A 56,871-nucleotide genomic window follows, 5' to 3' on the forward strand; every position below is an offset into this window, starting at 1 on the left:
CTTCGAGGCCCATACTCACGGCGCTGCCCGCGATGGTGCGGACTGCCGCATCCATATCCGCAGCGGTCAAATCCGGCATCTTTGCCTGAGCAACGGATTCAAGCTGTGCTCGCGTGACAGTCCCGATCTTGTTGGTGTTCGGATTGCTGCTCCCCTTGGTCAGCCCTACGGCCTTCTTCAGCAGCACGGTCGCCGGAGGCGTCTTGGTAATGAAGGTGAAGCTGCGGTCGCTATAGACCGTGATGACCACGGGCAACGGCAAACCCTTTTCGACGTTCTGCGTATGAGCGTTGAACGCCTTGCAGAACTCCATGATGTTAACGCCGCGCTGACCCAGCGCCGGACCTACCGGCGGACTCGGATTTGCCTCGCCAGCCTTGACTTGCAGCTTGATGTAAGCCGTGATTTTCTTTGCCATGATGTTTCCTGATGGGTTGTAGCGCTTACGGGTAAGCTCCCCTGGGGCGACTGCATACGGCAGTCAACGTGTTGATCAGGCCTTCTCGACCTGACCGAATTCAAGCTCGACCGGTGTCGATCGACCGAAGATCAGGACCGACACACGCAGCTTGCTCTTGTCGTAGTTCACTTCTTCGACCACGCCATTGAAATCCTTGAATGGCCCCTCGATGACCCGTACCACTTCACCGACCTCGAACAGCACCTTCGGACGAGGCCGCTGCGAGCCTTCCTCAACGCGACTGAGGATCGCGTCGGCCTCCCGGTCGCTGATCGGCGCCGGCTTGTCGGAGGTGCCACCGATGAAGCCGAGCACTTTCGGCACTTCCTTCACCAAATGCCACGTCTCGTCGTTCAACTCCATTTGCACGAGAACGTATCCGGGGAAGAACTTGCGCTCGCTGCGACGCTGTTGACCCATGCGCATCTCCAGCACTTCCTCGGTGGGGACAAGGATCTTACCGAAATACTGTTCGAGGCCGGCGCGAACGATGCGCTCTTCGAGGGACTTCTTTACGTGATTCTCGAAATTGGAATAAGCGTGGATCACGTACCAGCGCAATGACATCGTCACCCACCCTGCCCGGTCAGCGTCGTCACGACCCAGAACAGCGCCATGTCGAGCAGCCACAAAATGAGGCCGACCAGGAATACGAGGGCGAACACGATCAAGGTCGTCTGCATGGTTTCCGGCCGCGTCGGCCAAACCATTTTGCGCACTTCGCTGCGGGACTCGCGAAAGAACGCCCACAGTCCGCGCCCCAAACCGGTCGTAAAGACCAACGCGCCCGCCAGCGCTGCCGCGCCCATTACACCGAGCACGCGGTAGAACACAGACTGCTCAGTGAAGTAGTAGTACGCGACCACTCCAGCCACCATAAGGACGCCCGCGAAGACGAGCTTCGCAGTGTCAAAGGCACTGGACATCGATTCTGCCTGGGTTGTCATCGGACTAACGACACGCGTGGGAAAAAGTGGCAGGCCAGGAGGGGCTCGAACCCCCAACCTGCGGTTTTGGAGACCGCTGCTCTACCAATTGAGCTACTGACCTGTGAAAGTGACCGGCCTCGCTCGCCACTGAGCGAGGCCGGCTCGAGAACCGATTACTCGATAACCTTGGAAACGACGCCGGCACCGACGGTACGGCCACCCTCGCGCACCGCGAAGCGCAAACCTTCTTCCATCGCGATCGGCGCAATCAACTTGATCTGCACCTTGATGTTGTCGCCCGGCATCACCATCTCGACACCCTCCGGCAACTCCACCGACCCCGTCACGTCCGTCGTCCGGAAATAGAACTGCGGCCGATACCCATTGAAGAACGGCGTGTGACGACCACCCTCTTCCTTCGACAACACGTAAATCTCGGCCTCGAAATGCGTGTGCGGCGTGATCGATCCCGGCTTCGCCAACACCTGACCGCGCTCGACATCCTCCCGCTTCGTGCCGCGCAGCAGCACACCGCAGTTGTCGCCCGCCACGCCTTCGTCCAGCAACTTGCGGAACATCTCGACACCCGTGCAGGTGGTCTTGACGGTGTCCTTCAAACCCACGATCGAGACTTCGTCACCGACCTTGACCTTGCCACGCTCGACACGACCCGTCACCACCGTGCCACGACCGGAAATCGAAAACACGTCTTCGATCGGCATCAGGAACGGCTTCTCAATGGCCCGCTCCGGCTCCGGAATGTAGCTGTCCAGCGCCGCGACCAGGGCCTCAACCGCCGGCACGCCAATCTCGCTGGTGTCGCCTTCCAGCGCCTTCAGCGCCGAACCCTTGACGATCGGAATGTCATCGCCCGGGAAATCGTACTTCGACAACAACTCACGGACTTCCATCTCGACCAGCTCCAGGAGTTCCGCATCGTCGACCATGTCCGCCTTGTTCAGGAACACCACGATGTACGGCACACCCACCTGACGCGCCAACAGGATGTGCTCCCGCGTCTGCGGCATCGGACCGTCCGCCGCCGAACAAACCAGAATCGCTCCGTCCATCTGCGCCGCACCCGTGATCATGTTCTTCACGTAGTCGGCATGCCCCGGGCAATCCACGTGCGCATAATGCCGGCTCGGCGACTCGTACTCGACATGCGCCGTCGCAATCGTGATGCCCCGCGCCCGCTCCTCCGGTGCATTGTCGATCTGATCGTAGGCCTTGAACTCGCCCCCGAACTTAATCGCCATCACCTTCGTCAGCGCCGCCGTCAGCGTCGTCTTGCCATGGTCCACATGACCAATCGTCCCGACGTTCACGTGCGGCTTCGTGCGTGTAAATTTCTCTTTGGACATCCGCCGATACCCCTGCTCTTAGATTTATTAAAAGTCCTACAGCAAACTGGAGCCCATAACCGGATTTGAACCGGTGACCTCTTCCTTACCAAGGAAGTGCTCTACCGACTGAGCTATATGGGCGCGAACATGTAGCGCACCTGGAGCGGGTGATGGGAATCGAACCCACACAGCCGGCTTGGAAGGCCGGGACTCTACCGTTGAGCTACACCCGCTGGAAACAATCGAAACTGGTGGAGGGGGGAGGATTCGAACCTCCGAAGGCTGAGCCGTCAGATTTACAGTCTGATCCCTTTGACCGCTCGGGAACCCCTCCGAAATTAAGACGGCAATTATCGTCGCAGTTGCGGCAGGCTGTCAACTACCATCATGACATCATCTTTGCGGCAGCGCGTTCAGCACGTTCATCGCCGCAGCGAGATCGCCAGCAATCAGGACGGGAAGCGAGTCGGCGACTCTGCCTACGGCTGCCCTGATCGCCTCCTCCTCGCTGCCCGGCGCTTTCGCCAAAACATAAGCGGCACCCCCCTCTTTCGAGGGTGCGCGCCCGATGCCCAGGCGGAGGCGAGGAAAATCCGCAGTCCCGAGAACAGCGATCAGGTCGCGAAGACCATTGTGCCCGCCATGACCACCGCCAAGCTTCAGCTTCGCCACACCCGGAGCAAAATCCAATTCGTCATGCACCACCAGAATCTCCGCTGGGGAGATATGTCTGTACCGGGCATACGTCTGGACTGGCAGCCCGCTGCGATTCATGAATAACAACGGTTTCAAAAGATGGACAGCTCGACCATTCACAGCGATTTCAGCCGCCTCACATTGCCCACGATTTTCGGACCGAAAAGTTCCGCCATGACGCCGCGAGACTTCCTCGACAAACCAGAACCCGGCGTTATGCCGGGTCCGCTCGTACTGCACACCCGGGTTCCCGAGCCCGACGATGAGCCGGATGCACGTTGGCGCCATGGATCCCTACCCGGACCGACGGGACAATGCTGACTTGTCAGCGCCGCGCCGAGCGTCGAATCTCAGGCTGATTCGTCCGTCGTCTCGGTGCCGGTGCGACTATGCTGAATAGCCACCACAGGCAAGTCATGCTCCGGACCCTGAGCCAACGCCGGCAGCTCGACGTTTGCGGGTAGCTTCAAATCGGACAGATGGAAGGTCTGACCCAGATCGAGGAGCGCGAGGTCGACCTCCAGAAATTCAGGCAGATCAGCCGGAAGGCAGGCGACTTCGACATCGATCAGATTGCGACTGACCATGCCGCCCTTTTTCACGCCCGGGCACGCACCCTCGTTGATGAAATGCAACGGAACATGAACACGGAGCTTCTCGGTCGCGCTGACGCGTTGAAAATCCATGTGCATGACGATTGGCCGACTGGGGTGGCGCTGGAGGGCTTTCAGCACCGCCTTCTCCTCGCGACCGCCAACCCGGATGGTCAGCACGTGGGAATACACTGCCTCGTTGTCCAGCTTCTTCAGCACGTCATTGTGGTCCAGTGAAACCGACACCGGGTCGGCTCCCGCACCATAGATGACGCCCGGGACGCGACTCGTGCGCCGCAGTCGGCGCGCCGCCCCCTTGCCACTCGGGGTTCTCAATTCCGCTTCGAACTCAAATCCGCCTACCATCTTTCTCTCCAAAATACTCTAAGCAGATAAAAACACAGATTCGCTCAGTCCACATACAGGGAACTGACCGACTCACCCATTGCGATACGCCGGATCGTTTCGGCCAACATCTCGGCGATGCTGAGCTGCCGAATCTTCCCGCACGCGGCCGCCTCCGCGCTCAGCGGAATCGTGTCCGTGACGACGAGCTCGTCCAACACGGAGCGGTTGATATTGTCCACCGCGGGCCCGGACAACACGGGATGGGTGCAATAGGCAACCACCCTCAGCGCGCCGTGGTCTTTCAACGCGCCAGCAGCCTTGCAGAGCGTACCGGCGGTGTCGACCAGATCGTCCACCATCACACAGCTACGCCCCTCGACGTCACCAATAATGTTCATGACCGTCGACTCGTTCGCCCGCGGGCGGCGTTTGTCGATGATGGCCAGGTCGGCTTCGTCCAGACGCTTCGCCAAAGCCCTGGCCCGCACGACTCCGCCCACATCCGGCGAGACCACCATGAGCCCCTGATACTTCTGCCGCCAGACATCGCCGAGCAGGATCGGCGACGCATACACGTTGTCCACCGGGACATCGAAGAATCCCTGGATCTGATCCGCGTGCAGGTCGACCGTAAGCACCCGATCAGCGCCCGCCGAGCAGATCATTTTCGCGACCAGCTTGGCGGTAATCGGCACCCGGGCCGACCGGATACGCCGATCCTGCCGCGCATACCCGAAATACGGGATCACGGCAGTGATGACCGAGGCCGAGGATCGCCGCAGCGCATCGATCATGATCAACAACTCCATCAGGTTGTCATTGATCGGAGCGCACGTGGGCTGTACCACGAAAACCTCGCGTCCTCGAACGTGCTCATCGATTTCCAGCTGGATCTCGCCATCACTGAAACGTCCGACGCGAGCCATGCCCAGTCGCATGTTCAGCTTGCGCGCGATGCCCTCCGCGAGAGGGAGATTGGCATTGCAGGAAAAGACCATGAAGGACGCGTCGGACATGGTACTAACCAAGACTGTTTCAGAGAGGATTCGCGCGAAATCTGGCTGGGGCGCTAGGACTCGAACCTAGGAATGACGGGATCAAAACCCGTTGCCTTACCGCTTGGCTACGCCCCAAAAATTAAAGACAGCTCCCTATGGCGCCGGCGGCAGCGCCTGAAGCAAGGGCGAGCGATTGAGTGCCCGCGCCGTGAAACACACCCACTGCGACTCCAACATCTGCTCGGCCGCGCGCTCAGCCTGAGCCTGCTCCTCGAAGGTCGCAAAAACGCACGCACCCGTTCCCGTCAGCCGCGGCTTCGCGCCCAGATCGCTCAAAACCGCGAAGGCAGCCCGAACGGGCCCGTAACGCTCCAGAACCACCGGCAGACAGTGATTCGCGTGGCTGCCGTCGAAAAAAGCGCGTATTGTGACGGGCGGGTTATCCCTTGTCAATTCCGGCGCATTGAACACGTCTGCGGTCGACACATGGCAGGCCGGGACGACAACGAGGAACCAGGGCTCAGGCAAGTCCAGCGGCACAAGCTGCTCCCCAACCCCCTCCCCCCAAGCTGCCCGACCGAACAGGAAGACCGGCACGTCTGCACCGAGCCTCAAGCCCAGGTCCTGCAACTCCTGCAACGTCAAGCCGCATTCCCACAACGCATTCAGGCCAGCGAGAACCGTCGCGGCGTCGGAGCTACCCCCACCGAGGCCGCCACCCATCGGCAGATTTTTCTCGAGCGTAATGTCGACGCCCCGGCGGGTGCCGGTGTGACTTTGCAACAGGGCCGCGGCACGCACCGTCAGGTCCGAGTCTGCAGGCACACCGGGTAGCGGGGTCTGCAGACGGATGCTACCGTCGCTGCGCTCCCGCAGCGTGATCCAGTCGCAGCGGTCGATGAATTGAAACACCGTCTGCAGCAAGTGGTACCCATCCGGCCGTCGCCCCACGATCCGCAGCATCAGGTTCAGCTTGGCGGGCGCCGGCAAGCGCAGCACCTTCGCGTCAACCACGTCCGACGCCCCTACGGCAGAATTTCCCATTCATCGACCACCAGCTTCAGTTTCATTTCATCTCCGCTCGCCGACAGCTTACGCGGCAACGCCACCCCCTGCGCCGACACGAACTGCTCGTAGGCCAGGGACCAGCCTTCCTGCTTCAATTCCCGCAGAAGACCGGCAGCATCGTACCGCGGTACGGCGTCCCGAGCGGGTCGCGGCACACCGATCACCCAGTAGCGGAGACTGGACAATGGCACGGGAAAACCGAGTTCCTGCCGCACCAGCGCTGCGGCATCGCGCGAAGTCTTGACCTCCCCGCGGTCGTCCCGAATCAGGATCCAGTCGTCCTGCAAAACGATCGATACACCACCCTGACTCAGGGGACCGGAAACCTGGACACGGTCCTGCGCGTTCTCGTGTTCCCACCGGATGCTGCCATGGAACCCCTCCGACGCGGTCTGGGCTCCGATGCGACCCACCATCCGCCAGTGGGTCAACCCGAGCAACCGACTTTGAGCGTCAGGCGTTGCAGCGACCGGGGGCAAGCGCGGAGCACAGCCCGACGCTGCGAGGCCGAGCAAGAGGGAGATCAGGGCACAGTAAACCCCAGTCCGGACGCTCACCGCAGAAACGCTTCCCGGTACTTGGACCGTATGCGCTGCATCTCCCGATGTTCCGGATCCTTGCTCAAGGCACCCCGCCACACGCGCCGCGCTTCTTCCCTGCGCCCGCTTTCCCACAATACTTCGCCCAGGTGGGCGGCGATCTCCGGGTCCTTGAAAAGACGGTGGGCACGCTCGAGATAATCCAGCGCGACATCGAGCTTACCCAGGCGATAGTGGAGCCAACCCCAACTGTCCATCACCGCCGGATCATTCGGTTTCAGTTGCATCGCCCGCGCGATGAGGGACTTCGCCTCGTCGAGCCTCAGATTGCGATCGGCCAGTGTAAAGCCGAGCGCATTCAACGCATTCGCATCGTTGGGGCTCTTCTCGATGACGGCGCGAAGATCGGCCTCGAGGAGATCGGCACGACCCAACTGGTCGGCAATCAGCGCCCGGCTGTACAGGAGTTCTGCCCGCCCCGGATCCTCGGCCAGTGCCGAGGTCAGTAGATCGAAAGCCGCCTGCGGCTCCTTACGCTTCACGAGGAGGTCGGCCTCGACCAGATACAGGCGCAGCGACTCGTTCGGAAAGCGCTGACGCAGTTCGCTAAGCCGGCCGCGCGCTTCGTCCACGCGTCCGAGACTGACCAGTACGGTCACCGCGTTGACTCGCGCGTCGAACTCACTGGGCCCCGAGTCGACACTATCGAAAAAGACCAGCGCCTCCGGTAGGTGGTTTTGACGCAGTTCGAGCAGACCGAGGTAGAAACTGGCCTGTCCGCGCCACTTCTCGGTACCCAGCAGTTTGCGCAACTCGGCCCGCGCCGAATCTTCCTTGCCGGTCTCCAGCAGCAGCACCGCGAGACCGAATCGCGCATCATCGTTACCCGGATCACGGGACAGAACGCCTTTCAGTTCCCGCTCTGCGCCACGCAGATCGCCCGTCTTGGTCAGGAATTGCGCCAGTATCAGACGCAGTCGATCGTTAGCGGGATCGCGGCTTACGGCCTTGCGAATGATATCTCGCGCCGACTCGGAGTCACCCATTTGTGACATCAACTGAGCCTGTAGCAATTGCGCGCGACTCCACCGTGGCTGCATCGACAGGGCTTTCTGCGTCTGATCGAGCGCCAGCGCATATTCGCCCTTGTTGGTGGCAAGCAACGCATACGCGAAGTGGACCTCGGCGACATGCGGGAAGGCCTCCTGAAGCGACTTCATCACACGCAGGCCGTCTTCCTTCGACAACTCACCGTCCAGCATCTTGACCAATTCGATCAGCGTGCTCTCGACATCGACCGACGGCAGGCTCAACAGCGTGCGCAACTGAGCCACCCCCTGTTCGAGATTGCCCTGCTTCAAATTCAGGATCGCGGAAATTCGCTTCGGGGCCGTGTTCGACGGATCGCGTTGGCTCCACAGAGCCGCCGCTTCCGCCGCACTGCCGAGATTTTTGGCGTAGAGGGCTATCTGTGTCGCACGCTCTGCCACCTTGGGATCGGGGGTGAGCTTCGCGGCTTCGAGGTAATGCTCCAGTGCGCCTGCGTAATCGCCCCGCTGTCCAGCGATTTCGGCGCTGAGCACCAGATAGACATACTCCGAGGCCTGGGGCAACGGGGAATGGCTGGTTCGCAGGTCGTTCGAGGCAAAATCCACCCCATTGCGAGCCGTTCCGAAAAGCCCATTGCAGGCAACCAGCAGCGCGGCCAGCACAAGGCCGGGAAGCAAAGGTCTCAAGATGGAAATCACAATTGGCGCAACAACAGTCCGCGGGTCATGTCTGAAACCGCAACCGTCTGCGCGCACGGCCCGCAGCGCAGGCCACCCCCCCTCCAACGAACGGCAGGAATGCTGCCGAACAAAGGAACGAGCGTAAGGTCAAGCGATCTGAGGTTTCCGTAAGCGACACGTCGAAATGGAAGGCTGGCCGCAGCGCGCTATGACGTTGCGCTTTGGACTTGAGGACGGGCTTTTTTTACAATTATACGCTTGATCGCCGCGATATTTCAGTAGATGTCGATTTTGACTTTGGGCTTAAGCCATCATACCGCCCCGCTTTGCGTTCGGGAACGGTTAGTGCTGCCCTCTGATCGGCTGGCCTCTGCGTTGCGCGATCTTGTCGCGATACCTGACGTGGAAGGTGCAGCGATTCTCTCGACCTGCAATCGGACCGAGCTGTACTGTGAATCGGACGTGACCCAGAGCGAGGTGCTCATCGACTGGATCGCTCGCCAGCAGCAAATGTCACCCGGTGATATCCGCCCCTATCTCTATCAGCACCGCGGCGCCGACACGATTCGTCACATGTTCCGGGTCGCCAGTGGACTCGACTCGATGGTTCTGGGGGAACCGCAGATCCTCGGCCAGTTGAAGCAGGCTTACCAGACGGCCAATGCGGCCGGCACACTCGGCAAGGTCCTGAGCCGGCTCTTTCACCATGCGTTCTCGGCCGCTAAGAAAGTTCGTACCGATACGGCGATCGGATCCAGCCCCGTATCGGTCGCGTTCGCTGCTGTGCGGCTGGCACAGCGCATCTTCGACGACCTGAGCGAGCAGACTGCGCTGCTGATCGGCGCCGGCGATACCATAGAGCTCACTGCGCGCCACCTCGCCGAAAACAGGATCGGCCGCCTGATCGTTGCCAACCGGACATTTGACCGGGCCCATGCGCTGGCATCTCAGTTTGGCGGCTTTGCAATCTCGCTCGACGAGTTGCCGCTGCATCTGGCCAAGGCGGACATTCTCGTCTCGTCCACCTCCAGTCCGCTACCGATACTCGGCAAGGGAAGCGTGGAGAGCGCGATCCGCGCGCGCAAGCACAAACCGATGTTCATGGTCGATCTCGCCGTACCACGCGACATCGAAGCCGAAGTCGAACAACTCCCCGACGCCTACCTTTACACCGTCGACGATCTCAAGGACACGATTGAAGAGAACTTTGAATCGCGTCGTGAAGCGGCCAAGAAGGCTGAGGAGATCCTCGACGTCGAGGTGGCACATTTCGTCGGGTGGCTCAGAGCGCAGGGAGTAAACACGACCATCTGCGATGTCCGGGCACATGCTCAGGAATTGCGCGACCGCGCCTTGTCGAAAGCACTGCGCGCCCTACGCAACGGGCGGGCGCCCGAAGACGCGTTACAATTGCTGGCCGACACGCTGACCAACCAGCTGCTGCACACCCCCAGCCTGCAGATCCGCATGGCGGGCATCAATGAACGCCCCGATCTTGTCGCCGCGGCTCGGGAACTCTTTCAGCTCAAGGACCCCTCCGACCCGTGAAGGCGAGCATCCAGACCCGACTCGAAAGCCTGTCCGACCGCTTCGACGAAATCACGGCGCTGCTGACCGACCCCGAGGTACAGGGCGATCAGGACCGCTTCCGATCCCTGAGCCGTGAGTATGCCCAGCTGAACCCGGTGATCACCTGTTTTCGCGCCTACCGCGACGCACTGGACGCCGTCGTCTATGCCGAATCACTACAACAGGATCCGGATCCCGAAGTGCGCGCCATGGCGCGCGAGGAATTGGGCGACGCTGAAGCCAAACGCGACGAACTGGACCAGCAACTCCAGATCCTGCTGCTGCCCCGCGATCCGAACGACGAACGCAATATCTTTCTCGAGGTCCGGGCCGGCACCGGAGGCGCGGAAGCGGCCTTGTTCGCGGGCGATCTGCTGCGCATGTACACGCGCTATGCCGAAATCTCCGGCTGGAAAACGGAGATCGTCAGCGAAAGTGAAGGAGAGCATGGCGGGTACAAGGAAGTTGTCTTGCGGATCACGGGCCAGGATGTTTATTCGCGGCTGAAGTTCGAGGCCGGCACCCACCGCGTGCAGCGTGTGCCGGAGACCGAAGCCCAGGGCCGCATTCACACATCGGCCTGCACCGTCGCAATCCTCCCCGAGGTCGACGAGGTCGAGGTCGACATCAATCCGGCCGACCTGCGCGTGGACACCTACCGCGCCTCGGGCGCAGGGGGGCAGCACGTGAACCGTACCGACTCGGCAGTGCGCCTGACGCATATCCCCACGGGCATCGTCGTCGAATGCCAGGATGAGCGTTCGCAGCATAAAAACCGCGCCCGCGCGATGTCGCTGCTGAAATCGCGCATCCTGGCCGCCGAACAGGAAAAGCAGAGCGCCGAAATCGCCGCGTCGCGGAAACTGCAGGTGGGTAGCGGCGATCGCTCAGAGCGCATCCGGACCTACAACTTCCCGCAAGGCCGGCTGACGGATCATCGCATCAACCTGACCTTGTACAAACTCGATGCGATCATCGCCGGAGACCTTGATCCGGTCATCCAGCCGCTGACCAACGAGCATCAGGCCGAATTGCTTGCCCAGCTTTCTGAAGCCTGACGGACCGGCGCCGACTCTGGCCGAGGCGCTCCGTACTGCCTCGCGTCGGCTCGAGACCGCCAGCCCGTCGGCACTGCTCGATGCCGAGATCCTGCTGGCCCATGTGCTCGGGAAATCCCGCACCTACCTTCGCGCGTGGCCAGAGGCATCTCTGGAACCGGAACCGCAGGCGCTTTTCGACGCATTGATCGAACGGCGCGTCAACGGCGCACCGATTGCTTATCTGACCGGGTCACGCGAATTCTGGTCCCGGGACTTTATCGTGACACCCGCGGTCTTGATCCCGCGCCCGGAAACGGAGCTGCTGGTGGAGATGGCGCTAGCCCACCTTCGTGAGCACCCGACCGCTGCGGTACTCGACCTTGCGACCGGCAGCGGCGCCATTGCCGTGACGCTGGCAACCGAGTATCGGACCGCCACCGTGTCCGCCTCCGATATCAGCGCTCCCGCACTGGCGGTCGCTCGACGCAATGCGGCCCGCTGGGGAGCCGCGGTGCGTTTCTTGGAATCCGACTGGTTCGCAAATTTGCCGGCCGGGCTGGAGTTCGATCTGATCGTCTCGAACCCGCCGTATATTCCGGACACCGACCCGCACCTAAGAGAGGGCGACCTCCGATTTGAACCACCGATCGCGTTGCAGGGAGGGCCGGACGGCATGGCTGCCTACCGAACTATCGCCGAGCAGGCCTGCGCGCGCCTGCGCCCGAACGGTGTGTTGCTGCTGGAACACGGCTTCGATCAGGCCCATGCCGTTGGCGCACTTCTGAAGCAGCACCGGTACCGCCACATCGACCATCACGCCGACCTTCAGGGGCACTGGCGTGCGACCTGCGCGACGGCCCCCGAAAGGTGAGCCGCTGTGCCGGCGCGGAGCCCTGAAGCTGCCGGAAACCCAGCTACTTGACGCGCATCCCGGGCTGCGCGCCGGCATCGGGCGACAGCAGGAAGATGTCCGCACCACCAGGTCCGGCCGCGAGCACCATGCCCTCGGACAGGCCGAACTTCATCTTGCGCGGCGCCAGATTCGCGACCATGACCGTCAACCGCCCGATCAATGCTTCGGGCGGATAGGCCGACTTGATGCCGGCGAACACTGTCCGGTTCTCGTTGCCGAGATCCAGCGTCAGCTTCAGCAACTTGTCCGCCCCCTCGACATGCTCGGCGTTCGCGATCTTCGCCACGCGCAGATCGAGCTTGACGAAATCGTCGATCGTGATCGTTTCGGCAACGGGGTGAATCTCGTGCTGCTGATGCTCGCTGGGCTTGGCCGACGAGCGGACCGGCACGTCCGTCGCTGCCAAGCTGGCCTGATTGGCAGCGACCAGCGAATCGACGCGCACCTTGTCGATACGTGTCAGCAAGTGCTGATAAGGATTGATGCGGTGCCCCGCCGTCAACGGCGTACCCGCATCCTCCCAACGCAGCGGCGGTACGGCCAGAAACGTCTCGACGGCCTCGACGACGGCCGGCAACACCGGCTTCAGGTACACGGTCAGGATACGGAACAAGTTGAGACTTAGCGAACAGATGCGCTGCACATCCGCCTCGCGGCCCGGTTGTTTGGCGAGTGCCCACGGCGCCTGATCGTTCACATACTGGTTGACGCGGTCGGCGGCCAGCATGATCTCGCGCATTGCCTTTGCGCAGTCCAACTTTTCATAGCCCGCCTGCGCGCGAAACCCCGCCGCCAGCACACCTGCGGCCGTCGCGATGGCATCGTCCGCAGGTTCGGTCGCTTCCGCGCCGTGAAGCTCACGCCACTCCTGCGCCGCGAGCAGCCCGACTCCGAACTCGCCGAGGATCTCATTGGCGTAGTGCTGACCGCGATGGATCACCTGACGATACGCATCGAAAACCCGCTGGACTGGCGGCTCCGGCGCGGCGAGTTCTCCGCCGCAGCGCTCGGAAATGAACTTCGCGGTACGGCTCGCGATGTTGACATATTTACCGACCAGATCGCTGTTGACGCGCAGCACGAAGTCATCGAGGTTCAGGTCGATGTCTTCCATGGTGCCGTTCAGCTTGCAGGCGTAGTAGTAGCGCAGCCATTCGGGATTCAGCCCCTGCTGCAGATAACTTTCCGCCGTAATGAAGGTACCCCGGGATTTCGACATTTTCTCGCCGTTCACGGTCAGGAAACCGTGCGCGAAGATCCGGGTCGGCGTGCGGAAGCCGGAATAACGCAGCATGGCCGGCCAGAACAGGGCATGGAAGTACAGGATGTCCTTGCCGATGAAGTGGTACAACTCGGTATCGGAATCCGCATGCCAGTATTCCTCGAAATCGAGGCCGGTGCGGCCACACAGTTTTGCGAAGCTGCCCATGTAGCCGATCGGCGCGTCCAGCCAGACATAAAAATATTTCCCCGGCGCCTCCGGGATCTCGAAGCCGAAATACGGCGCATCGCGCGAAATATCCCAATCCGCCAGTCCTGACTCCAGCCACTCGTTCATCTTGTTCGCAGCTTCGGACTGCAGGTGACCGGCCCGGGTCCACTCCTTGAGGAATACCGCACATTCGCCGAGCTTGAAGAAGTAGTGCTCGGACTCCTTCCGGATCGGCGGAGCCCCCGAGATGGCCGAGTACGCATTGATCAGGTCGGTGGGCGCATAGGTCGCGCCGCAGGCCTCGCAGCTGTCCCCATACTGATCCACCGCGTGGCAGCGCGGACACTCGCCCTTGATGAAGCGGTCGGGCAGGAACATCGCCTTGACCGGATCGTAATACTGTTCGATCGCCCGCATCTCGATCAGGCCCTTGTCGCGCAGCGCGCGGTAGATACGCTCCGCAAAAACGCGCGTCTCGTCGGAATGCGTCGTGTAGTAATTGTCGAACTCGACCCGGAAACCGGCGAAATCGCGCGAATGCTCGGCGTGCACGCGAGCGATCAACTCTTCGGCGGGAATACCTTCCTTCTCCGCGCGGAGCATGATCGGCGTGCCATGTGTGTCGTCCGCGCAGACATACCAGCATTCGTGCCCCTGCATCCGCTGGAAACGCACCCAGATGTCGGTCTGGATGTATTCGACCAGGTGGCCGAGATGGATGGGGCCATTGGCGTAAGGCAGGGCGCTGGTGACCAGGATTCTTCGCGGCGTGTTCATCGGGTTGATGCAGTCCATAGGGCAAGCCCATCATTATCCCATATCCGCCGGGCGGCTCGTTCGCGGCGCCCTACAGCCGCCCCGCCACTGCGACGGCCGCGGCCTCACCGTGTACAATGACAGGCTCAATCGACCGGCAGATTTTCCCGCATGTCTCTCTCGAACAACGACGTAGAAGCCGTTCTCCGCACTCTGATCGATCCCAACCTCGGCAGCGATCTGATCAGCGCCAAAGCCGTCAAGCAGATCGCGATCGACGGCACGTCCATCGAGCTATGCGTGCGGCTCGGTTATCCGGCCCGCAGCTTCTGGCCCGAACTGACCGAAGCCATTCGCGAGAGCCTGACGGCCACCCTCGGCGCGACGGCAGTGAGCATCGACATCGGCACAGAGGTCGTCTCGCACGCGGTGCAAAAGAATCTGGCACCACTGCCCGGTGTCCGGAACATCATCGCGATCGCCTCCGGCAAGGGCGGCGTCGGCAAGTCGACGACCGCCGTCAACCTTGCGCTCGCGCTCGCCGCCGAGGGCGCCCGCACGGGCCTGCTCGATGCCGACATCTACGGCCCGAGTCAGCCCCTGATGCTCGGCGTCACAGGACGCCCCCAGACGGACGGCAAGCGCTTCTCGCCAGTCACGGCGCTTGGCTTGCAAACCATGTCCATCGGCTACCTGATCGATGACGACACGCCGATGATCTGGCGCGGCCCGATGGTCACCGGCGCGCTGACGCAGCTGCTGAAGGACACGAGCTGGGACGATCTCGACTATCTTGTCATCGACCTACCGCCCGGCACCGGGGACATCCAGCTGACCCTCGCGCAGCAGATCCCCGTTTCCGGGGCCGTCATCGTCACGACACCTCAGGATATCGCGCTGCTCGACGCGCAGAAGGGGCTCAAGATGTTCGAAAAGGTCAGCGTCCCGGTCCTCGGTCTGATCGAGAACATGAGCATCCATATCTGCAGCCAGTGCGGGCACGCCGAGCCGATCTTCGGCGCCGGCGGCGGACACCGGATGGCGGAGCGCTATGGCGTGGAGTTGCTCGGTGCCCTGCCGCTGGACATCCGGATCCGGGAAGCGGCAGACGGCGGACATCCGACCGTGATCTCCGACCCGGAGGGCAGCGCGGCTCAGATGTACAAATCCATCGCCCGCAAAATGGCGGCGCGTCTCGCGCGAAAAGCCAAGGACTACAGCGGCCGGTTTCCCAAGATCACCGTCACGAACACCTGAACCTCCGCCGCCTGACACGACATTATGGGTATCAAGTCGGACCGCTGGATCCGCTGCATGGCCGCCGAGCACGGTATGATCGAACCGTTCGAACCGCAGCAGATCCGTCACGCCGCCGGTGAGCGCGTCATTTCGTACGGCACGTCGAGCTACGGCTACGACATCCGCTGCTCGAACGAATTCAAGATCTTCACCAACATCAACTCGGCCATCGTCGACCCGAAGAATTTCGACGAAAGCAGCTTCGTGGACGTCAAGTCCGAGGTCTGCATCATTCCACCGAACAGCTTCGTGCTGGCCCGTACGGTCGAGTACTTCCGGATCCCGCGCGACGTGCTGACGATTTGCCTTGGCAAGTCGACCTATGCCCGCTGCGGCATCATCGTGAATGTCACCCCTCTGGAGCCCGAGTGGGAAGGCCACGTGACGCTCGAGTTCTCCAACACGACACCGCTGCCGGCAAAAGTCTACGCCAACGAGGGGGTGGCCCAGGTGCTGTTCATTGGCGCCGACGAGCCATGCGAAGTTTCCTACCGCGATCGCGGCGGCAAGTATCAGGGCCAGACCGGCGTCACCCTGCCCAAGGCCTGACCTGCCGCACCGTCCGCCGCCGAATACAGCCCCTCCCCGAGGAGTCCACATCATGAATGCATCCCACGATGCTTTTCTGGAAGCCCAGCAGTACATTCCGGGCGGCGTCAACTCGCCGGTCCGAGCGTTCCGTGTGGTCGGCGGCGATCCGCTGTTCATTGCGCGCGCGGCAGGCCCCTACCTCTACGACACCGCTGGTCGCGCCTACATCGATTACGTCGGCTCCTGGGGTCCGATGGTTCTCGGCCACGCCCATCCCGAGGTGTTGAGCGCGGTACATGCCGCCGTGGACCGAGGCCTCAGCTACGGTGCGCCGACCTTGATCGAAACGGAGATGGCAAGGCGACTGTGCGAACTGGTGCCCTCGCTGGAACTCGTCCGCATGGTCAGTTCCGGGACCGAGGCAACGATGAGCGCGATCCGGCTGGCGCGCGGCTACACCGGGCGTGACAAGATCCTCAAGTTCGAAGGCTGTTATCACGGTCATTCCGACTCGCTGCTCGTCAAGGCCGGTTCGGGGGCGCTGACGCTCGGCGTGCCGAGCTCTCCCGGCGTGCCCGCCTCGCTCGCCGAACACACGCTGACCGCCGCCTTCAACGACAGCGAACAGACCGAGCTGCTCTTTGCCGAGTATGGGGAGCAGATCGCGGGGGTCATCGTCGAGCCAGTGGCCGGCAACATGAATTGCGTGCCGCCTGCTCCCGGCTTTCTGGAGACACTGCGCGAGCAATGCACACGCTACGGCAGCGTGTTGATTTTCGACGAAGTGATGACCGGTTTTCGGGTCGGTATCGGCGGCGCCCAGGCGTTGTACGGCGTCATACCCGACCTGACGACACTCGGGAAGGTGGTCGGCGGCGGAATGCCGGTCGGCGCGTTCGGCGGCCGGCGCGACATCATGGAGCGGATCGCACCGCTTGGTCCCGTCTATCAGGCAGGGACCCTGTCGGGAAATCCCGTCGCGATGACCGCCGGACTGAAGACCCTGGAATTGATCGCGAGACCGGGGTTCTTCGAGCGGCTTGCCGACCTGACACGTTATCTGACGGAAGGACTCAGTGAGCGGGCGCTAAGGGCGGGAATTCCGTTTATGACGCAGCTCGTCGGCGGCATGTTCGGGATGTTCTTCACTCCCGAGGCGGAAATCGCCCGTTTCGAGCAGGTCATGGCCTGCGACCAGGAGCGGTTTCGCCGCTTTTTCCATGGCATGCTGGAGGAAGGCGTCTATCTCGCCCCGTCAGCTTTCGAAGCGGGATTCGTCTCGATTGCCCACGACGAACCCGTGATAGACCAGACACTGGCAGCGGCGGAACGCGTTTTCGCCCGCCTTTAGTCGGGAACACGGCGAGCGAAGGCTGACGCGCCTGGCGGCGCGCTTGCGTGAAGCTCGCTGACCAATGTCACCGCTTCATCATGTTGAAGAACTCGACGTTCGTCTTGGTGTCCTTCAGCTTGCCGAGGAGGAATTCGCTGGCCGCCATTTCGTCCATCGGCTGGAGTATCTTGCGCAGGATCCAGCATTTCTGCAGTTCGTCCGCCGGCACCAGGTATTCTTCGCGGCGGGTCCCCGACCGGTTGATATTGATCGCCGGATAGACACGTTTCTCGGCAATCTTGCGGTCCAGGTGCAGTTCCATGTTGCCGGTGCCCTTGAACTCCTCGTAAATCACCTCGTCCATGCGCGAGCCGGTATCTACCAGCGCTGTGGCGATGATGGTCAGGCTGCCACCTTCCTCGATGTTGCGTGCGGCACCAAAGAAGCGCTTCGGCCGTTCCAGCGCATTGGCGTCGACACCACCGGTCAGGACCTTGCCCGAAGGCGGGATCACGGTGTTGTAGGCACGTGCGAGGCGGGTGATGGAGTCGAGCAGAATCACCACATCCCGCTTGTGCTCGACGAGGCGTTTGGCCTTCTCGATCACCATCTCGGCGACCTGCACGTGCCGGGCGGGCGGTTCGTCGAAGGTGCTCGACACCACGACCCCCTTCACGCTGCGCTGCATCTCGGTGACTTCCTCGGGGCGCTCGTCGATCAGCAGCACGATCAGGTAGCACTCCGGATTCTTCTCGGCGATTGATTGCGCCAGATGCTGCAGGATCATCGTCTTGCCGGCCTTCGGCGGCGACACGATCAAGCCGCGCTGCCCCTTGCCGATGGGCGCGATCAGATCGATCACACGTGCCGTCAGGTCCTCCGTCGTGCCGTTGCCCAACTCCAGTGTGAAACGCTCGACCGGAAACAGCGGCGTCAGATTCGAGAACAGGATCTTGTGCTTGGCGTTTTCGGGCGGCTCGTAGTTGATCTGCTCGACCTTGAGCATCGCAAAGTAGCGTTCGCTGTCTTTCGGCGGCCTGATCTTGCCCGAAATGGTGTCCCCGGTCCGTAGACTGAACCGCCGGATCTGGCTAGGCGACACGTAGATATCGTCCGGACCGGCCAGGTATGAACTGTCGGTCGAGCGCAGGAAGCCGAAGCCATCCTGCAAGATCTCCAGCACCCCGTCCCCATAGATGTCCTCGCCATTTTTCGCGAGTTTCTTGAGCATCGAGAAGATCAGGTCTTGCTTGCGGGTGCGGGCCACGCCCTCGATGTCCATCGACTCGGCGAGTTGGATGAGTTCGGATACGGGCTTGCGCTTCAGATCGGTCAGGTTCATGGCGTTAGAGCACGGCAGGATGATGCGAGGAACGAGAGTCTCGGAGATTCGGAAGGAAGATCCCGGGAAGGGAGCCTGAGCAGGCGGGCTTCCGCGACGTACGCGGAGCAGGGATCTACGGATGTGAACGATCGTAGATTACCACATGGGCCGCGCTCCGTCCACCGTGATCGGACGAGAGGCAGCCTGTGGCGAAGAGCCGCAACGTTACAGGTGCGTATCCAGGAAAGCGGTCAACTGGGACTTGGACATCGCACCGACTTTGGTTCCCTCGACCTCGCCATTCTTGAACAGCATCAGGGTGGGAATACCGCGAACGCCAAACCGTTGCGGCGTTGTCGGGTTGTCATCGATATTCAGCTTGGCCACGGTCAGTTTGCCGGCGTAATCGGCGGCGATTTCGTCGAGTATCGGCGCGATCATCTTGCAGGGCCCGCACCATTCGGCCCAGTAGTCCACGAGCACGGGTTCCGGAGACTTGAGAACCTTCTCCTCGAACTCTCCATCGGTCAAATGCACAATGTTCGCGCTCACCATTAACTCCTTGATCTCAGCACCAATTCGCAATCGGGTCCGGGCAACGCCACGGACCGGAACCACATGTCGGCAGAATGTGCGGGAATTTGAGCCTAAACGGGGCGATTTTGCAAGCCCAAGGAGCGCTCGCAGAACGAGCCGAGCGGCTCCGAGCGAGGCCTGTAGCCTGGATGCCCGACCACGCGGCCAGCTTCAGCAGCGGTTCCGCCGCAAACCGGGAGCGAGAGGGTCTGCGGGTTCACCCCCCAGCCCCGACACCACATGTGAGCGGGTCAGTACTGCCAGTTCATCCCGAGCCTTTCCGCTGGCGCTGACTGGCGGACAGAAGCTCAACTCAACGGCGACGCGCCGTTCCCCGAGCAAGCGCCAAAGATGCGGCAGAAAGTCATCCTCCCCGACGAACGGAACATGCTCGCAGCCTGCACCGTGATAACGGATCGCGACCGGTTGGACCTGGGCGCCGACCCGCACGGCCGGCCCGAACAGCCTTGCGTGGAACCGCAAGACTGTGGCTCCGGTACTGCTTGTACCCTCGGGGAACAGGGCGACGGCCTGCCCTTGCCGCAACAGCCAGGTCATCCGGTCGGCCACCAGGCCGCTGCTCGCCAGATCTCCGCGACTGACGAGCAGCGTACCCGTACCCTTGGCCAGAAAGCCGACAAGCGGCCAGGCTCCCACTTCACGCTTGGCAACGAAGGTCAACGGTCGGCAGGCACCGAGCAGCACGATATCCAACCAGGAAACATGGTTGCTCACCCACAAAACCGCGTCAGCAGACGGACGCCCCGAAACCCGCACCCTCACGCCCAAAATGCTCAGCAGACCGCGATACCAGGCCACTTGGACAGCCCCTTCCAAGCGGCGGGCGGGCGAGAGCGGAAGACAGCGAAACACCGGGAACAGCAGGCCGACTGCCGTCATGCCGGCGGCGAACATGAGGCCGATCAGCGCGGCTCTAGACCATTGCAGAAATCGTCGCATGCTCGGTTTCCTTGAGTCCGACGAAGCGGCGCTCGTAACGTTCCGCCAACCGGTCCAGCGACAGCAGGACGAAAACATCCATGACGTTGAAATCGGGATCCCAGCAGGGATCGCCGCAGACCCAGGCGCCCAGCCTCAGATACGCCTGCAGCAGCGGCGGAATCCCACTCTCATCACGCTGGCAACGCTGTTGCGCGGGCACCGGGAGACGCGACCGCACGCCCAGTTCAACCGGCCCCAACTGCGCCGGCGACAATTGGCTGTAGACCGCATCGACCGCAAAACCGCTAGGGCCGGGCGGGATGCTCGCGCAACCCATCAGATAATCGAAACCTCGCTGCGTCGCATAGTCGGCCAGTTCGGCCCAGAGCGCCGTAATGATGACGCCGCCACGATATCCGGGCGCTACGCAGGTTCTCCCGATCTCGAGGAAACGTCCGGGACGCGCCAGCAGTCGGTCGAGTTCGAACTCGCTCTGCGAGTAAAATCGCCCGAGCCGCCTGGCCTCGGTGTCGCGCAACAGCCGCGTACAGCCGATGACTCGATCGGACAACTGATCCACGACGACCAGATGATCGCAATAGGCATCGTATTCGTCGCAGTCGAGACCCGGCACCAGCGTGTGCAGACGCGCCCCCATCTCTCCGGCAAAAACCTGGTAGCGCAAAGCCTGCGCCTTGTGCACCAATTCTCCATCGCGCGCCAGGAACGTGGCGAAGCGCCGCGATCGGGACGGCCGCGCCCCTGCAGTTGAGTCCAGCACTGTGCAATCTCCCGCGAGTTGGTGAACATCACGCCACCTTAGGGCAGGCGCGTGACAACTTGCGGAAGCTCCGATGACGCTTAGATGAAACCGTGCGGACCCGAGTCTCAGTCGGGCATGACGGCGCGCAGGTCGTCGACTGCGGCAAAGTCGTCGATCTGCCGCGGTGGTTGATTGAGGTCCGGCCTGCGAATCGCTATGGTCTGGCCTATCCCATGACGCCGGGCGGATTGGAGCACCGCGAGGCTGTCATCGATGAGCACGCTCCGGAGCGGCAGGAATGGCTCGACTTTGCGCAGCCGCGTCCAGAAAACAGACGACTCTTTCGGCATACCGAGTTCATGCGAACAAATCTGTGCCGCGAAGAACCGATCCAGGCCGGTGCGGTCCATCTTCAGCGAGAGACTGGCCGGGTGGGCGTTGGTGACCAGCACGACGCGCACCGGGAGTGCCTGCAAGGCGCGCAGGAAAGCTTCCGCGTAAGGCATCACCGTAATGGCGGATGCGATTTCCCGCTTGAGCGCGATCAGGTCCATCCCGAGTTCCGCGCTCCAGTAGTCGAGGCAATACCAGGCCAGCGCACCCTCCTGGGTCTGGTAGCGGGCAGTAATCCGTGCCTGCGCATCCGTAAAGCTCAAGCCGCGGGCTTCGGCATAGCGACGCGGCACCAACTCGCGCCAAAAATAGTTATCGAACCCCAAGTCCAACAAGGTGCCATCCATATCCAGAAACACCGTGTCGATGCTGCTCCAGTCAATCATCGGTTATGATCCTCCAAAGAAACATGATCCCAATCCGACGAACGTGAGCAGCAAGGGAACCTATTCCATGCCAATATCCAGAGAACCATCGCACTATCTCGAATCCGTTGTAGCCTTGACGCGCGAAGCGGGAAAGAAAATCCTCGACATCTACGGCACCGACTTTCTGGTCGACCTGAAGGGTGATGATAGCCCGTTGACACAGGCTGATCTCGCGTCGCACGAAAGCCTGGTCCGCGGTCTGGCCACCCTACACCCCACTCACCCGATCATCTCCGAGGAGTCCACGGCCGTCGCGCCGGAGATCCGTAAGGCCTGGCAATCCTGCTGGATGATCGACCCACTCGACGGCACCAAGGAATTCATCAAGCGCAACGGGGAGTTTACCGTCAATGTCGCGCTGATCTTCGACCGTCAGCCGGTACTCGGCGTGGTTTACGCGCCTGTGCTCGACCTCACGTATTTCGCCGCGGAAGGTTGCGGCGCCTACAAGCAGAGCGGAGACGAGGTTCCGGAGCCGATCCGCGTCAGGGACCGCCGCGGGGATAGGCTCACGGTCGTCGGTAGCCGCTCGCACCAGACCGAGGAACTGATGCAGTACCTGACCCGACTGGGGGATCACGACCTGACATCGATGGGCAGCTCGCTCAAGTTGTGCCTCGTCGCCGAGGGCGCCGCGGACATCTACCCGCGTATCGGCTTGACCTCGGAATGGGATACGGCCGCGGCGCATTGCGTCGTGCGTGAAGCGGGCGGCCGAGTAACGGATCTGAAGGGACAGGAACTTCGCTACAACGAACGGGACACCTTCCTGAATCCCTATTTCCTGGCGTTCGGTGACAAGACCACAGACTGGTGCCAGTACGCGGAAGGGATCGCTGGCTGACCGAGCGTCTAGCCGAACTTCCGCAACTGCGCGGGCCCCGCCACATCGCCGGCGCTGTAAACGACACGTTCCCAGACTGACGCTACCCACAGGGGATCCACTCGAAGATCCCCTCCCAGCAGCCACTCCACCACGGCCTCGGCGACGCGCGGATAGACCACGCGTCGCGCCTGGCCGTGCTTCAGCCAGAAACCGACGCTTGCCTCATCGAGATCCGGCATGACCGTTCCGAACCCGAGTTGCTCCAGCGCGAGCGCATTCGACAGCTGCTCCAGCTGTGCGTGCAGCGGCTTGACCATAAGCTTCTTGCCCATTTGCAGCGCCTCGCTGGCAAGCTCGAAACCGGCATTGCAAATCACACCCGCGCAGTCACGCAGGTCATTGTGAAACCCATGTCGCGACGGTGGCCGAACATGGATATGGCTCGGCTTGTCAGCGACCGGACCGGCCCCGTAGACATGGAACTGAAATTCCCTGAAGCCCTGCAGCAGTCGCACGGTCATCCGCGCATCTTCGAAGGGCAGATAGACGAGGATCTTCTCCGGCAGGACGCGATCGGGCTCAGCTGGCGTCTCGATGATCGGCGGGAGAATGGGCTGGTCGAAGTGATGCCAGTGCAAGCCGAGACTGATGCTGGCCGGGGCGAAGGACTTCATGACCGTCCGCGCCAGGAAATCGTCGCCGGTGCGCGGAATCGGGAACGCAAAAGCATACTGATGCCCGATGCCAACCGCCCGTACGCCCCTGAGTTTTGCCGCCCAGGCGGTCACGGGTTCGAAATCGGTGATGACCAGATCGTATTCCCTTACCGCCAATCTTCGCACATCCCGAACAAATCCCGGCAGATCGTTATGAAGGGCGGTCTTGAAATAATCCACCTGACCCGCGTGGGTCTGAAAGGTCAGCCCGGCGCGCCATTCGAAATCACCGAAAATTTCCATGTCGAACAAGCGCGACCACGGTCGTCCGGTAAACAAGAAGGTGACGTCGGCCCCGGCCGCACGCAGCAAAGGCGCCATGACCCGAGCGCGCGTGATGTGGCCATTGCCGGTCGCCTGAACGCCGTAAAGGATCTTCACTAGCCCAGCACCCGCAGACTCACCGCCGCAACCGTGATGCCCATGGTCATTCCGACCAGCACGTCGGTCGGGAAATGCACTCCGAGAGAGATCCTGGACAAGCCGACCAGGCAGGCCCACAGATAGCCTGGCCATAGCAGCGCGGGGCAGAAATAGCCCAGCAGCGTCGCCATCAGGAATGCGGCAGAGGTGTGCCCGGAGGGAAAACTGAAGCGGTCCGATGGAACGATGAGACTACGAAAGTTCGGCAGCGCCTGTTGTGGCCGCCCCCGCCTGAAGCCCTGCTTCAGCAGCAGGTAACAACTCCGCTCGATGACGAAGGCTGCCATCGCGCATGACAAGAACAGGGACGCGGACGGGAGTTCCGACCGATAGCCATAGCAGTAAAGGCCGATCAGTAGGTAAAGGTATCCGTCGCCGGTGCGCGAAATCCACCGACTGACGCGAGCGCAGCGGCTAACCGGCCGGCAACCCATGAACCAGTTGAACATGACGACGTCATATTGATGAATTGTCTGGATTAGCTTCATGATCGGATCCTCAGCGCCATTGTCAGCGCGAGACAGTAGGCTTACCGCATGAAACTATTCGGACAATCACTTGACCGTTCAGTGACAGAATGCAGACAAAGCGCCATGAACACGCATCCAAACGCGCCCAGATTTGACCTTCATGCCGGAGGGATCGCCCCATGAGTGCGGCCCGGGTCGCGTTGATTACCGGCGCAGGACGGCGGCTCGGGGCTGCGATTAGCGCGGGCTTGCATGATGCCGGCTACCACGTCGTGCTGCATTGCAGGCAGTCCGTAGCCGACGCCGAGGCACTTGCGGAAACGCTAAATGCGAAACGGATGAATTCGGCGCGCGTCATTCAAGGCGATCTGCGGGATGTCGCCGCACTCCCGCAACTGGTCGCGACCGCCTTCTCGTTCTGGGGCACGCTGGATGTGCTGGTCAACAACGCGTCAGCGTTCTATCCAACGCCATTCGAGACAGCGACCGACGCGATGTGGGAGGACCTGCTCGGCACCAATCTCAAGGCCCCCTTCTTTCTGGCCCGGGCGGCCGCACGCTATCTCACGAGTACCGGCGGAACCATCGTCAACCTTTGTGACATCCACGCCGAACACACCCTCGAAGGCTATTCCATCTACAGCATCAGCAAAGCCGGCCTTGTGGCGCTGACCAAGAGCCTAGCGAAAGAGCTGGCCCCAAGCGTTCGCGTCAACGGCGTTGCTCCCGGTGCCATACTCTGGCCGGAAAGCGCATCGAATCCCGACGAGGAAACGCAAATCCTCGCACGAGTGCCGCTGGCGCGCATCGGATCTCCCGGCGACATTGCGAACGCGGTAGTATTCCTGGTCGATCGGGCACCCTACGTCACAGGACAGATACTGGCCGTCGACGGCGGGCGCAGTCTGTTCAATTAGGCATGAGCCGCAGGTCCAGACGCCGCTGCCGCACGCAGCGCTTGTCGAACGCGGCCCACAGTGCGGCGAAGCTGGTACCCAGCTCAGGGTGGACAAGATCCGCGGCCAATTCGGTCAAGGGTTCCAGAACGAATGCATAGCGCGTAATGTCATCCCGGGGTATGCGAAGGCTCCCGGCCTCGAACACCGCGTTACCGTAGAGCAGCAGGTCGAGATCAAGCGTACGGGCTGCAAACCTGTCGTCGGCGCGGATTCGCCCCACGTCGGCCTCGATCATCGTCAGGCGTTCCGCCACTTTCAGCGCTGGCAACTCACAGTCGAAACCGACGACTAGATTCAAAAAAGGATCACCAACAAAACCAACGGCTTCGCTCTCGTAAACGCTGGACAAGCGCAGCGGACCGAATTCCCGACCGAGTCTCTGCAGGCCGGCACCGATGCTCGATTCCCGGTCGACGTTGCTGCCGACACCGACGAAGATCTCAGGCACCCGAGCCTCCGCGCTCGATGATGATGCCGACGTCACTCGCGCCGCTGATGGCCCCTTTCTTGTTCACGGTCAGGCGCAACCAGGGTATGGCAAATTCCCCGAGCAACAGGTCGGCCACGCGTTCCGCCAGCGTCTCAACCAACAGAAACTCGCTGCTTTCCACGAATCCAATCAGGCGCTTCGACAACGCCTTGTAATCCAGTGTGTCGACAATGTCGTCCGATGCCGCGGCTTTGCGGATATCGGTCCCCATCTCGAGATCAAGGATCACGACCTGCTTGATCAGGCGCTCCCAGTCGTAGATGCCAATCGTCGTCTCGATCTGGAGTCCGCGTAGAAATATAATGTCCACCGCTATCTAATCCCCTATGTTTCTGCCGGCATTGGTAACACACAACTTCGCCGACTGACAACCGACAGACCGCACTCATGATCAACTGGTTCCTAGTGCCCCTGGCCTACCTGCTGGGCTCCGTGTCGACGGCCGTCATCGTCAGCCGGATCGCCGGACTGCCGGATCCACGCGAGCAAGGGTCGAAAAATCCCGGCGCGACGAATGTGCTTCGTCTTGGCGGCAAAAAGGCTGCGGTCATCACCTTGCTTGGGGATGCCGCCAAAGGGTTGATGCCGGTCCTGATCGCGAAAGGTGTCGGCGCGGAGCCTATCGTTATCGCGGCGACCGGACTCGCGGCATTCCTCGGCCATCTGTTCCCTGTATTTTTCGGCTTCAAGGGCGGCAAAGGGGTTGCGACCGCACTGGGCGTGCTGCTCGGCTATTCGAGCTGGGTCGGACTGGCTGCTGCAGTCACTTGGCTGGGCATGGCCGCCGCATTCCGCATTTCCTCACTGTCGGCCCTGGTCGCGTCACTGCTGGCCCCGACCTATTCCTGGTTCCTCGTCCGGTCACCCGAACTGACAGTCGCAACGGCGACGATGTCGGCATTGCTGATCGTTCGCCACCGGGCCAACATTCAGCGACTGCTACGCGGCGAAGAGGGCCGCATCGGCCGCTGAGGGCGCTGGCACAACGGCTACTGGGTCGCCCGGAAACGGGCTCACAGCGGAGCCAGGGTGTCCAACGGCCAGCGCGGGTAAGCCGCAATCCGGAGCGGCTCGGCCTGTCCGGCCAGGAGTCGCTGGCACCCGGCATAGGCGATCATGGCACCGTTGTCGGTACAGAACTCGAGCCGCGGGAAATAGACCCGAACCCCCTCCTCCTCAGACAGCACGCGCAGTGCGCTCCGCATCGCGCGGTTGGCGCTGACGCCACCCGACACGACCAGGCGTTGCAACCCTGTTTCGCGCAGCGCCCGGCGACATTTCACCAGTAGCGTCTCCACCACGGCGGCCTGAAACTCAGCCGCGACATCGGCACGTACGTCCGCGTTGTCGGGGTGGGCCGCAAGCACCTGCAGCACGTGGGTCTTCAGCCCACTGAAGCTGAAGTCGAGGCCCGGACGGTCGGTCATCGGCCGCGGGAAACGGAACCGTCCGGGCATACCGCGCTCCGCCAGCGCCGCCACTGCGGGTCCACCCGGGTAACCGAGTCCGAGCATCTTGGCCACCTTGTCGAACGCCTCACCCGCCGCGTCATCCAAGGACTCGCCGAGAATGCCATAACGACCGATGCCGGCAACGTCGATCAACTGGGTATGCCCTCCGGACACGAGCAAGCAAAGGAATGGGAACTCCGGCCGATCTGCCTCCAACAACGGAGCAAGCAGATGCCCCTCCATGTGATGTACCGCCAGCGCCGGCACATCCAGGGCCCAGGCGAGCGCCCGGCCAGCGGCCGCGCCGGCCAGTAAGGCCCCCACCAGCCCGGGTCCGGCCGTGTAGGCGACACCATCGAGATCCGAGCGCCCGAGCCCGGCCGCCGAGAGCACCTCGCGCAGAAGCGGCAGAAGCTTGCGAATATGGTCTCGGGACGCCAGTTCGGGAACCACGCCGCCGTAGTCCGCGTGGAGTTGAACCTGACTGTGGAGCGCGTGCGCCAGCAGGCCGTACCGGCTGTCGAAGACGGCCAGACCGGTTTCGTCGCAGGAGGTTTCGATCCCGAGCACCCGAAACGAAGTGTTGCTTTGCATGACCACCCGTTTATAATCTCCAGTTTTTCCAGGTCGGGCTGTCTTCAGGCCCGTAATTTGAGTAGCTTGAGGAGCCCCGGGAAGTCATTCATGCCGTCCATCAGAATCAGAGAAAACGAACCTTTCGAAATTGCCATTCGCCGCTTCAAACGTGCCTGCGAAAAGGCTGGCGTACTGTCCGAAGTGCGGCGCCGTGAATTCTACGAGAAACCGACCGAAGAGCGGAAACGGAAGGCAGCAGCAGCCGTAAAGCGGCATTTGAAGAAGCTCTCCCGCGAGCGTTTCGCATTGCAAAACCTTCGTAAGGGTCGTCCCCAGGTCTGATTCGCCGGTGCGCACACCCGCATGAGTGACTCTTCCCCCACACTGAAGGAGCGGCTACAGGCCGACGTGAAGTCGGCAATGAAGTCGGGCGACAAGGCGCGACTCGGCACGCTTCGGCTCGCCATGGCGGCGATAAAGCAGCGTGAGGTGGATGAGCGCATCGAACTCGACGATACGGCAGTCATTGCCGTTCTCGACAAGATGCTGAAGCAACGACGGGAATCGATCAGCCAGTACGAAAAAGGCGGACGACACGACTTGGCCGAAATCGAGCGCGCCGAAATCGACGTGCTCCAGCCGTTTCTCCCCCAACCCTTGAGCGAAGCCGAGTTGACCCGCCTCATCGAGGACGCGTTGGATCGGACGGCCGCAAAAGCCATCGGCGACATGGGAAAAGTCATGGCAATACTGAAACCTGCCCTGCAGGGACGCGCCGATCTGGCGGCCGTTAGCAAAACCGTTCGCACCCGCCTGGGAGCGTGAAGCGCGGGCAGGCAGACCCCATCGAGACCCGCCGCAGCTAGATGGCTGGACGCTTCTCACCCCAGTTTCTCGAAGACCTGCTAGCGCGCATCGACATTGTCGATCTGATCGACTCCCGAGTCAGCCTCAAGGCCAGCGGCACCAACTTCACCGCCTGCTGCCCCTTCCACACCGAAAAGACCCCGAGCTTCACGGTCAACCGACCGAAGCAGTTCTACCACTGTTTCGGCTGCGGTGTGCACGGTGATGCGATCGCTTTCCTGATGGCCTTCGAACGCCTGTCGTTTCCGGAAGCAGTCGCCAGCCTGGCACACAGCGCCGGTGTCGCACTGCCCGACACCCCTCCGGACGACCCGCGTCTTGCTGCCGAGCGGCGCCGCACGCAGAAGCTCTTCGAAATCCAGGACCGCGCTGCGCAGTTCTATGCACGCCAACTCAAAAGCCACCCGCATGGGCGCCGAGCGCTAGATTACCTAAGGCAACGCGGCATCAGCGCGGCGAGCATCGACCGCTTCCGCCTGGGTTATGCACCGCCCGGCTGGAGCAACCTGCCGCCTGAGTGGGACCAGGACGACCTGCGGGAAGCCGGCCTGACGATCGCCCGAGAGACTTCGCAATACGATCGCTTCCGTGACCGGATCATGTTTCCGATTCGCGATCGCCGGGGACGCACGATCGGCTTCGGCGGCCGGGTTCTGGATGACTCAACGCCTAAGTATCTGAATTCCCCCGAGACCGCGATGTTCAAGAAACACCGTGAGGTCTACGGCCTGTCCGAAGCGCTGGAAGCCCAGCGTAATCCGCAGCAGTTCCTCGTCGTCGAAGGCTACCTGGATGTCATTGCGCTGGCCCAGTTCGGCTTCACATCCGCGGTGGCCACGCTGGGGACGGCAATCTCCGAGGACCACATTTCCCTGTTGTTCCGCCACGCCGACGAACTCGTGTTCTGTTTCGATGGCGACGCCGCAGGGATCAAGGCCGCCTGGAAAGCGGTGCTGGCGACCCTCCGCATCCTACCGGACGGCAAGACGACGCGCTTTCTCAGGCTGCCCGACGGCCACGATCCGGACTCCCTCGTGCGCCAGGAAGGCATGGAGACCTTCGGGAATCGCGTTGCCGCAGCGCCCCCCTTGTCCGACTACTTTTTCTCCGAATTGGGGCGGACCACCGCCGATCTGAATACGATCGAAGGACGCGCGAAACTCATCAAGATCGCGACACCGCTGCTGCAGGGCATCAAGCCTGGCCCCTTTCGTCAGATGATGCTGGGCAAACTCGGGGACTTGACCACCCGGAAGGGAACGTCCGTTCCAACCCGGCGCTGGCAGGGGCGCCCACAGCGCCCCGCATCCTCACCCCGCCCCTCGGTACTGTTGCGTATGTTGTCGCTGCTCATAGCGCATCCGCGCCTGGCCAGCCTGATCGACGAGGACAGTCAGGCGAGCGCGGCCGCAGACCCCCGCCTGGGGCGCCTCTTCACGGCGATCATGTCGTTCCTGAGCGCACACCCGGCCGCAGCCGACACCGACCTCCGCGCCTATCTGCTGGGCATGCCCCAAAACGCGTTGATCGACGAGCTGCTAGCGCAGGATGCACTCGTGCCCGAAGGGGGTCTGGAGGCGGAGTTCGAGGGGAGTTTGCGACGCATCGTGGCACAAGCCCTCGACAGGCGTCACGACGAACTGATTCAAGGGTCGCGCTCCCGCGCTCTCACACAGGACGAACGTACTGACCTCCGCCAGATCGATGAACTGGGTCGGAAACTGCTGTCCGGCGGACTAAACGCGCAGGAGCGCGCGGAGATACGACGCCTGATAGCCCGAATCGACCGCCAGATTTGACACATCATGCACCGACAGCGATAATTTCGCGTTTTCAGTCTTTCCAAGAATCGAGGTTTCGCTTTGGCCAACATTGCCTCCGCCAAAAAACGCGCTCATCAATCCGAGGAACGCCGCGCTCGCAACATGGCGCAGCGCAGCCGCCTCCGGACCTACATCAAGAAGGTTTTGCTCGCCGTGGAAAGCGGTGACGTGGCTCAGGCTCAGACCGCCTTCCGGGAGGCTGTACCGGTGATTGACTCGTCGGTGAACAAGGGCCTGATCCACAAGAACAAGGCGGCCCGCAGCAAGAGCCGTCTGAACGCCCGCGTCAAGGCGCTGGCGCTTGGTTCAGCAGCATCAGCCGCTAGCTGACCACGAGGTTGTCGCGGTGGATGAGCTCCGACTCGTCCACCCAGCCCAAACAAGCCTCGATTTCGCTGCTCGGCCGCCCCATGATGCGCTGGGTTTCGTCCGCTCCATAGTTGACCAAACCCCGGGCGATCTCAACGCCACTTGAATCGAGGCAGGCCACCAGATCGCCGCGCCTGAACTCACCCTCGACCGCGGTCACACCAATGGGCAAGAGGCTCCGCCCCTCGCCACACAAAACGCGCACGGCGCCGTCGTCCAGGCGAACCGCGCCCTTCAATTTCAGCTGACCCGCCAGCCAGCGCTTGCGCGCCAGCATGGGTGAGATATCCGGAATCAGGAACGTTCCGACCTCCTCACCGCGAAGGACCCGAGCCAGCACCTCGTGCTCGCGACCGCAGGCAATCACCGTCGCGGTACCGGAACGCGCCGCCAGACGCGCCGCCCGCAGCTTGGTGATCATGCCACCGCGACCCAGACCACTCCGACTGTCACCGACCATGGCCGCGAGGCCCGGATCGTTGATGCCGGCCTGCGTGACCAATGCGGCGTCCGGATACAAGGTCGGATCCCGCTCGAACAGGCCCTGCTGATCGGTGAGGATGATCAGCAACTCCGCCTCGACCGAATTCGCCACCAAGGCCCCGAGCGTGTCGTTGTCGCCGAAGCGGATCTCATCGGTTGCGACCGCATCGTTCTCGTTGATGATCGGCACAGCGCCAAGCCCCAGCAGCGTTAGCAGCGTACTACGCGCATTGAGGTACCGCTGTCGGTCCGACAGATCGTCGTGGGTCAGCAAGACCTGGGCGGTAGGTAGCTGGTGCATCTGAAACAAGGTCTCATAGGTCTGCACGAGACCCATTTGCCCTACCGAAGCCGCGGCCTGCAGCCGATGCAATGAACGAGGCCTTACCTTCCAGCCAAGCCGGCTCATTCCCTCCGCAACCGCGCCCGACGACACTAGAACGACCTGGCGCCCGGAGCGACACAGCTGCGCGATTTGGTTTACCCAGCCCGTGACAGCCGAGTGATCGAGGCCGCGCCCGCCGCCGGTCAGCAGCGCGCTGCCGATCTTGACGATGACGCGTTTAGTCCGGTGAAAGTCCGTCCGGCTCTGCATATTCCGTATCCGCGCGTTCGAGAAAACTCATGATGTCGAAGACCATCTGTCGCAAACCGTCTCCGCGCAAAGCGGATATGCGGTAAACCGGACCTTGCCAGCCCAACGCCGCAATGATCTCGTCACAGCGCGCCGCCGCCTCGACAGCGGTCCAGGTATCGAGTTTGTTCAGCACCAGCCAGCGCGGTTTCAGGTCGACACCCTGCCCCCATTTAGCGAGTTCGGCATCCACTTTGGCGAAAGCGGAGATCGGTTCGTCATCGCTGACGATGCCCACATCGAGCACATGCAGCAACAGATGCGTGCGAGCGAGATGGCGGAGAAACTGAACGCCGAGCCCTGCACCTTCGGCCGCCCCCTCGATCAGCCCGGGAATGTCGGCCACCACGAAACTCTGCTCGTCGTCGACGCGGACCACGCCGAGGTTGGGATGCAGGGTCGTGAAGGGGTAGTCGGCGACCTTTGGCTTTGCTGCGGAGATAGCCCGAATCAGGCTCGATTTCCCGGCGTTCGGCAGGCCGAGCAGGCCGACATCTGCGATAAGTCGCAGTTCGAGCAGCAGATCGCGCTTCTCGCCAGGAGTGCCAGGGGTCGCACGCTGTGGCGCGCGGTTGGTGCTGCTCTTGAATCGCGTGTTGCCCAGACCGTGGAAACCGCCTCGCGCCACCATCAACCGCTGCCCGGCCACCGTCAGATCGCCCAGTTTTTCGCCGGTCGCCAGATCGTGCACTACCGTTCCCACCGGCACCCGCAACACACAGTCTTCGCCGCGGGCTCCGGTGCAGTTCGCTCCGCCGCCTTTCTCGCCCCGTCCGGCGCGATGCACCGCGTGAAAACGGAAGTCGACCAGAGTGTTCAGGTTCTCGGCGGCGTCCAGTATGACATCCCCGCCGTCCCCGCCATCACCACCGTCAGGACCACCGAAGGGGACGTATTTCTCGCGACGAAAGCTGACGCAGCCGTTGCCGCCGTCGCCCGCTTCGACCCGAATGCGAACTTCGTCTACGAATTTCATTCGTGCATAGAAAAAGCCCCGACAGCCGGGGCTTCTTGAGTTACTGCGCGCCGTTTCCGCGCGAGGCAGGACCGAACGGCGGCACGACAACCGTCAATCAGTGCCGTGCACCGACGCCCGCCAGGCACCGCCCAGCGGATCAAGCGACGATGCTGACGTACTTCCGCTTGTCCGCACCCTTCACCCGAAACTGCACCTGACCGTCGGCTAGAGCGAACAGCGTATGGTCCTTGCCCAGGCCAACGTTTTCACCGGGATGGAACTTCGTTCCACGCTGCCGGATGATGATGTTTCCGGCTTGTACGAACTCACCGCCGAAACGTTTTACGCCCAGCATTTTGGGCTTCGAATCGCGACCGTTACGGGAACTGCCGCCCGCCTTCTTGTGCGCCATGGGTAGATCTCCTGATTGCTGGCTAGCCCGAGATGCCGTCGATTCGGATCTCGGTGTAGTTTTGGCGGTGCCCCATCTGCTTCATGTGGTGCTTGCGGCGCCGGAACTTGATGATTCGGATCTTCGGATGCCGACCGTGGGCGGTGACGGTCGCGGTGACCTTACCGCCTTCGATGAACGGCCGGCCGACCCGGTTACCCTCTTCGCTAGCGATCATGAGCACGCGATCGAGTTCGATGACCTGACCTGCCTCGGCGGCGAGGGTTTCGATCCGCAGGGTCTCCCCTGGCGCCACCCGGTACTGCTTGCCACCCGTTTGAATTACCGCATACATGCCAACTCTCCGCGTCGGTTTGTTACCGAAAGCCGCGCATGATACAGCGCAAAGCCCGCGAGCGTCAACGACAGCCGGCACCGCACACGTTCGTTCGCACGCGCCGCTCCGGGCTCCGCGCGAGCCGGGCTGCTCGTGACCCTCTCCGTGCTTGCATTTTTTGGGAACATTCTTTATAAAAACGCGGTGCCCTCCGGGCATAAACAAAGAAGCTTGTTATCTGACTTCGTACTAAGAAAGAGGAGGATTTATGAAAAAGGTACTGGTCCTGCTGAGCCTGGTCATGATGTCTCTGGGCGTCGTGGGTTGCGGCAACTCTCCCGATGGCGACAAGCAAAAGCTCGAATCTTCGTTCAGCTCGCTGCGCTGATCTTCGCTTCCGGATTGCCGGTTGCCTCGCCTGAACAACAACGAATCGCTTACTAGCGAACAAACCACAAGCGAGAGGCAACGCGAGAGAATAGAGCCCGAGCATAGACTCGGGCTTTTTTATGGCCAAAGGCCTCCTGAGGAAGGGTCTGAAGGGCGACGACCTGGGGAATCGGCGTACCCCAGACCATCCGCCCCCATCGCTTTACCTAGGCCGCTGACGCGTTTCTTCCTTGACAGCAGGTCAGCAACGGGTAACATATCGCCGCGATAGCAGCCGGATATCAATCTGCAGCCTATTCTGACTAAAATCCACTCAACTAAGGTAGGTAAAAATGGGAGCTATACTCGATCTGGTCGAAAAAATGAGATCCCCGATGGGCATCGTCGTCACGATTGCCATCATTGCTATTGGTGTATTCTTCATTCGTTGGGTGTTTTCCGACAGCGACAAGCAGTAAGCTGCGGGTGCGAGGCAAGCGTAGGGCGTGCCTCCGGAACAGCCGCATTAGTTTGCGCGTCTACTGCCCTTGCCCCGCAACGTTTCTGTCAGATAAAGCTGGAGCATACCGGCTTCAGCACGAAGAATTCGGTCAGTCAATATGGCCCTCGGCGTTGGCGTGTTGCGACCCGCGATCTTTTCCGGATAGTTTTTCATGCTAATCCTGGTCACGGGCGGGACCGGATTCATCGGGCGCTCTCTCTGCAACCGACTGTTGGCCGAAGGCCACGCGGTCGCTGTACTGAGCCGGCAGCCCGCCGCAGTGGCGGGCCTGTTCGGTTCGAACGTCACCCCTATTCAGCAGCCGGCCCTCGCCAGCATCCTGCAACGGTGCGACGCCGTCATTAATCTGGCTGGAGCGCCGATCTTCGGCCCGCGTTGGTCCGCAGCGCGCAAACGCGTGTTACTCGACAGCCGGGTCACTCTGACTGATCAACTGGTTTCCGTGATGGCAGACCTGCAGACGCGGCCGCGCATCCTGCTCAGCGGATCGGCGATTGGCTACTATGGCGATCAGGGCGATGTGTCGCTCTCCGAAGCCGCCACTCCTTCCGGCGGATTTTCCCACGAGTTATGCGCCGCCTGGGAACGAGCGGCTGGCTGGGCTACCGAACTCGGCGTCCGAGTCTGCACGCTGCGAACGGGACTGGTTCTGGGGCCGAAAGGCGGCCTTTTACAACGCATGTCGCTACCGTTTCGGCTGGGTCTCGGGGGTCGTCTCGGCACCGGTCGGCAATGGATGTCCTGGATTCACATCGACGACCACGTCGAGGCGATGCTTGCGCTGTTGAAAACGCCGCAAGCTCAAGGTCCCTACAATCTGACCGCGCCGACCCCCGTCCAGAACCGCGTGTTCACCGAAGCGCTCGCGCGCCAGTTGCATCGGCCAGCGATAGCCCACCTTCCGGCGCCGCTGTTGCGATTGCTGCTCGGCGAAATGGCGGAACTACTCCTTGCCAGTCAGAGGGTCGTGCCGCAACGCTTGACGGAGGAATTGGGCCTCGTGTTCAAGTTTCCAACGCTGGAACTTGCGTTGTCCGACTGCCTAAAGCCGTCCTGAACCGGTCTGCCCGGCGCGTCTCGCACGGTCGCCGTTTGACCTGTGACCGCACGATTTGACGGGACGCCGGACTTTCTCGTAATGCTAAACCGGATATGAGCCAGTGCGAGTCCTGATCACGGGAGCCTCCGGCTTCGTCGGGCGTGCGCTCTGTCACACCCTGGGCCATGCGGGCTTGTGCGTCCGAGCCGCCAGCCGGAGGCCGCAGTCTGTCTCCGAGGATACCGAGGCCGCGTTGGTCGAGGAGCTCGGACCGGACACCGATTGGTCCGCGGCACTGGCGGGCGTCGATGTCGTCGTACATCTGGCCGCCAGAGTGCATGTCATGCAAGACCCATCAGCCGACCCGCTGGCTGAGTTCCGCCGGGTCAATGTCCTGGGCACGCAGGCGCTGGCGCGCGCCGCTGTGCGATCCGGCGTTCGCCGCCTGGTTTTCGTTAGTTCGATCAAAGCCATGGGAGAGCGGACACTGCCCGGACAGTCGTTTGACGAGAACGCTCGCGCCGAACCGCTCGATCCCTACGGCATCTCGAAGCGGGAAGCCGAACAAGCGTTGACCGAAATCGCCGCGGAGACCGGTCTCGAAGTCGTCATCGTCCGACCGCCGCTGGTCTACGGACCGGGAGTCCGCGCCAATTTCTTGGGCCTGATGAAGCTTGCGTCGCTCGGTCTGCCGCTGCCGGTTGCCCGCCTCGACAATCGCCGCAGCCTCGTCTACCTGCGCAATCTGTGCGACGCGCTATTGCGGTGCACCCTCGATCCACGCGCTGCCAATCAGCTGTTTCTGGTAGCCGATGATGAACCGCTCTCGACGCCCGATCTGATCCGCGCACTAGCGCCGTCACTGGCGGCCAAAGCACGGCTGCTGGCCGTACCGCCTGCCGTGCTAAGGGTTGCTGCGATCCTGACCGGCCAGTCGGCCGTGTTTTCGCGACTCTCCGAGTCGCTCGTCATCGACAGCCGCAAAATTCGCGAGCATCTCGACTGGACGCCGCCGTTCTCGGCGCGGGAAGGGCTGGCCGTGACCGCACAGTGGTACCGAAGCCACGGGAACGCCTGATCTGCTGCCAGGAAGCTCAGCGGCCGCTCTGTTCCATCGCATCCACCATCTCGGCGAGCGCGTGCCCCAATAACACCGGATAGGGCTCCGCCCGTTCCAGTGCATGCAAGGAATCCGGCAGTTGCCGCAACTGTTGGGCCACTCGCGCGCGAATTTCCTTGAGTGGTTCAGTTGCCGAGATCCGTTGCCCGCCGCGCATGACCTCAGTCAGCAACGGCTCCCCCTCGGCCGCATGATCACACAGCTCGATGACGTCGTGCCGCATCAGGCCGCCCTCGTCCAAGGCACGAAAAACCTGCTTTTGCCCCGGCAGCGTCTGACGGCCAGGAGAGCGTTTGCGGCGCGGACGACCCGCATACTCTTCGAGTTTGTAGGCGCAATTCAGCACCGGCACATCCGCCGACGTCACAAGCTGTGTCCCTATCCCAAAGCCGTCGATCGGCGCCCCGGCCGCCATGAGATCATGGACGGCATACTCGTCCAGATCCCCGCTAACCACCACCTGGCATTGCGTCAGTCCCCCTTTGTCCAGGATGTCCCGGGTGCTGCGCGAGAGAGTCATCAGGTCACCGCTGTCGATCCGGACTCCCTGGATACCGAACCCCTGCTCGAGCAGGCCCGGTGCCAGCTGGACGAGCGTCTGCGCGGCCCGCAAGGTGTCATAGGTATCAATCAGCAGAACCGCTGGGTCCGGCTGCGACGTGACGAAACGCACAAAGGCCTCGGCTTCGCTGTCATGGGCCATCACATACGAATGCGCCATCGTCCCAAACAGCGGAATGCCGAAACGCCGGCCTGCCAGCACATTCGATGTCCCTGCAAAACCTGCGAGATAGCTCGCGCGCGCCGCCAACAGACCGGCTTCCGCCCCGTGAGCTCGGCGCAGGCCGAAATCGACCACGGTCCGGCCACGCGCAGCGATCACCGAGCGTACGGCTTTCGATGCGATCATCGTCTGGAACTGCAGTAAGTTGATCAGGCGCGTTTCGACAATCTGAGCCTCGGGAAGCGGCGCCGTGATCCGTACCAGGGGTTCGTTCGGGAAGCAAATCGTGCCTTCCGGCATTGCCGAAACTTTGCCCGTGAAGCGCAGTTCTCGCAGATACTCGAGGAAGTCACCGGCAAAATGACCCGTGGATCGCAGCCAGTCACAATCCTCGGCGCTGAACGCCAGCCCGGACAGAAACTCAAGCAGTTGTTCCAGACCGGCCGCGACGAAAAAATTCCGTGACGACGGAAGCGAGCGAATGAAGAACTCGAAGCTGGCCGTTTGGGTCAACGATTCACGGAAATACCCCTGCAGCATGGTTAGCTGATAGAGGTCTGTCAGCAGCGCATCGCCTGCCGCCATCACAACCCCAACTGATCCAAGGAAAGGAAACGTGCTCCAGCCGCGGTCATGCGTTCGATCGCCCGTGCGCCGTCGCCCGGGTGCAGGTCCATGGCAGCAATCGCGTCGACCAGCACGACCACGGCGTAGCCTCGGTCCAGTCCATCCAGCACCGTCTCGAGCACGCAATACTCAGTGGCAAGCCCACCGACGAACAGCCGATCGATCCCATTGCGTGCGAGCCTGACTTGCAGACCGTCGGCGCCGAAACCCGAGAAATCTTCCCGATCGGGCGTCACGGCCTTGTCGACGACAGGACATTGCTGGGGCAAAAGCAGCTGTTCCGGGAAACGGGCACCGGCACTGCCCGCGACACAGTGTACCGGGAACGAACCGCCCTGTTCCCGAAATGAACAATGGGTTGGCGGATGCCAATCGCGCGTCGCAATCACTATCAGGCCATGCCGCGCGAAAGCGGCGACGTAACGGTTCAGGGGTTCGATCACCCGATCGCCGTCGGGGACCGGCAACGCGCCGCCTTCCAGGAAATCATTCTGCACATCGATGACGATCAGCGCGTCACCGACGCCCAATTCCAAAGACTGACTGTGCTGCTGCGACATGCACACACCCATCGAGAAACCATGCCGGACACGTTATGCCGGTATAATTTCAAGTCTCGGCTGGCGACTCAAGCCCGGAGCCGCCAGACACCCGGGAAGCTACGGTCAGCCCCACCAAAACTGAAGGAGAGCGCATCATGACGACGGTCCAACTGAAGGTACAGGGAATGAAATGCGGCGGCTGCGAAAACAATGTCAAGGAAGCGGTCGGTGCGTGCCCTGGCGTCAAAACGGTGAATGCGTCACATAAGGAGTCCCGGGTCGAAGTCGAATACGACGAAGGCATCGCCGATGTGGCGGCCATTCGCAAGGCCATCGTCGACCGCGGTTTCGTGGTGGCCGACTAAGCGGGAATTCGACCCGGGCCTGTGTCCCGCCCAGACCCGGGCGCCTCTTGCATAACACACGTCCCGATTGCTTTTCCATGGCACTTGGCGTCCAATAGCGCGCCGTGATGACGCTGCCTCGACGGCCCCCTGCCGCCCGAGACGGCCAGATCGCCTCGCTTGCACCACAAAACCGCGGCCACTCGTTGTGACAGAGGGCGGTTACGAGACACCCCCCCGGGAAACGCCAAAGGAATGACTTGAATTAACGAGGCAGCCTATGAGACCACCGGTACACATTGCCGTAACGGGCGCCGCGGGACAGATTAGCTACGCCCTGATCTTCCGCCTGATCGCCGGTGACCTGCTCGGCCCCGAACAGCCGATCGTGCTGCGCTTACTGGATGTGCCGGATGCCGTCGGCGCCCTGCAGGGCATCGTCATGGAACTGGTCGACTGCGCCTCCCCGCTGCTGGACGACGTCGTCATCACCAGCTCGCCCCAGATCGCCTTTCAGGATGCGGACCTCGCGTTTCTGGTCGGTGCCCGACCGCGCACTCAAGGCATGGAACGGCAGGATCTGCTGATCGTCAATGCCGGTATTTTTTCGGAACAGGGCAAGGCGCTGAACGAAACCGCGAAGGAAACGATCAGGATTCTGGTTGTCGGCAACCCAGCCAACACGAACGCCCTGATTGCCATGACCAATGCCCCGAGATTACCGCCGGCCGCATTCTCCGCGATGACGCGCCTCGACCACAACCGCGCGGTAAGCCAATTGGCGATGAAATGCGCCTGCACGGTTGCCGAGGTACGCCGCGTTGCGATCTGGGGCAACCATTCAACCACCCAGTTTCCGGACATTCATCACGCGCTCATCCGCGGACAACCGGCGCTGGACTGCGTCGACTTCGACTGGTACGCGCAGGATTTCATCCCCACGGTGCAAAAACGCGGTGCGGTCGTCATCGAGGCCCGCGGCAAGTCGAGCGCTGCTTCAGCCGCCAACGCCGCGATCGATCAGATGCGGAACTGGCTCTATGGGACGCCGGACGGTGACTGGACCAGCATGGCGATTCCATGCCAGGGCCAGTACGGCATGGCAGACGACCTGGTCTTCTCCTTCCCGGTGACCACCCATGACGGCCAGTACCAAGTTGTTCCGGGACTCGAACTGAACGAATTCAGTCGCAAGCAGCTCGCGCTCACCGAACGGGAGTTACTGATCGAACGGGAGATGGTAGCCCACTTGTTGTGAGCGCCTTTGCCATGTTTGCGTTCGGTCAATCTTCGCGATTCAGCAGCTTGACAATGTAGCCACCGGATTTCTCATCGTATTCCAGGCCGAGCAACTTACGGTTCTGCGCCTCTTCCAGCAGTTTTCCGAAAGTCCGGAAGCCGTGATAGGTTTCGTTGAAACCGGGATTACGGCGCTTCAAGGCCTGCTTGACCATTGAACCCCAAACCTTCTCCTCTTCCCCGCGTTCCTCGCTCAAGTCATCGATGGTGGCCATGACGAGATCGAGCGCCTCCTGCTTTTTTCGCTCTTCGTCGTTTGCCTTGTCCTCACCGGATTTCTTCTGGCTGGGCTTTTTCTCCGCCTCAGGTTTGACCTTGGCCTTTTGACTCTTTTCGGCGCCGCGGACCAGATCATCGTAAAAGATGAACTCGTCGCAATTGGAGATCAAGAGATCGGAGGTCGACTTCTTCACGCCGACGCCGATGACGAGTTTGTTGTTTTCACGGAGTTTGCTGACCAGCGCCGAAAAATCCGAGTCGCCGCTGATGATGACGAAGGTATCGACGTGCGACTTCGTGTAACACAAGTCCAGTGCGTCGACGACCATGCGGATATCCGCCGAGTTCTTGCCCGACTGGCGCACATGCGGGATCTCGATCAGTTCGAAGGCCGCCTCGTGCATGCCTGCCTTGAATTCCTTGTAACGGTCCCAATCGCAGTAGGCCTTCTTGACCACGATGTTACCCTTCAAGAGCAGACGTTCCAGGACCTTGCGAATGTCGAAGGCCGCGTACTTGACCTCACGCACGCCCAGGGCAATGTTCTCGAAGTCACAAAAGAGCGCCAGGCTCTGGGTCTTTAGCTTTGCAGTCATGCCATCTCACAGGTAAAGAGTGAAGAAAGGTGCCGTCCAGGCAGGATGGGGCAGATCGGCGTCAGCCCGCACGAGCAAGTCGGCCGCGACGGCGGACGAGTCCGATATTGGCGCGCCCGCGCTTGGGCCCTAGCACTGGAAACTCGATCTCGCTCTGTGATCACCGCGACCGGCGGGTGGATCCGGACGGTCCAGCTGCGCACCCGCGGGCAAGCGTTCGGGAAAGTCGGGGTTGGCGAGAAATGAATGGCCGAAAGCGATGCAGTCGGGACGATCTCATTGACCGCCGCGGCCTTCCCCCCTTCTCCGGGCGCTGCAGCCTCGAATGCTGCCCGCTAGGCGAGAGACCATTTCGGCCAAGGCTAGTGTCCGGTGGCGTGATCAAGCCGGCCGTCTCGGGGAGGCGCCGAATCGCGGGATCGCATATGCCGCCGGCGGAGCCCGGCGCTTGGCGTGTGGCCGAATAAGGCGGATCCACGAACCGCGGACCCGCCCTGTTGTCATCTGGTCCGCCGGCGACCGATACGAGCCGGCCGAGCCGCGCCCGGTCTCGCGGGCGAAGCCAGCGCAGCTAGCCGAGATTCTGCGCAGCCACCATGAAGTACAACATCGGGATCGACAACATCGTGTTGAAACGGCTGGTCAGCATCGCAGTTCGGGCTGCCGCCTTCTTCTCATCATCGGATGCAGCGACCATACCCAGCGCTTTCTGTTGGTTGGGCCAGATGATCATCCAGACGTTATAGGCCATCACAAGCCCCAACCACATGCCGACACCGATAAAGGTCGCCTTGCCCCCCTTGAAGTAGCCGAGCAGCATGGCTTCCAGAATGTATTCGTTCAGCGCGGCGAGAATGAGTCCGGTCACTAGGGTTGCGAGCGCCGCCCATCGAAACCAGAACAAGGCCGTTGGCGCGATGACCTTGCCGATCGCCGGTTTCTGCTCATCCGGAATCTTGGGCATGGACGGAATCTGGACGAAGTTGAAGTACCACAACAAGCCAATCCACATGACACCGGACAGCACATGCAGCCAGCGGAACAGGAACGTCAGCCACTCCCTGGACATCTGGAAACTGCCCGTGACGAAAGCCAGGATCACCAGGATACCGGCGCCGAACATCAGTGCACGTTCCAGTTTGTCGAGGCCAGCCTTGCCTAGGCTATTGATCAGGATGAGCATGACATTTCGCATCGTTCTCCTCTCCCCTGTAGTCTGATGATGTTCTTCGAGCCGGCGCTCAAAAGGCACCGGAGGGCACAGAGTAGTCGGTTGTCGAGCGCACCGCAAATGCCGCAGATATCTACTCAACAATTCAGCGGACGTGCTGGCGCTTGGACTGGAGCCGGGAGCGCCGGAAGCCAGTTACCCCCTGGGATCGCTGCCGCATCAAGTGTCAATTCCGCGTCATCAGCACTACGCCAGCCATCAGCAGCAGCGCACCGAGCACGCGAGGGCCGCTGAAGGGCTGCAGGGGCAAGCCCAGCCAACCGAAGTGATCGATCACTAGCGCAGCCACGAGTTGGCCGGCCACCGTGACGGCGACCAAGGTCGCCGCGCCCAACCGCGGCGTCACCAGGATCGCCGTCACCACGTAGAGCGCCCCGAAGAGACCACCGAGCCAAGCCCACCACGGCGCCAGGACCGCGCTCCGCAGATCGGCCCACGGTATGCGGGTCAGCCCGGTGTAGGCAACCAAGGCCAGCGTGCCGACGACGAATGAAATCAGTGCCGCCAGCACCGGACTGGTCATGCACTGGCGGAGCTGCGCGTTCACGGCCGCCTGTATCGGCAGCACGACCCCTGAAAAGAGGCCTATCAACACATAAGTCCACTGCATCCGTGGTTACTCCTCGGTTGTGACACAACCGCCGACCTTCAGGGATCGGCGCGATGCGCTGTCGTTGCCTCGGAGCCGGATCCTTCGCGCCCCTCAGGCAGCGGCTGAGTTTTCCGCCTTATCCCGATACTCGGCAATCTGATCGAAATTCAGATACCGATAGGTGTCATCCGCATCTTTCTGGATCTGTTGCATGAAGCCCATATACTCCTGCATGGTCGGGATGCGCCCGAGGATCGAGCAGACCGAAGCCAGTTCCGCCGATGACAGGAACACATTGGCACCGGCCCCGAGCCGGTTGGGAAAATTTCGGGTGGAGGTCGAAACCACGGTGGCGTTGTCGGCGACGCGAGCCTGGTTACCCATGCAGAGCGAGCAACCCGGCATTTCCATGCGAGCCCCCGCCTTGCCATAGGCGCCGTAAAAACCCTCCTCCATCAACTGGGCCTGATCCATCCGGGTCGGCGGCGCTATCCAGAGCCGGCCTGGCACTTGACCGCCAGCCTTCTCCAGCACGCGGCCCGCAGCCCGGAAATGCCCGATATTGGTCATGCAGGAACCCAGGAATACTTCGTCGATCGCAGTACCCGCCACCTCCGACAGGGGCTTGACGTCGTCGGGATCGTTCGGACAGCAGAGCAGCGGCTCGCGGATCGCATCGAGATCGATCTCGATGATTTCCGCGTACTCCGCATCGGCGTCAGCTTCCAGCAATACCGGATTCGCGAGCCACTCCTCCATGGACCTGATGCGCCGCTGCAAGGTGCGGGCGTCCCCATAACCCTGACTGATCATCCACTGCAGCAGGACGACGTTGGAGCGCAGGTACTCTGCGATCGGCTCTTGGTTGAGGCGCACCGTACAAGCCGCCGCGGATCGCTCGGCTGAGGCGTCGGCCAATTCGAAGGCCTGTTCGATCTTCAGGTCGGGCAAGCCCTCGATCTCGAGGATCCGCCCGTTGTAGACATTCTTCTTGCCCTTCTTCTCCACCGTCAGCAGACCCCGCTGCAGAGCAGCATAAGGGATCGCATGCACCAGATCGCGGAGCGTGATTCCGGGTTGCATCGTGCCCTTGAAGCGCACCAGCACCGACTCGGGCATGTCCAGCGGCATGACACCCGTCGCGGCAGCGAAAGCCACGAGGCCCGAACCGGCCGGGAACGAAATGCCGATCGGGAAGCGCGTATGCGAGTCGCCCCCGGTGCCGACCGTATCGGGCAGCAGCATCCGGTTCAGCCAGGAATGGATGATCCCATCCCCGGGGCGCAGTGCAACCCCGCCGCGGTTCATGATGAAATCAGGTAAGGTGTGGTGGGTCTGGACGTCGACCGGCTTCGGGTAGGCCGCCGTATGACAGAACGACTGCAGCACCAAGTCGGCCGAGAAACCGAGACAGGCCAGGTCCTTGAGTTCATCGCGCGTCATCGGACCCGTCGTGTCCTGCGAGCCCACCGTCGTCATGTGCGGTTCACAATAGGTCCCGGGGCGGACACCGGGCACACCGCAGGCTTTCCCGATCATTTTCTGGGCCAGGGTATAACCTTTGCCGGAATCAGCGGCGGCAACAGGCCGCCGGAAGACCGGCGAGGTGACCAGTCCCATGGCCTTGCGAGCGCGGTCCGTGAGCCCGCGACCGATGATCAGCGGTATACGCCCTCCGGCCCGGATCTCGTCGAGCAGGATCTCGGTTTTGAGTTTGAACGTGGTCACCAACTCGTCGGTCAGATGCCGCTTGATCTGACCCTGATACGGGTAGATGTCGATGACGTCGCCAGTCGCGAGGTCGGTTACGTCGCACTCGATCGGCAGTGCTCCGGAATCTTCCATGGTGTTGAAAAAGATCGGTGCGATCTTGCCGCCGATACAGACACCGCCGGCTCTCTTGTTCGGTACGTGCGGGATATCGTCGCCCGTGTACCACAACAAGGAATTGGTCGCGGACTTACGCGACGAACCGGTGCCGACCACATCCCCGACGAAGGCCACCGGATGCCCCTTGGCCTTGAGGTCGGTGATTTGTTGCTCTGCGTTGACCACTCCCTCGCGTGGATTCTTCAGCATCGACTTCGCGTGCAGCGGGATGTCCGGTCGGGACCACGCATCGGTCGCCGGTGACAGATCGTCGGTATTGATCTCCCCGGGGACCTTGAACACGGTAACGGTCAGCTTCTCGGGGAGCGGCGCGCGCGCAGTGAACCAGTCCGCATCGGCCCAGGATTGCATCACAGCCCGGGCGTGGACGTTACCCCCGTCCGCCTTTTCCTGCACATCGTGAAAGGCATCGAACATCAACAGCGTGTGCGACAAGGCCTTGGCAGCCGCGCCCCCGAGTTCCGGATCGTCGAGCAACTCGATCAAGGGCGCCACGTTGTAACCCCCGAGCATGGTTCCGAGCCATTCCGTCGCCTGCAACCGATCCAGGATGGGCGATACCACCTGTCCGCGAGCGACCGCAGCCAGAAAGCCCGCCTTGACATATGCCGCGTCGTCGACGCCAGCGGGCACGCGGTTGCTCAACAGATCCAGCAGAAACTCGGCCTCGCCTGCCGGGGGATTCCCGATCAATTCGACCAGAGCGGCCGTCTGCTCGGCCGTGAGCGGCTTCGGCACAAGCCCCATGGCCGCGCGCTCGGCGACCTGCTGGCGGTATTCTGTTAGCATCGGATCTACCCTGCGAATGATGGTACGAGTAACGGCACGGTCCGGCTGGATCCCGACGGTGACCGTCAGCCATTATAGGGGCGGACTCGTCCGATTTTCACGCTGAAACAGTATGTCTACCTGGTATTACAGCCATCCCAGCTTCCTTCACCATGACACGGGGCAGGGGCATCCGGAAAGCGTTCGGCGCCTGGAAGTCATCGAGCAGGCGCTGCGGGATCCGTGTTTCTCGGAACTGGTTCGGTGCGAGGCGCCCGCGGCGGCGCACGAGCAATTGCTGCGCGTTCACTCCGAAGCCCATATCAGCCGCGTGCTGGAAGCGATCCCGCGGCAGGGCCACGTGCATCTGGATGCCGACACCGTGGTATCCCCGCGCTCTGGGGAAGCCGCCCTGCATGCAGCCGGGGCGGTTTGCGCCGCCGTCGGCGCCGTGACGACCGGGAAGGCACGCAACGCGTTCTGCGCCGTGCGCCCGCCCGGACACCATGCGGAATCAGGTCGACCGATGGGGTTCTGTCTCTTCAATAATGTCGCCATCGCAGCGCGGCATGCCCAGCAGGCATATCGGCTCGCGAAAGTTGCCATCGTGGATTTCGACGTCCACCATGGAAACGGGACCCAGCAGATCTTTCAGAAGGATCCCACGGTGTTGTACGCGTCGACCCATCAGTACCCCTGGTATCCGGGAACGGGTGGAGCCGAGGAAATCGGCGTCGGCAATATCGTCAACGTGCCGCTGCGCGAAGGCACCGATTCGAAGATCTTCAGAAGCGCGGTCGCGAGCCGCATTCTGCCGGCCGTCGATACGTTTCGGCCGGACCTCATCCTGATCTCGGCCGGGTTCGATGCCCACCGCGACGATCCGCTGGCCGCGCTCGATCTGGTCGAGGAAGACTTCGCATGGATCACCAATGAGCTTAAAGAGATTGCGGAGCGGCATGCCCACGGCCGCATCGTCTCGGCGCTGGAAGGCGGTTATGCGCTCGAAGCACTCAGCCGGAGCGTTACCGCACATGTCCGCGCCCTGATGGCAACGCCCTGAGCCACCAACGGGACTGGCCTGTGCGAACTGAACAGCAGCGATCCGCGAGGGATATTCTCGCTACAAGGCCCGCCCCGGCTGGCTCGTGGCCCTTACGGCCGATGTCGATCTCGCGGGAGACCTCCATACGGTGCGCTGGCCGCGATCGCGCGATTCGGCGTGTACCTCCACCGAGGCGAGGGCAACGCCAGATTGGTAGAGATACATGGTCCTAGCGGGGTGATGTCCCGCGCCCGATCCCGTAGTAGGTGAATCCCAGCGCCTTCATCCGTTGCGGGTCGTACAGATTGCGCCCGTCGAAGATGACGGGCGCCGCGAGAACCGTCTTGAGGCGCTCGAAGTCCGGGCTTCGGAACACGTTCCACTCGGTCACGACGACCAGCGCATCGGCTCCGTCCAGCGTGGACTCCAGCGTTTCGCAGAGTGTCAGATCCCGACGCTGGCCATAGATCCGTGCTGCTTCCTCCATCGCGACGGGATCGAAAGCCCGCACCGCCGCCCCGGCCTCCCAAAGGGCTTCCATGAGCACACGGCTCGGCGCTTCGCGCATGTCGTCGGTGTTCGGCTTGAACGCCAGCCCCCAAACCGCGAACGTTTTTCCGCCAAGCGCCCCGTCATAGTGAGCACGAATCTTTTCGAACAACTTCAACTTTTGGCGGTCGTTGACGTCTTCGACCGCTTTCAGTAGCTGCGCCGAGTACTGCACATCCCGGGCCGTCCGCTCCAGAGCCTTGACATCCTTTGGGAAACAGGAGCCGCCGTAACCGCATCCGGGGTAGATGAAGTGATAGCCGATGCGCGGATCGGACCCGATACCGACCCTCACCTTCTCGATGTCCGCACCGAGACATTCGGCCAGATTCGCCAATTCGTTCATGAAACTGATTTTCGTCGCCAGCATCGCATTGGCGGCGTACTTGGTCAGCTCCGCGGAACGCACATCCATCCCGACCATACGGTCATGGTTGCGGTTGAAGGGCGCGTAGAGCGCCCGTAGCAACTCGAAAGTGCGCGGATTGTCGGCCCCGACAACGATCCGATCGGGCTTCATGAAGTCATCGATCGCGGCACCTTCCTTCAGGAATTCGGGATTTGATACCACATCGAACTCGACCGCATCGCCCCGCTTCTCCAACTCGCCCGCGATCGCGTTCCGCACCTTGTCGGCCGTTCCGACGGGCACGGTCGACTTGTTGACGACCACGCGGTACTCCTGCAACCGCGCACCGATGCTGCGTGCGACGGCCAGCACGTACTGCAGGTCGGCCGAACCGTCTTCATCGGGAGGCGTGCCAACCGCAATAAACTGGAACAACCCGTGAGCGACGGCCGCGTCGACATCGGTCGTGAAACTCAACCGTTTCTGCGCCATGTTCCGCGCGATGACGGCATCCAGACCCGGCTCATGGATCGGCACGACGCCTCGGTTCAGTCCATCGATCTTTTCCTGGCTGATATCGATGCACAGGACGTCGTTGCCCACCTCGGCCAGGCAGGCGCCCGTCACCAAACCGACATAGCCGGACCCAAAAACCGTGACGTTCATGTCACCTCTCCTTTTGGTTGAGTGAAAGACGCTCAAAGCACGGGAGTGTGGTCAGGACTCAAGCCCCCGAGCCAGATCCCTTTGAATGTCGGCGGTATCCTCAAGTCCAACGGCCACACGAACCAAACCGGAGCCGATGCCCGCGGCGGTTCTCTCAGGCTCCGACAGCCGGCCATGAGTGGTCGTCGCCGGGTGGGTGATGGTGGTCTTGACATCCCCGAGATTCGCCGTAATCGATACGAGGCGCGTCCCGTCGATGACCCGCCAAGCGGCTTCCTGCCCTCCCCTGACATCGAAACTCACAATGCCGCCACCGGCGACCTGCTGCTGCTGAGCCAGACGGTGCTGGGGATGTGACTCCAGCCCCGGATAGTAGACCCGATCGACCCAGGATCGGGTCTCGAGCCAGCGCGCCAAGCGCAGCGCACGTTCGGAGTGAGCCAACATGCGCAAGGACAGCGTCTCAAGACCCTTCAGAAAGACCCAGGCATTGAACGGGCTCATGGCCGGTCCCCCGGTGCGGGAGAACGGGTAGATTTCGCCATCCAGTAGCGCCTGCGAACCGACGATGGCACCGCCAATACAGCGGCCCTGACCGTCAAGGTACTTGGTCGCGGAATGAATGACGATATCGGCCCCCAGATCGAGCGGTCGCTGCAAAGCGGGCGTACAGAAGCAGTTGTCGACGATCAGCAGCGCTCCGCGGTCATGGGCGAGCGCGGCAAGACGCGTGATGTCCACGATTTCCGTCAGCGGATTGGAGGGCGTCTCGACGAACAGGAACCGGGTTTCGTTCCGGATCGCCGCCTGCCAGCCAGCATAGTCCGTCAGGTCGACGAAGCTCGTCGCCACACCGAACTTTTCGAGATAATTCCGAAACAGCAGCGTCGTGTTCCCGAACACGCCGCGGGAACAGACCACGTGATCCCCGCTCTTCAATAGCGCAAAGGCCACGGAAGCGATCGCCGCCATACCGGAGGCTGTCGCGATACATCGCTCTCCCCCCTCCAGCATCGCCAAGCGTTGCTCGAAGGCGCGCACGGTCGGGTTCGTGAAGCGCGAATAGATGTTCCCAGGTTCCTTACCGCTGAAACGCGCCGCGGCTTCGGCGGCACTGCGGAAAACGTAGCTCGAGGTCGCAAAGATCGGATCACTGTGTTCCTGTTCTGCAGTCCGGCTTTGACCGGCCCGGATCGCCAGCGTCGTCAGCGCGCACTCGCTCCAGTCGAAATCACTCATGCTGGCCCTGCCCCGAATCCCTGCATTGACGGATCAAACCGTGTTGTACATCTCGATGATCGAGGTTTCCGATTCGCGCGCGCGTTTGGCGTGATCGGAGCGATCCTCACCCAGACGGTCCAGATAATCCTGGTTCACGTCCCCCGTCACGTACTCGTTGTTGAAGCACGATGTGTCGAAGCGGTGAATCTCCGGGTTACCCCGATGCACCGCATCGATCAGATCGTCCAGGTCCTGATAGATCAGCCAGTCAGCGCCGAGCGCCTCCTGCACCTCGTCGTCGGTACGATCGTGTGCGATCAACTCGTGAGCGGCCGGCATGTCGATGCCGTAGACGTTAGGAAAACGCACCGGTGGCGAGGCGGAAGCAAAGTAGACTTTCCGGGCACCGGCGTCGCGCGCCATCTGTATGATCTGCATCGAGGTCGTGCCCCGCACGATGGAATCGTCGACGAGCAGCACGTTCTTGCCACGAAACTCCAGGTCGATCGCATTCAGCTTTTGCCGGACCGATTTGCTGCGCTGTTGTTGTCCGGGCATGATGAAGGTCCGACCGATATACCGGTTCTTGACGAAACCTTCGCGGTACTTGACACCGATCCGGTTGGCCAGTTGCAACGCGGACGTACGGCTCGTATCCGGAATCGGGATGACCACGTCGATGTCATGATCGGGGCGTTCCCGCAGCAGCTTGTCGGCGAGCTTGTCGCCCATCCTCAGACGCGCCTTGTAGACCGAGATATTGTCGATGATCGAGTCGGGACGCGCAAAATAGACATACTCGAAGATGCACGGCGAGTGCCAAACATGCTCGGCGCATTGACGTGTGTGGAGGACGCCATCGTTATCGATCAGCACGACTTCACCCGGAGCGACATCGCGTATCAGCTTGAACCCAAGCACATCCAGCGCGACGCTCTCCGACGCGATCGCATAGTCCTTGCGACCGTGCCCGATGGCGCGCTCACCGAATACCAGCGGCCTGATCCCATAGGGATCACGAAAACCGAAGACACCGATGCCGGTGACCATCATGACGACAGAATAGGCTCCGCGGCAGCGACGGTGTACCCCCGCTACCGCCTTGAAGATATCCTCGGCATTGATCTGCAGCTTTCCCAGCTCTTGTAATTCGTGGGCGAAGACGTTAAGCAGCACTTCCGAATCAGAGTCGGTGTTGATGTGCCGCTGATCCTGCACGAATAGCTCCCGCTTCAAGACCTCGGCATTTGTCAGGTTGCCATTGTGCGCCAGCGAGATGCCATAGGGAGAATTTACATAAAAGGGCTGGGCCTCGGCCGAGCTGGTGCAGCCTGCGGTCGGATAGCGCACGTGTCCGATGCCCATCGTTCCACGCAGCGTCAGCATGTGGCGCGCATGGAACACGTCCCGGACCAGGCCGCTTTCCTTGCGCAGGTAGAGGCGATCATGCTCGCAGGTCACGATGCCGGCGGCATCCTGACCCCGGTGCTGCAACACCGTCAGCGCCTCGTAGAGTTCCTGGTTGACCTCGCCATGGGAAACCATACCGACTACGCCACACATAACTTCGTACTCCGGATTCAGTGAGCCGTCAGTGATAGTTCAAATTGCTCAGCCAACTGGCCGGCATCCTGTCTCGTATCCACAGCGCTGCCTTCTCGAACGGGGGAATGAGTGTTGCCTCTTTCCACCAGATTGCACGCGGCGCGGGCGTCAGACCCCCGACCAGAACCAGCAAAGCCACCAGGATACCGCCGCGGAACACCCCAAAGATGAGACCGACAATACGGTCCGTCCCCGAGAGCCCGGTTCCGGAGAGGATTCCGGCGAGCAGACTGCCAATCAGAGCGCCCAGGATCAGCACTACAAACAGGATCAGACAAAAAGCGGCGGCCTTGCGCAGTGGGGCTGCTTCGATCAAGTGCTGGAGATACACCGCCGCTTGATCACTGAAATGCACCGCCAGTGTAACGGCCGCCACCCAGGCGACCAGCGAAAAGATCTCCCGGACGAACCCCCTCATCAGGCCGAGCAAGCCTGAAATGACGAGTATGCCGAGGATCACATAGTCGGCCCAAGTGAAATGCATGACCGGCGCCAGACCTAGTCGCGGGCCAAACCCATCGTGCCGCTACCGATAGCGGCAAAGGCAAACCCTGCGGATCTGATCATTTGCGGCCGCTAACCGTTCCGCTCATGCCTACCGACGATTCGAGACGCTTGCGGGCCTGCTCGGCACGTCCCTTGTCCGGCTCAGGGCCCACCGACACCCGGTAGTTGACGCCCCCGGCTCCCGGAACGGTCTCTACGAAAGCATCGAACTTGTTCTTGCGCAACTTCTCTGCCAATGCCCTGGCGCTCGCTTCACTGGTGAAGCTTGAGGTCTGGACGACCCAGCGTGTTGGAGCATCCTCGCCCTTCGGTTTCCGGGCCACCATCGACTTGGCCTGGGCGGGCGCCTTCGCGGACTGAGTAATCACAGAACCCGGAGCTGCGCCCTCGCCAGTGCCGGCCTCTGCGACGGTCGTCGACGATTTACCTGCGACGTCGACCTTCTTCTTCTGAGGCGGCGCCGGGCTCGTCGCTTTCGAGGGTGCGGCGGCCTTCGCCGGCTCACTGGTCTTTACCGCCGCTTTCTTCTCCTCCCGCCGCGCCGTTCCGCCGGTGGCGGCAGGCTTGGTCGCCGGATGGGACGCAGCCGGTGGCGTGGCAGATGGTGTCGCCTTGGCCGCGGTCGGCTTCTTGGCAACCTCGGCCGATGCTTTAGGATGCGTGGGAGCCGCCTTGCCAGCGGCGGGCTGAGCTTTGACCGGCCGGTCCTCATCCGGCACCTTCGCTACGGCACCATGCGACAGGTCAGTGCCGGGCGCAGCGCCCGCCGGCTTCTTCTTTGCCGAGGATTTCTCAACAGCAGGGGGTAGAGGCGCGACGCTGCGAGCCCCCTGTCCCAGCGGGCTGTCAGGTGTTGGGACTTCAACGGTCCCGGCGCCCTCGTCTTCCAAATATTCGGATTGTTGCTCTGGACTCGATGCCGTTGACGGCTCATCCCTCCGTGGGGCAGCGGTCACGGGCTCCGCGCCGGTCGAATCGGTGAGGGGGATGATTTTATAGCCATCACCCTCGACGGATGGCTCGCTAACGCCGGCCACAGGCTCAACGACCTCGGTGAGCGGAGGCGGCGACTGCGCGGCCGTTCCGCCAACGGCTTCCGTACTCGGATCTGGCGCTGCGTCGAACAACAAGGGAACGAACAGCACGATCAGCGCGACGATGATCGTCGCCCCGATCAGCCGCTGTTTCAATTGATCATCCAATGGCATTCACCCAATCGATCGGCCGTCTTGAGCAAGGTACTCGGCAATCAGAAAAAAGGAACCGAACACGACAATCGGATCTCCGGCAGCCGCTTCGGCACGTGCTGCCGCGACGGCATCGCTGACCCGGCTGAACCCACATTCTACCCTCTCCACGCCAGAACTTCTAAGCACATCCCTTAGTTGCTCCGGGGTCGCGGCGCGCGGCACTTGCAGGCGCGGGAGATACCAGGCAGTGATCAGGTCCTTCATCTGCGTCACCACGCCGATCTGGTCCTTGTCGCGCATCAAGGCGAAGACTGCATGTAAGCGCCTCGCGGGAAAGTGCTCCCGCAGTTGCGCCGCGAGTACACCGACGGCCTGAACGTTGTGAGCAACGTCCATCACAATCGGATTGTCACCGGGAACCACCTGAAACCGGCCGCAAAGGCGAGCCTCCGATAGGCCTGCCCGGATAGCCGACTCGGTGACCGGCAGGAGCCCCGCGATCAGATCGATGGCCTGCAACGCTCCGGCCGCATTTCGGAGTTGATGGGTGCCACCGAGAGGCGGCAGCGGAAGATCGTCCACCCGCACCGTACGGCTGCGCCACGACCAACCGGCAGAGGCTTCGCGAAAATCAAAGTCCCTCCCGATGACTCGCAAGTCGACAGAGAGACGGTCGGCATGAGCCAGCATCGATTCGGGTGGCTCGGGATCGGCAATCACTGCCGGACGACCGTGCCGCATCACGCCGGCCTTTTCCAGGCCGATCGCCTCGCGGGAGTCGCCGAGCCATTCCTCATGGTCGATACCGATGCTGGTCACCAGAACCACGTCGGCGTCGATGATGTTCACGGCATCCAGGCGCCCCCCAAGGCCCACCTCGAGCACCTGAACGTCGACGCGTTCGCGAGCGAAAATGTCGAGAGCCGCAAGGGTCCCGAACTCGAAGAAGCTCAGTGTGGTATCGCCGCGCGCATCATCGATGTCCGCGAACGCGCGGCAGATGGTGACGTCCCCAACCGCTTCGCCGTCGATACATATGCGCTCGTTATAACGCAACAGGTGGGGCGACGTGTAACTTCCGACTCGGTAGCCTTGAGCCCGCAGTATGGCGGACAAATAGGCTACGGATGAGCCCTTCCCGTTCGTTCCCGCAACGGTGATAGTTGCCGGAGCCGGCCCCGGCGCAGCGAGGCGTCGATGCACGGACTCGACGCGGTCGAGGCCCAGGTCGATGGTGCGCGGATGCAGCGTCTCCTGCCAGGCCAACCAGTCAGCCAGCCTCCCGAAACGCATTGTTCAGAGGGCTTCGGGACTATCCAGCGCCGAGCGAAAGGCTGACGTCGGTGCGGCAACCTCCGGTCGGGACAGCTCCGATTCGCGCCCCTTGTCTCTGGACTGGGCGCCCGTGAGCAGCAACAGCAGCCGGTGGATACGGTCACGCATTTCACGCCGATCGAGTATCAGGTCGATCGCGCCGTGCTCCAACAGAAACTCGCTCCGCTGAAACCCTTCCGGCAACTTCTCGCGGACCGTCTGCTCGATGACTCGTGGACCGGCAAAGCCGATCAGGGCGGCCGGCTCTGCTACGTTGATGTCACCCAGCATGGCGAGACTCGCCGAGACTCCCCCCATCGTCGGATCGGTCATGATTGAGATGAACGGCACACCCGCAGCGGACAGCCGGGCGAGGGCAGCACTGGTCTTGGCCATCTGAAACAGGGAGATGAGCGACTCTTGCATGCGTGCGCCGCCGCTGGCACTGAACACGACCAGTGGGATACGCTCGCGTAGGCTCTCGTTGACGGCACGAACGAAACGTTCACCCACGACCGAACCCATCGAGCCGCCCATGAATTCAAAATTGAAAGAGGCGGATACGATGGGAAGTCCTTTCAGATACCCCCGAACGACGATCAGCGCATCTTTCTCCCCCGTGCCTTTCTGCGACTGCACCAGGCGATCCTTGTACTTCTTGCTGTCCTTGAATTTCAGGGGATCCACCGGCGACAGTTGCTCGCCGATCTCCTGACGATTGCCGGGGTCAAGGAAGAAATGCAGACGACGTCGCCCATTGATACGCAAATGGTGGGCGCATTTCGGACAAACCTCGAGGTTCCGTTCCAACTCGGCCCGATACAGAATCGCGCCGCAGTGCGGGCATTTCGACCACAGGCCTTCGGGAACGGTGCTCTTGGTCGATGCCTCGGTCCGGATCTTTGCCGGAACGAACTTTTGAAACCAGCTCATGCGTCCCTCGCGGCGCTTGCGTCCATGGCCTCGCGCATGGCCCTGAGGATGTCAACGATCTGGGCCTGCGCCTGATCCGGACTGTCCTGGAAGGCTTCGATCTGGCTCACCAACGCGCTCCCGACCACGACCGCATCTGCGAAACGCGCAATCGTGCCCGCCATCTCGGCATTCTTCACGCCAAACCCGACGCCGACGGGCAATGAACTGATTTCCTTGATCGCTCGAATGCGTCGTTCGACGTCGTCCAAGTCGAGATTCGACGCGCCCGTTACGCCCTTCAGCGAGACGTAGTAGAGGTAGCCGCGACCGAGATCGGACATCTCTTGAACGCGCTCCGGACCGCTATTCGGTGCCAATAGGAAAATGGGATCCAGCCCGGCCTCGAGCATCAAGGGCAGCAGCTCACCTGACTCTTCGGGCGGCAGATCAACCGTCAATGCCCCATCGACACCAACTTCCCGTGCGCGCTCAACAAAGTTCCGGTAGCCCAGACTCTCGATCGGATTCAGGTAACCCATCAGCACCACCGGCGTAACGGTGTCGGTTCGGCGGAACGCCTCCACCAGGGCGAGCGTCTTGCGCAAGCTCATCTTGTGAGCGAGTGCGCGTTCACTTGCACGCTGAATCACCGGCCCGTCGGCCATGGGATCCGAGAACGGAATGCCCAGTTCAATGATGTCGGCCCCTGCCGCGACCATCGCATGCATGCAAGGCACGGTGAACTCGGCCGTCGGGTCACCGGCGGTCAAAAATGGAATCAGCGCCTTGCGCCCCGACTCCCGCAGCGCAGCGAACGTGTTCTGGATCCGGCTCACAGGCGGATACCCTCTCGTGTGGCTATCGTGTTGATGTCTTTGTCACCGCGCCCGGAAAGGTTCACGAGGATCTGCTGATCGGGCCTCATCGTGGCGGCCAGCTGGATCGCATATGCCACGGCATGGCTGGACTCGAGAGCCGGGATGATGCCCTCGGTCAGCGTCAGTGTGTGGAAGCCTTCCATCGCCTGCGCATCGGTGATGCCCACATACGTCGCCCGGCCACTGTCCTTCAGCCAGGCATGCTCGGGACCAACGCCGGGGTAGTCCAGCCCGGCAGAAATGGAATGGGTTTCGATGATTTCACCATCTTCGTCCTCCATCAGATACGTCCGGTTGCCGTGCAGTACCCCGGGCCGGCCCGCGCTCAGCGGGGCTGAATGCCGGCCGGTCTCGATGCCATCGCCGGCCGCTTCCACCCCATACATCGCTACATCGCAGTCGTCGATGAAGGGATGGAACAAGCCGATGGCATTCGACCCGCCGCCGACGCAGGCCACCAGCGCGTCGGGTAGTCGCCCAGTCAGTTCCCGCATCTGCTGTTTCGCCTCGCGCCCGATAACGGACTGGAAATCACGAACCATGGCTGGATAGGGATGCGGCCCGGCCACGGTGCCGATGATGTAAAAGGTGTCGTCCACATGAGTGACCCAGTCTCTCAGCGCCTCGTTCAGCGCGTCCTTCAGAGTCCGGGAACCCGACTCCACGGGCACCACCTCGGCGCCCAGCAACTTCATGCGGTAAACATTGAGGGACTGGCGCTCGACGTCCACGGCCCCCATGTACACAATGCACTTGAGACCGAGGCGCGCAGCCACTGTTGCCGTTGCGACCCCGTGCTGACCGGCACCGGTTTCGGCGATGATGCGCGGTTTGTTCATGCGCCGCGCCAACAACGCCTGGCCAACCGTATTGTTGACCTTGTGCGCACCGGTGTGATTCAGGTCTTCACGTTTCAGGTAGATCTGCGCGCCGCCGATTTCCCGGCTCAATCGCGCGGCGTGATAAACGG

58 protein-coding genes and 5 tRNA genes (2 of these 63 only partly in view) are annotated in these 56,871 nt (G+C 61.9%); 18 read left to right on the top strand and 45 right to left on the bottom strand.

Going from position 1 to position 56,871, the window contains the following annotated elements; genetic code table 11:
• The 15 genes from rplK to BWR02_RS08890 all read right to left on the bottom strand — a co-directional run.
• Nucleotides 1-418: the 5' portion of a 50S ribosomal protein L11 gene (gene rplK, locus BWR02_RS08820; protein ID WP_139557380.1), read on the bottom strand. 14 nt of this gene lie to the left of the window's left edge; only the first 418 of its 432 coding nucleotides appear in the window; the start codon lies at nt 416-418; its stop codon lies off the left edge, out of view.
• A gap of 75 nt (nt 419-493) precedes the next feature.
• On the bottom strand, nt 494-1,027 hold the full coding sequence (gene nusG / locus BWR02_RS08825; protein ID WP_139557381.1) for a transcription termination/antitermination protein NusG: 534 nt from the start codon (nt 1,025-1,027) through the stop codon (nt 494-496).
• Nucleotides 1,028-1,029: 2 nt separating this feature from the next.
• Entirely contained in the window at nt 1,030-1,407 is a 378-nt protein-coding gene (gene secE, locus BWR02_RS08830; RefSeq protein WP_139557382.1) for a preprotein translocase subunit SecE, read from the bottom strand.
• Between the two features lie 27 nt (nt 1,408-1,434).
• A tRNA-Trp gene (locus BWR02_RS08835) sits at nt 1,435-1,510 on the bottom strand.
• Between the two features lie 52 nt (nt 1,511-1,562).
• Nucleotides 1,563-2,753, bottom strand: a complete 1,191-nt coding sequence (gene tuf, locus BWR02_RS08840; protein ID WP_139556295.1) for an elongation factor Tu — start codon at nt 2,751-2,753, stop codon at nt 1,563-1,565.
• A gap of 47 nt (nt 2,754-2,800) precedes the next feature.
• Nucleotides 2,801-2,876: transfer RNA gene (locus tag BWR02_RS08845), tRNA-Thr, on the bottom strand.
• 18 nt (nt 2,877-2,894) lie between these two features.
• A tRNA-Gly gene (locus BWR02_RS08850) sits at nt 2,895-2,968 on the bottom strand.
• Between the two features lie 16 nt (nt 2,969-2,984).
• A tRNA-Tyr gene (locus tag BWR02_RS08855) sits at nt 2,985-3,069 on the bottom strand.
• 59 nt (nt 3,070-3,128) lie between these two features.
• Entirely contained in the window at nt 3,129-3,719 is a 591-nt protein-coding gene (gene pth, locus BWR02_RS08860) for an aminoacyl-tRNA hydrolase (RefSeq protein WP_139557383.1), read from the bottom strand.
• A 62-nt stretch (nt 3,720-3,781) separates the two neighbouring features.
• Nucleotides 3,782-4,390: a 50S ribosomal protein L25/general stress protein Ctc gene (locus tag BWR02_RS08865; RefSeq protein ID WP_139557384.1), complete on the bottom strand. Its 609-nt coding sequence runs from the start codon at nt 4,388-4,390 to the stop codon at nt 3,782-3,784.
• A gap of 44 nt (nt 4,391-4,434) precedes the next feature.
• Nucleotides 4,435-5,388 carry a ribose-phosphate diphosphokinase gene (locus BWR02_RS08870; RefSeq protein WP_139557385.1) on the bottom strand — a complete coding sequence of 318 codons (954 nt, stop codon included), beginning with the start codon at nt 5,386-5,388 and terminating at the stop codon, nt 4,435-4,437.
• Nucleotides 5,389-5,430: 42 nt separating this feature from the next.
• Nucleotides 5,431-5,505: transfer RNA gene (locus tag BWR02_RS08875), tRNA-Gln, on the bottom strand.
• Between the two features lie 18 nt (nt 5,506-5,523).
• On the bottom strand, nt 5,524-6,384 hold the full coding sequence (gene ispE / locus BWR02_RS08880; protein ID WP_407941056.1) for a 4-(cytidine 5'-diphospho)-2-C-methyl-D-erythritol kinase: 861 nt from the start codon (nt 6,382-6,384) through the stop codon (nt 5,524-5,526).
• Between the two features lie 11 nt (nt 6,385-6,395).
• A complete protein-coding gene (gene lolB, locus BWR02_RS08885) occupies nt 6,396-6,995 on the bottom strand; it encodes a lipoprotein insertase outer membrane protein LolB (RefSeq protein ID WP_139557387.1) in 600 nt (199 codons plus the stop codon).
• Nucleotides 6,992-8,704, bottom strand: a complete 1,713-nt coding sequence (locus BWR02_RS08890; protein ID WP_236102062.1) for a tetratricopeptide repeat protein — start codon at nt 8,702-8,704, stop codon at nt 6,992-6,994. Before BWR02_RS08890 ends, lolB begins: the two co-directional genes overlap by 4 nt.
• 285 nt (nt 8,705-8,989) lie before the next feature.
• On the opposite strand from BWR02_RS08890, the gene hemA reads away from it, so the two are divergent.
• The 3 genes from hemA to prmC are packed head-to-tail and all read left to right on the top strand — an operon-like array spanning nt 8,990 to nt 12,187.
• Complete coding sequence (hemA, locus tag BWR02_RS08895) at nt 8,990-10,255, top strand: glutamyl-tRNA reductase (protein ID WP_139557388.1); 1,266 nt, start codon at nt 8,990-8,992, stop codon at nt 10,253-10,255.
• Complete coding sequence (gene prfA, locus BWR02_RS08900; RefSeq protein ID WP_139557389.1) at nt 10,252-11,334, top strand: peptide chain release factor 1; 1,083 nt, start codon at nt 10,252-10,254, stop codon at nt 11,332-11,334. The genes hemA and prfA overlap by 4 nt, the downstream gene beginning before the upstream one ends.
• Nucleotides 11,312-12,187, top strand: a complete 876-nt coding sequence (gene prmC, locus BWR02_RS08905) for a peptide chain release factor N(5)-glutamine methyltransferase (RefSeq protein ID WP_236102064.1) — start codon at nt 11,312-11,314, stop codon at nt 12,185-12,187. The genes prfA and prmC overlap by 23 nt, the downstream gene beginning before the upstream one ends.
• Nucleotides 12,188-12,230: 43 nt before the next feature.
• Here the strand turns inward: prmC and metG are convergent, their stop codons facing one another.
• A complete protein-coding gene (gene metG / locus BWR02_RS08910; RefSeq protein WP_139557390.1) occupies nt 12,231-14,438 on the bottom strand; it encodes a methionine--tRNA ligase in 2,208 nt (735 codons plus the stop codon).
• 150 nt (nt 14,439-14,588) lie between these two features.
• On the opposite strand from metG, the gene apbC reads away from it, so the two are divergent.
• The 3 genes from apbC to hemL are packed head-to-tail and all read left to right on the top strand — an operon-like array spanning nt 14,589 to nt 17,598.
• Nucleotides 14,589-15,674, top strand: a complete 1,086-nt coding sequence (gene apbC, locus BWR02_RS08915) for an iron-sulfur cluster carrier protein ApbC (protein WP_139557391.1) — start codon at nt 14,589-14,591, stop codon at nt 15,672-15,674.
• Nucleotides 15,675-15,698: 24 nt separating this feature from the next.
• Nucleotides 15,699-16,265: a dCTP deaminase gene (dcd, locus tag BWR02_RS08920; protein ID WP_129884061.1), complete on the top strand. Its 567-nt coding sequence runs from the start codon at nt 15,699-15,701 to the stop codon at nt 16,263-16,265.
• A 52-nt stretch (nt 16,266-16,317) separates the two neighbouring features.
• A complete protein-coding gene (gene hemL, locus BWR02_RS08925) occupies nt 16,318-17,598 on the top strand; it encodes a glutamate-1-semialdehyde 2,1-aminomutase (protein ID WP_139557392.1) in 1,281 nt (426 codons plus the stop codon).
• A gap of 67 nt (nt 17,599-17,665) precedes the next feature.
• On the opposite strand, the gene rho is transcribed toward hemL, so the two are convergent.
• The 5 genes from rho to yrfG all read right to left on the bottom strand — a co-directional run bounded on the left by rho (nt 17,666) and on the right by yrfG (nt 21,964).
• Entirely contained in the window at nt 17,666-18,922 is a 1,257-nt protein-coding gene (rho, locus tag BWR02_RS08930; protein ID WP_129884059.1) for a transcription termination factor Rho, read from the bottom strand.
• Between the two features lie 207 nt (nt 18,923-19,129).
• Entirely contained in the window at nt 19,130-19,459 is a 330-nt protein-coding gene (gene trxA, locus BWR02_RS08935) for a thioredoxin TrxA (protein WP_201276208.1), read from the bottom strand.
• A 192-nt stretch (nt 19,460-19,651) separates the two neighbouring features.
• Nucleotides 19,652-20,440: a lysophospholipid acyltransferase family protein gene (locus tag BWR02_RS08940; RefSeq protein ID WP_162560080.1), complete on the bottom strand. Its 789-nt coding sequence runs from the start codon at nt 20,438-20,440 to the stop codon at nt 19,652-19,654.
• Complete coding sequence (locus tag BWR02_RS08945) at nt 20,415-21,203, bottom strand: GNAT family N-acetyltransferase (protein ID WP_236102066.1); 789 nt, start codon at nt 21,201-21,203, stop codon at nt 20,415-20,417. Before BWR02_RS08945 ends, BWR02_RS08940 begins: the two co-directional genes overlap by 26 nt.
• Before the next feature lie 107 nt (nt 21,204-21,310).
• On the bottom strand, nt 21,311-21,964 hold the full coding sequence (gene yrfG, locus BWR02_RS08950; protein WP_139557394.1) for a GMP/IMP nucleotidase: 654 nt from the start codon (nt 21,962-21,964) through the stop codon (nt 21,311-21,313).
• Nucleotides 21,965-22,031: 67 nt separating this feature from the next.
• On the opposite strand from yrfG, the gene cysQ reads away from it, so the two are divergent.
• Nucleotides 22,032-22,850: a 3'(2'),5'-bisphosphate nucleotidase CysQ gene (gene cysQ, locus BWR02_RS08955; protein WP_139557395.1), complete on the top strand. Its 819-nt coding sequence runs from the start codon at nt 22,032-22,034 to the stop codon at nt 22,848-22,850.
• Between the two features lie 8 nt (nt 22,851-22,858).
• Here the strand turns inward: cysQ and BWR02_RS08960 are convergent, their stop codons facing one another.
• Together BWR02_RS08960 and BWR02_RS08965 are read right to left on the bottom strand one after the other, a co-directional pair.
• Nucleotides 22,859-23,929, bottom strand: coding sequence for an MJ1255/VC2487 family glycosyltransferase (locus BWR02_RS08960; protein ID WP_139557396.1), 1,071 nt, complete (start codon nt 23,927-23,929; stop codon nt 22,859-22,861).
• Nucleotides 23,929-24,459 (bottom strand): phosphatase PAP2 family protein, encoded by a 531-nt coding sequence (locus tag BWR02_RS08965; RefSeq protein WP_139557397.1) that lies wholly within the window; start codon nt 24,457-24,459, stop codon nt 23,929-23,931. Before BWR02_RS08965 ends, BWR02_RS08960 begins: the two co-directional genes overlap by 1 nt.
• A gap of 161 nt (nt 24,460-24,620) precedes the next feature.
• Between BWR02_RS08965 and BWR02_RS08970 the strand changes: the two genes are divergently transcribed.
• On the top strand, nt 24,621-25,358 hold the full coding sequence (locus BWR02_RS08970; protein ID WP_139557398.1) for a pteridine reductase: 738 nt from the start codon (nt 24,621-24,623) through the stop codon (nt 25,356-25,358).
• Here the strand turns inward: BWR02_RS08970 and folK are convergent.
• Entirely contained in the window at nt 25,351-25,848 is a 498-nt protein-coding gene (gene folK / locus BWR02_RS08975) for a 2-amino-4-hydroxy-6-hydroxymethyldihydropteridine diphosphokinase (RefSeq protein ID WP_139557399.1), read from the bottom strand. The genes BWR02_RS08970 and folK overlap by 8 nt on opposite strands.
• Nucleotides 25,841-26,200 carry a dihydroneopterin aldolase gene (gene folB / locus BWR02_RS08980; protein WP_139557400.1) on the bottom strand — a complete coding sequence of 120 codons (360 nt, stop codon included), beginning with the start codon at nt 26,198-26,200 and terminating at the stop codon, nt 25,841-25,843. Before folB ends, folK begins: the two co-directional genes overlap by 8 nt.
• A 77-nt stretch (nt 26,201-26,277) precedes the next feature.
• On the opposite strand from folB, the gene plsY reads away from it, so the two are divergent.
• Nucleotides 26,278-26,862, top strand: coding sequence for a glycerol-3-phosphate 1-O-acyltransferase PlsY (gene plsY / locus BWR02_RS08985; protein WP_139557401.1), 585 nt, complete (start codon nt 26,278-26,280; stop codon nt 26,860-26,862).
• Between the two features lie 41 nt (nt 26,863-26,903).
• Here the strand turns inward: plsY and tsaD are convergent, their stop codons facing one another.
• Nucleotides 26,904-27,935, bottom strand: a complete 1,032-nt coding sequence (tsaD, locus tag BWR02_RS08990; protein ID WP_139557402.1) for a tRNA (adenosine(37)-N6)-threonylcarbamoyltransferase complex transferase subunit TsaD — start codon at nt 27,933-27,935, stop codon at nt 26,904-26,906.
• Between the two features lie 90 nt (nt 27,936-28,025).
• Between tsaD and rpsU the strand changes: the two genes are divergently transcribed.
• The 4 genes from rpsU to rpsT all read left to right on the top strand — a co-directional run bounded on the left by rpsU (nt 28,026) and on the right by rpsT (nt 30,937).
• The gene (gene rpsU / locus BWR02_RS08995) at nt 28,026-28,259 is read left to right on the top strand and encodes a 30S ribosomal protein S21 (RefSeq protein ID WP_129884048.1); all 234 of its coding nucleotides are present in this window, start codon (nt 28,026-28,028) and stop codon (nt 28,257-28,259) included.
• Nucleotides 28,260-28,280: 21 nt separating this feature from the next.
• Entirely contained in the window at nt 28,281-28,742 is a 462-nt protein-coding gene (locus BWR02_RS09000; protein WP_139557403.1) for a GatB/YqeY domain-containing protein, read from the top strand.
• 41 nt (nt 28,743-28,783) lie between these two features.
• Nucleotides 28,784-30,583, top strand: a complete 1,800-nt coding sequence (dnaG, locus tag BWR02_RS09005; protein WP_139557404.1) for a DNA primase — start codon at nt 28,784-28,786, stop codon at nt 30,581-30,583.
• A gap of 63 nt (nt 30,584-30,646) precedes the next feature.
• Nucleotides 30,647-30,937, top strand: coding sequence for a 30S ribosomal protein S20 (gene rpsT / locus BWR02_RS09010; RefSeq protein WP_139557405.1), 291 nt, complete (start codon nt 30,647-30,649; stop codon nt 30,935-30,937).
• Here the strand turns inward: rpsT and proB are convergent.
• The 4 genes from proB to rplU form a co-directional block, all read right to left on the bottom strand.
• Nucleotides 30,930-32,054, bottom strand: coding sequence for a glutamate 5-kinase (gene proB / locus BWR02_RS09015; protein ID WP_139557406.1), 1,125 nt, complete (start codon nt 32,052-32,054; stop codon nt 30,930-30,932). The two genes, rpsT and proB, sit on opposite strands and share 8 nt — an antisense overlap.
• Nucleotides 32,023-33,069, bottom strand: a complete 1,047-nt coding sequence (gene cgtA / locus BWR02_RS09020; RefSeq protein ID WP_139557407.1) for an Obg family GTPase CgtA — start codon at nt 33,067-33,069, stop codon at nt 32,023-32,025. The genes proB and cgtA overlap by 32 nt, the downstream gene beginning before the upstream one ends.
• 139 nt (nt 33,070-33,208) lie before the next feature.
• Complete coding sequence (gene rpmA / locus BWR02_RS09025; RefSeq protein ID WP_129884042.1) at nt 33,209-33,463, bottom strand: 50S ribosomal protein L27; 255 nt, start codon at nt 33,461-33,463, stop codon at nt 33,209-33,211.
• A 22-nt stretch (nt 33,464-33,485) separates the two neighbouring features.
• Nucleotides 33,486-33,797: a 50S ribosomal protein L21 gene (rplU, locus tag BWR02_RS09030; RefSeq protein ID WP_129884041.1), complete on the bottom strand. Its 312-nt coding sequence runs from the start codon at nt 33,795-33,797 to the stop codon at nt 33,486-33,488.
• Between the two features lie 1,025 nt (nt 33,798-34,822).
• Here rplU and BWR02_RS09035 point away from each other — a divergent pair.
• Together BWR02_RS09035 and BWR02_RS09040 are read left to right on the top strand one after the other, a co-directional pair.
• On the top strand, nt 34,823-35,728 hold the full coding sequence (locus BWR02_RS09035) for a TIGR01777 family oxidoreductase (RefSeq protein WP_139557408.1): 906 nt from the start codon (nt 34,823-34,825) through the stop codon (nt 35,726-35,728).
• Nucleotides 35,729-35,831: 103 nt separating this feature from the next.
• Nucleotides 35,832-36,788, top strand: a complete 957-nt coding sequence (locus BWR02_RS09040; protein ID WP_139557409.1) for a UDP-glucose 4-epimerase family protein — start codon at nt 35,832-35,834, stop codon at nt 36,786-36,788.
• A gap of 16 nt (nt 36,789-36,804) precedes the next feature.
• Here the strand turns inward: BWR02_RS09040 and BWR02_RS09045 are convergent, their stop codons facing one another.
• A complete protein-coding gene (locus tag BWR02_RS09045) occupies nt 36,805-38,139 on the bottom strand; it encodes a nicotinate phosphoribosyltransferase (protein WP_139557410.1) in 1,335 nt (444 codons plus the stop codon).
• Nucleotides 38,139-38,741, bottom strand: a complete 603-nt coding sequence (locus BWR02_RS09050; RefSeq protein WP_139557411.1) for an isochorismatase family protein — start codon at nt 38,739-38,741, stop codon at nt 38,139-38,141. Before BWR02_RS09050 ends, BWR02_RS09045 begins: the two co-directional genes overlap by 1 nt.
• Before the next feature lie 137 nt (nt 38,742-38,878).
• Here BWR02_RS09050 and BWR02_RS09055 point away from each other — a divergent pair, with 137 nt between their 5' ends.
• Entirely contained in the window at nt 38,879-39,088 is a 210-nt protein-coding gene (locus tag BWR02_RS09055; RefSeq protein WP_139557412.1) for a heavy-metal-associated domain-containing protein, read from the top strand.
• A 259-nt stretch (nt 39,089-39,347) separates the two neighbouring features.
• Nucleotides 39,348-40,325, top strand: a complete 978-nt coding sequence (locus BWR02_RS09060; RefSeq protein WP_139557413.1) for a malate dehydrogenase — start codon at nt 39,348-39,350, stop codon at nt 40,323-40,325.
• Between the two features lie 25 nt (nt 40,326-40,350).
• Here BWR02_RS09060 and BWR02_RS09065 read toward each other — a convergent pair whose 3' ends face one another.
• The 4 genes from BWR02_RS09065 to acnB form a co-directional block, all read right to left on the bottom strand.
• A complete protein-coding gene (locus BWR02_RS09065; protein ID WP_139557414.1) occupies nt 40,351-41,181 on the bottom strand; it encodes an NYN domain-containing protein in 831 nt (276 codons plus the stop codon).
• 571 nt (nt 41,182-41,752) lie between these two features.
• Nucleotides 41,753-42,376 carry a urate hydroxylase PuuD gene (locus BWR02_RS09075; RefSeq protein WP_201276209.1) on the bottom strand — a complete coding sequence of 208 codons (624 nt, stop codon included), beginning with the start codon at nt 42,374-42,376 and terminating at the stop codon, nt 41,753-41,755.
• A 202-nt stretch (nt 42,377-42,578) separates the two neighbouring features.
• A complete protein-coding gene (locus BWR02_RS09080; protein ID WP_139557416.1) occupies nt 42,579-43,022 on the bottom strand; it encodes a DMT family transporter in 444 nt (147 codons plus the stop codon).
• 93 nt (nt 43,023-43,115) lie between these two features.
• Complete coding sequence (gene acnB / locus BWR02_RS09085) at nt 43,116-45,683, bottom strand: bifunctional aconitate hydratase 2/2-methylisocitrate dehydratase (RefSeq protein ID WP_139557417.1); 2,568 nt, start codon at nt 45,681-45,683, stop codon at nt 43,116-43,118.
• A gap of 112 nt (nt 45,684-45,795) precedes the next feature.
• Between acnB and BWR02_RS09090 the strand changes: the two genes are divergently transcribed.
• Nucleotides 45,796-46,725, top strand: a complete 930-nt coding sequence (locus BWR02_RS09090; protein WP_139557418.1) for a histone deacetylase family protein — start codon at nt 45,796-45,798, stop codon at nt 46,723-46,725.
• Between the two features lie 211 nt (nt 46,726-46,936).
• On the opposite strand, the gene BWR02_RS09095 is transcribed toward BWR02_RS09090, so the two are convergent.
• The 9 genes from BWR02_RS09095 to trpB form a co-directional block, all read right to left on the bottom strand.
• On the bottom strand, nt 46,937-48,271 hold the full coding sequence (locus BWR02_RS09095; protein WP_139557419.1) for a UDP-glucose dehydrogenase family protein: 1,335 nt from the start codon (nt 48,269-48,271) through the stop codon (nt 46,937-46,939).
• Nucleotides 48,272-48,322: 51 nt separating this feature from the next.
• Entirely contained in the window at nt 48,323-49,510 is a 1,188-nt protein-coding gene (locus BWR02_RS09100; RefSeq protein ID WP_139557420.1) for an O-succinylhomoserine sulfhydrylase, read from the bottom strand.
• 33 nt (nt 49,511-49,543) lie between these two features.
• Nucleotides 49,544-51,055 (bottom strand): amidophosphoribosyltransferase, encoded by a 1,512-nt coding sequence (gene purF / locus BWR02_RS09105; protein WP_139557421.1) that lies wholly within the window; start codon nt 51,053-51,055, stop codon nt 49,544-49,546.
• A 28-nt stretch (nt 51,056-51,083) separates the two neighbouring features.
• Nucleotides 51,084-51,581: a CvpA family protein gene (locus tag BWR02_RS09110; protein WP_139557422.1), complete on the bottom strand. Its 498-nt coding sequence runs from the start codon at nt 51,579-51,581 to the stop codon at nt 51,084-51,086.
• Nucleotides 51,582-51,660: 79 nt separating this feature from the next.
• Nucleotides 51,661-52,806 carry an SPOR domain-containing protein gene (locus BWR02_RS09115; RefSeq protein ID WP_162560081.1) on the bottom strand — a complete coding sequence of 382 codons (1,146 nt, stop codon included), beginning with the start codon at nt 52,804-52,806 and terminating at the stop codon, nt 51,661-51,663.
• Nucleotides 52,807-52,812: 6 nt separating this feature from the next.
• Nucleotides 52,813-54,087, bottom strand: coding sequence for a bifunctional tetrahydrofolate synthase/dihydrofolate synthase (folC, locus tag BWR02_RS09120; RefSeq protein WP_139557424.1), 1,275 nt, complete (start codon nt 54,085-54,087; stop codon nt 52,813-52,815).
• Between the two features lie 3 nt (nt 54,088-54,090).
• Nucleotides 54,091-55,041 (bottom strand): acetyl-CoA carboxylase, carboxyltransferase subunit beta, encoded by a 951-nt coding sequence (accD, locus tag BWR02_RS09125; RefSeq protein WP_139557425.1) that lies wholly within the window; start codon nt 55,039-55,041, stop codon nt 54,091-54,093.
• Entirely contained in the window at nt 55,038-55,859 is an 822-nt protein-coding gene (trpA, locus tag BWR02_RS09130; RefSeq protein WP_139557426.1) for a tryptophan synthase subunit alpha, read from the bottom strand. The genes accD and trpA overlap by 4 nt, the downstream gene beginning before the upstream one ends.
• Nucleotides 55,856-56,871 carry the 3' portion of a tryptophan synthase subunit beta gene (gene trpB, locus BWR02_RS09135; RefSeq protein ID WP_268921405.1) on the bottom strand. The gene runs 208 nt beyond the window's last position, so the window shows 1,016 of its 1,224 coding nt (coding positions 209-1,224); its start codon lies off the right edge, out of view; its stop codon occupies nt 55,856-55,858. The genes trpA and trpB overlap by 4 nt, the downstream gene beginning before the upstream one ends.

It is taken from the genome of Methylotetracoccus oryzae (genome assembly GCF_006175985.1).
Lineage (GTDB): Bacteria > Pseudomonadota > Gammaproteobacteria > Methylococcales > Methylococcaceae > Methylotetracoccus > Methylotetracoccus oryzae.

Coding starts and splice junctions, on each gene's coding strand:
- nusG (WP_139557381.1), bottom strand. CDS start 1,027: ATGTCATTGCGCTGGTACGTGATCCACGCTTATTCCAATTTCGAGAAT.
- secE (WP_139557382.1), bottom strand. CDS start 1,407: ATGACAACCCAGGCAGAATCGATGTCCAGTGCCTTTGACACTGCGAAG.
- tuf (WP_139556295.1), bottom strand. CDS start 2,753: ATGTCCAAAGAGAAATTTACACGCACGAAGCCGCACGTGAACGTCGGG.
- pth (WP_139557383.1), bottom strand. CDS start 3,719: ATGGCGCCAACGTGCATCCGGCTCATCGTCGGGCTCGGGAACCCGGGT.
- BWR02_RS08865 (WP_139557384.1), bottom strand. CDS start 4,390: ATGGTAGGCGGATTTGAGTTCGAAGCGGAATTGAGAACCCCGAGTGGC.
- BWR02_RS08870 (WP_139557385.1), bottom strand. CDS start 5,388: ATGTCCGACGCGTCCTTCATGGTCTTTTCCTGCAATGCCAATCTCCCT.
- hemA (WP_139557388.1), top strand. CDS start 8,990: ATGTCGATTTTGACTTTGGGCTTAAGCCATCATACCGCCCCGCTTTGC.
- metG (WP_139557390.1), bottom strand. CDS start 14,438: ATGAACACGCCGCGAAGAATCCTGGTCACCAGCGCCCTGCCTTACGCC.
- apbC (WP_139557391.1), top strand. CDS start 14,589: ATGTCTCTCTCGAACAACGACGTAGAAGCCGTTCTCCGCACTCTGATC.
- dcd (WP_129884061.1), top strand. CDS start 15,699: ATGGGTATCAAGTCGGACCGCTGGATCCGCTGCATGGCCGCCGAGCAC.
- hemL (WP_139557392.1), top strand. CDS start 16,318: ATGAATGCATCCCACGATGCTTTTCTGGAAGCCCAGCAGTACATTCCG.
- rho (WP_129884059.1), bottom strand. CDS start 18,922: ATGAACCTGACCGATCTGAAGCGCAAGCCCGTATCCGAACTCATCCAA.
- trxA (WP_201276208.1), bottom strand. CDS start 19,459: ATGGTGAGCGCGAACATTGTGCATTTGACCGATGGAGAGTTCGAGGAG.
- BWR02_RS08940 (WP_162560080.1), bottom strand. CDS start 20,440: ATGCGACGATTTCTGCAATGGTCTAGAGCCGCGCTGATCGGCCTCATG.
- yrfG (WP_139557394.1), bottom strand. CDS start 21,964: ATGATTGACTGGAGCAGCATCGACACGGTGTTTCTGGATATGGATGGC.
- cysQ (WP_139557395.1), top strand. CDS start 22,032: ATGCCAATATCCAGAGAACCATCGCACTATCTCGAATCCGTTGTAGCC.
- BWR02_RS08965 (WP_139557397.1), bottom strand. CDS start 24,459: ATGAAGCTAATCCAGACAATTCATCAATATGACGTCGTCATGTTCAAC.
- BWR02_RS08970 (WP_139557398.1), top strand. CDS start 24,621: ATGAGTGCGGCCCGGGTCGCGTTGATTACCGGCGCAGGACGGCGGCTC.
- plsY (WP_139557401.1), top strand. CDS start 26,278: ATGATCAACTGGTTCCTAGTGCCCCTGGCCTACCTGCTGGGCTCCGTG.
- tsaD (WP_139557402.1), bottom strand. CDS start 27,935: ATGCAAAGCAACACTTCGTTTCGGGTGCTCGGGATCGAAACCTCCTGC.
- rpsU (WP_129884048.1), top strand. CDS start 28,026: ATGCCGTCCATCAGAATCAGAGAAAACGAACCTTTCGAAATTGCCATT.
- BWR02_RS09000 (WP_139557403.1), top strand. CDS start 28,281: ATGAGTGACTCTTCCCCCACACTGAAGGAGCGGCTACAGGCCGACGTG.
- dnaG (WP_139557404.1), top strand. CDS start 28,784: ATGGCTGGACGCTTCTCACCCCAGTTTCTCGAAGACCTGCTAGCGCGC.
- proB (WP_139557406.1), bottom strand. CDS start 32,054: ATGCAGAGCCGGACGGACTTTCACCGGACTAAACGCGTCATCGTCAAG.
- cgtA (WP_139557407.1), bottom strand. CDS start 33,069: ATGAAATTCGTAGACGAAGTTCGCATTCGGGTCGAAGCGGGCGACGGC.
- rpmA (WP_129884042.1), bottom strand. CDS start 33,463: ATGGCGCACAAGAAGGCGGGCGGCAGTTCCCGTAACGGTCGCGATTCG.
- rplU (WP_129884041.1), bottom strand. CDS start 33,797: ATGTATGCGGTAATTCAAACGGGTGGCAAGCAGTACCGGGTGGCGCCA.
- BWR02_RS09035 (WP_139557408.1), top strand. CDS start 34,823: ATGCTAATCCTGGTCACGGGCGGGACCGGATTCATCGGGCGCTCTCTC.
- BWR02_RS09045 (WP_139557410.1), bottom strand. CDS start 38,139: ATGGCGGCAGGCGATGCGCTGCTGACAGACCTCTATCAGCTAACCATG.
- BWR02_RS09050 (WP_139557411.1), bottom strand. CDS start 38,741: ATGTCGCAGCAGCACAGTCAGTCTTTGGAATTGGGCGTCGGTGACGCG.
- BWR02_RS09055 (WP_139557412.1), top strand. CDS start 38,879: ATGACGACGGTCCAACTGAAGGTACAGGGAATGAAATGCGGCGGCTGC.
- BWR02_RS09060 (WP_139557413.1), top strand. CDS start 39,348: ATGAGACCACCGGTACACATTGCCGTAACGGGCGCCGCGGGACAGATT.
- BWR02_RS09065 (WP_139557414.1), bottom strand. CDS start 41,181: ATGACTGCAAAGCTAAAGACCCAGAGCCTGGCGCTCTTTTGTGACTTC.
- BWR02_RS09075 (WP_201276209.1), bottom strand. CDS start 42,376: ATGCGAAATGTCATGCTCATCCTGATCAATAGCCTAGGCAAGGCTGGC.
- BWR02_RS09080 (WP_139557416.1), bottom strand. CDS start 43,022: ATGCAGTGGACTTATGTGTTGATAGGCCTCTTTTCAGGGGTCGTGCTG.
- acnB (WP_139557417.1), bottom strand. CDS start 45,683: ATGCTAACAGAATACCGCCAGCAGGTCGCCGAGCGCGCGGCCATGGGG.
- BWR02_RS09090 (WP_139557418.1), top strand. CDS start 45,796: ATGTCTACCTGGTATTACAGCCATCCCAGCTTCCTTCACCATGACACG.
- BWR02_RS09095 (WP_139557419.1), bottom strand. CDS start 48,271: ATGAACGTCACGGTTTTTGGGTCCGGCTATGTCGGTTTGGTGACGGGC.
- BWR02_RS09100 (WP_139557420.1), bottom strand. CDS start 49,510: ATGAGTGATTTCGACTGGAGCGAGTGCGCGCTGACGACGCTGGCGATC.
- purF (WP_139557421.1), bottom strand. CDS start 51,055: ATGTGTGGCGTAGTCGGTATGGTTTCCCATGGCGAGGTCAACCAGGAA.
- BWR02_RS09110 (WP_139557422.1), bottom strand. CDS start 51,581: ATGCATTTCACTTGGGCCGACTATGTGATCCTCGGCATACTCGTCATT.
- folC (WP_139557424.1), bottom strand. CDS start 54,087: ATGCGTTTCGGGAGGCTGGCTGACTGGTTGGCCTGGCAGGAGACGCTG.
- accD (WP_139557425.1), bottom strand. CDS start 55,041: ATGAGCTGGTTTCAAAAGTTCGTTCCGGCAAAGATCCGGACCGAGGCA.